This window comes from Clostridium frigoris (genome assembly GCF_018861865.1).
GTDB lineage: Bacteria > Bacillota > Clostridia > Clostridiales > Clostridiaceae > Clostridium_AD > Clostridium_AD frigoris.
The window spans coordinates 1-57,671 of the sequence record NZ_JAHLDV010000011.1 but is presented as its reverse complement, the minus strand read 5'-3'; the positions used below and the strand labels follow the sequence as shown (position 1 = coordinate 57,671).

Genomic DNA, 57,671 nt, shown 5'->3' with positions numbered 1-57,671 from the left:
TTTTACAGCAATTCTTTCTAAGGTTTTTAAACAGGCAATTGAGGTTAAAGAAGAAAATGACTTAACTATATAGATATTCACGAGATATGAATAAATTGAGGTGAAATACATGGCAATAATAGTAAATCTAGATGTAATGATGGCAAAAAGGAAGATTAATTTATCGGACCTTGCAATTAGAGTGGGAATTACAAAATCAAATTTATCTATACTTAAAACCAATAAGGCAAAGGCAATAAGATTCTCAACCCTTGAGGCTATATGTAGTGAGCTTAAGTGTCAGCCAGGGGATATTTTAGAATTTAAAGGCGATGATCATATTAAACCAAATAAATAAAGTACCCAGTAGAGTTTTACACTTTATTTTTAAGTGTCAATTCTATAGGTACCAAAATATTAATATCTATCTGCTAAGATGTCCTTACTTACTGTGCGTAGTCTTCCTTTGATAGGTGTATTTTGAAGCGCTTCGAACACCAATTCACCTTTATTATTTAATATTTCTACAAAAGTAGATATATCTATTATATTAATGATGCCTATATCGTCCTTAGTCATTCCGTCAATACTACAAAGGGTACCTACGATATCTGTCGCTCTCATCTTTGTCTTTTTACCTGCATTAATATGTAATTTCATAATTTCTTTACTAAGTTCTGCTCCTTTTGATTCTTTAACAACAGGCCTTGTATCCATTTTTTTAATAAATTCCTCTTTGGCATTATTTATGATTTCAGCTTCAGGTCTTTCTTCTAAAGGGATTTCCTTGCCAATATACTGCTCTATATCGTACAAAAACCTATCATCACGATTTGTTACGAAAGTAATAGCATGGCCCAGCTTACCTATACGACCAGTTCTTCCTATTCTATGTACATAACTTTCCTTATCCTCTGGAATATCATAATTAATTACAAGCGTAATGTTATCTATGTCTATACCACGAGCTGCAACATCTGTAGCTACAAGATATCTAAAATAACCCTTTTTAAAATCATTCATTACTCTTAATCTATCACTCTGTTCCATACCGCCGTGTATTTTTTTACAAGTATACTCAAGATCTAATAGGTCATTATAAACTGAATCTACCTTCACTTTTGTATTGCAAAATATAATACAACTATCTGGGTTTTCAACAGTAGTTAAATCGCTTAAAAGATCTATTTTATCAAATTCATGTACGTTATATTGCTGCTGACATATATTATCAGATGCTTTATTTTCATCCTCAATTTCTATATATATAGCATCTTTCATATATCTGTTACATAAACTATGTATGTCTTTTGGCATTGTAGCTGACAATAACATGGTTATACGGTCTTTTGATAAACCACTTAGTATTGATTCTATTTGATCTACGAATCCCATATTAAGCATTTCGTCTGCTTCATCTATTACAAGATATTTTATATCAGATGTATCAAGTGTACCTTTTTCTATATGATCCATAATGCGACCAGGGGTACCAACCACTACATGTGTTTTTTGTTTAAGTTCTTTTTTTTGATCGTTGAAAGGTGACTTTCCATAAACAGCACATACTTTAAGTCTTTTAAATCTACCTATATTAAAAATATCTTCTTTGACTTGGATAGCAAGCTCTCTTGTTGGTGTAATTACTAATGCCTGAGGTTTATTTTCCTCCCAATCAACTAACTGGCAAATAGGGATGGCATATGCTGCGGTTTTTCCACTTCCGGTTTTAGATTTTACTACCACATCCTTTTGTGCTAGGACTGCAGGTATAACTTGCTTTTGAACTTTTGTAAAATCTTTAAAATTTAGCAAACTAATTGCTTTTAATAAATCAGTACTTAAATTATACTCGTTAAGGTTTTCTTTTATCATTCAATCATCTCCCAATATATATACTAACCTTTTTATTATAGCACACCCATGAAATTCTACGAGAAATAAAGTATAAGGTGTTTTTTTATAAACACAATCTAAAAAAAGCCACAGCTTGAGATATAATACCACAGCCTATGACTTTTACAAAAAGCAAAAAGACCAGTAAATAGTTTCCTATTTACTGGTCTAATATTACTACTAAAGAACAGTAATATTTTCTGCTTGTGGGCCTTTAGGTCCTTTAACGATGTCAAAAGAAACTTTTTGACCTTCATCAAGTGATTTGTAACCATCTGAATTTATTTGAGAGAAATGTGCGAAAACATCTACTCCGTCTTCTCCTGTAATAAAACCAAATCCTTTTTCACCATTAAACCATTTAACTGTACCATTCATATAATGTATACCTCCGAAATTTTATTTCTTAAACTACTTGAAATAACAAACCAATAAAATTTTGATAACAAAATACTATATTTTAAAAATTATATTTGAAATATATCTGCGCTTCATTATTCACTATTCATTTAAGTACTCCTTAATAATATCACAGGTTATTACAAAAAGCAAGTTATATTGTATATTCATCTATTTAAGTGCTTAAAGTTTATATATTAAGCAGTTGTATTCACACAAATAGAAGCCTTTAAATTTAATTAATTTATTTAAACTAACTACTTACTTGCTAATATTTGTTCTATACGTTCGAGTTCATCCGAACTAAAGTCTAAATTATTGAGCGCGCCTACGTTATCTTCTATTTGACTTACCTTACTTGCACCTATTAGTGCAGAAGTAACGCGATCACCTCTTAATACCCAAGCTAAAGCTAGTTGAGGTAAAGTTTGTGAACGTTCCATTGCTAAAACATTTAGTTTAGCAACTTTTTCTAATTGCACTTTTGTAATATCTTCAGAATGTAAGAAAACCGATTTACCTGCTGCTCTAGAATCTTTAGGAATTCCATTTAAATATTTGGTAGTAAGTAAACCTTGGTGTAGTGGTTTAAAGGCTATACAACCTATACCTTCTTCCTCTAAAACATCTTGAAGACCATCCTCTATCCATCTGTTAAACATTGAATAAGAGGGTTGGTGAATTAAACAAGGGGTGCCTAATTTCTTAAGTATAGCAGATGCCTTTTGAGTTTCTGCTGGTTTATAGTTGGATAAGCCTACATAAAGAGCTTTGCCTTGTTTTACTATTAAATCTAAAGCTGACATAGTTTCTTCTAAAGGGGTATTTGGGTCAGGTCTATGATGATAAAAGATATCTACATAATCGAGTCCAGTTCTTTTTAGACTCTGGTCAAGACTTGAAACTAAATATTTTTTTGAACCCCAATCACCATACGGACCAGGCCACATTGTGTAACCAGCTTTTGTAGAGATAACAAGTTCATCTCTATAACCTGAAAGATCTTGTTTTAAGATTCTGCCGAAGTTTTCTTCTGCAGAACCAGCAGGAGGACCATAATTATTGGCAAGATCGAAATGTGTAATTCCAAGGTCGAAAGCCTTATGAATTAGATCTCTTGAGTTTTCAAAGGAATCTGAATAACCAAAATTTTGCCATAATCCAAGAGATATGGCAGAGAGTTTTAAACCGCTACTACCACATTTATTATATTTCATTGTTAAGTATTTTTTACTATTAGATACATATGACATTTTTTCACCTTCTTATATTAATATTATCATATATCATGAATATGTAAACCATTTAGTATGAATAAACCATGCTGTCGTATTTTTATAACATCAATGTTATAACGTGTATTATCTATAAAATTTACATAAATTAGAAAATGAATTTTGTTAACATACCATCTTTATAATATTATGGTATAATATGACGATATTCAGAATAAAATAGCGAAAATTTAATTTTGGAGTAAAACTATATAAATTTATATGCCTATACCATAAACAGCAAATTTAACTGGAGGGCATTAGGAGGACACTTAAAATGAATAAATTTAAAAGTATTAAATCTATTTTCTTAGCATCAGCATTAACAATTGGTGTTGCAACAATTACATCACAAAATGTATTTGCAACTTCACTAACAACTAAAACTTATATTGTGAAAAATGGGGATTGTTTATCTGTAATAGCTAAAAAATGTGGACAATCATTAAATGATTTAAGGAAAGCTAATAACAAATGGAATGATACTATTTTCCCTGGGCAAACGATCAAAGTTTCAGGAGAAAATAGTGCTAATCTTAAACCAAGTGTACAAACAAATAATAATCCAACTAAAACATACATAGTGAAAAGTGGGGATTGCTTATCTGTAATAGCTAAAAAATGTGGACAATCATTAAATGACTTAAAGGAAGCTAACAATAAATTAAATGATACTATTCTCCCAGGACAAATTATTAAGGTTCCAGTAACAGTTAGTTCTACGTCGGCGCAAGTTAAATTAAAGGTTCAAGATAAAACGGTAGCTAAGTCAGAACGTATAGCAATAAAATATACAGAAAGTGATTTGAACTTATTATCTAGACTAATAACTGCAGAGGCACAAGGAGAATCTTATAGTGCTCAAGTTGCTGTAGGCGCAATAGTTGTAAATAGAGTTAAGAGCAGTTATTTTCCTAATTCAATCAGTTCTGTTATAAATGAACGCACAAAAGGAGGTTATCAATTTACACCAGTATTAAATGGTAATATCAATAAACCAGCACAGGCAAGCGCTCTTAAGGCTGCGAGTGAAGCTCTTAGCGGAGTTGATCCAACAAATAATGCATTGTTTTTTTATGATGGCAGTGTTCCTAAAGGACTAACCGCGCCACAACCAATATCAATAGTAATAGGTAATTTAACATTTGTGTACTTATTAAAATAATGTTTGTAAAGTAACTTTAATAATTTATTTGCGTGAGTGTGAAAAAGTGTAAGTACAAAAACAAAACAGCTGAGATATATCGGCTGTTTTATTTTTTGTTATAATGGTAAAATATATAACAAAAATAATAGGGTGGTATAGATATGTTATTTGGGTTATTCAAACGTAGGAAAGATAAACAATTACAAACTGTAAAGCAAGCACATATAACCATGGAGGAAATATTGAGGTAAAAGTTATAAATGTAAGTATTTTTGCATAAAACAAAGCCAATCTAGGTATTAATTTAAATTGGCTTTTAGAAGAAGCAATGTCTCATTTTCTATTCAGTGATATAAGTGGAATGATTAAATCATCAACAATATGTTCTACATATTTCATTTCAATAGGTTTTCCTGTGGAAATGAGATGATAACATAATAATGCTGGCCCTACATCAGCGAGAAGTTTCAACTGGTGGTCGTCTATTTTTTGGTTTATGCTACATTCTATGGCTTTACGAAATACATATGTTTGGCTTGTTATACAATCTAAGTGGATGGCTTCGGATAATGATTTATCCCTGCTTATTGCTGTTGAAATGGAGAGCATTACCTTTTGCCTAACCTCATCGTCTACCCCAAAATATGTGCTAAGCAATTCACATAAATAATTTCTCAAATTGTTGCCGCAACGGTTAGGATCAACCTTCTGCACGCTGGGCATTATAAGTGTTATAGCTTCTGCCATAAGATACGGTTTAGATTTCCATCTGCGGTATAAGGTAGCTTTTCCTGCATGAGCACGTAGGGCTATAGCATCCATTGTTACAGAATCGTATCCTTTCTCTGCTACGAGCTCTAAGGCTGCTTTAAGAATAGCCAGATCACGTAGCTTATCAATAGGTCTTCCAAGTCTTACTGGAATTTTTTTTTTATTATTTTCAACAAAATCGGATTTGTTTATTATATCCATACTTTTGTCACCCCGTTCTCGATTTTCTATAAATATAACACAATGAAAATCTTATTTCAACATAACTGAACAAAGTAGTTTTGAAACTATTGTGTTTTGATAATAGCTATGATATACTCTCATTTATATACATAGTGTATGAGGGGTGGAAAGATTAAAATAGGGGAATAAAGAAATAAATTCAAAAAAGATTAAACTTTATTATGAACTTCTGGTAATTAAGGATATAATGTAGAAGGTATTATGAAATCAATAGAATTTTTTTATAGGGTTAAGTATACAATAAGTGAAGGAATAAGAACATAAGAGGTTAAGAGGTTAAGTAATATATTGAGAAAGAGGGGTGTTCTCTGATGAAAAAAAGATCAGGTATTGCTGCATGGACTATAATTTTTGTTATAGTTGCAGTATTTATGCTTTCTAAAACAGATCAGAAATCAACTATTATTAATTTTAATCAATTTCAAAGTAATTGGACAAATAATACTATAAAAAGTTTTGTGGTTCAAGAAGATCAAATGTCGGTTTCGGGAACGTTGAAAAATGGATCTACATATAAAACAATTGTTCCATCTGCCAGACTATTTCAATTTATTAATGAGAATCCAAAGAGTGCAAGTGTTCAGGAAACATATCTAAAACCACCAACTATTCCAGTGTGGTTACAGTACTTGCCTAATGTATTATTGATTTTAATGCTCGTAGGTTTTGGATTTATATTTATGAAGCAGTCAAAAGGTGCCGGTGGAAGCGGCGGTGTAATGAAATTTGGGAAAAGTAAAGCAAAACTTGACGATCCTAATAAGAAAAAAGTTAGTTTCAATGATGTTGCAGGGGCAGATGAAGAAAAAGCTGAGCTTGCAGAGATAGTTGATTTTTTAAAACAACCTAAAAGATACATGGAAATGGGCGCTCGTATACCAAAGGGAGTATTATTAATAGGACCTCCAGGAACGGGAAAAACACTACTTGCAAGAGCAATATCTGGAGAGGCTGGAGTTCCGTTTTTTAGTATCTCAGGTTCAGATTTTGTAGAAATGTTTGTAGGTGTTGGTGCTTCTAGGGTAAGAGATTTATTTGAGCAGGCCAAAAAGAATTCACCTTGTATAATTTTTATAGATGAAATTGATGCCGTCGGAAGACAAAGAGGTGCAGGTGTTGGTGGTGGAAATGATGAAAGAGAACAGACATTAAATCAACTTCTAGTTGAGATGGATGGTTTTGGAGAAAATGAAGGAATAATTATGATTGCAGCTACTAATAGATCCGATGTACTTGATCCAGCACTACTAAGACCAGGTAGATTTGACAGACAAATATTTGTTGGAGTACCTGATAGGAAAGGTAGAGAAGAAATTTTAGCAGTTCATTCTAAGAATAAGCACCTTGAACCAGAAGTTAAACTTAGTGTACTTGCTAAAAGAACACCTGGATTTACAGGCGCAGATATTGAAAACTTAATGAATGAATCAGCGCTTTTAACTGTGCGAAAAGATAAAAAGCTAATTGGAATGGAAGAACTTGAAGAGGCAGCTACAAGAATAATGGCTGGTCCTGAAAAGAAAAGCAGAGTGGTTAGTGAGGATGATAGAAGACTTACTGCATATCATGAAGCAGGCCATGCAATTGTAATGAATTTACTTCCAATGTCTGATCCTGTTCATCAGATAAGTATAGTTCCAAGAGGCAGGGCTGGTGGATATACTATGCGTCTTCCAGAGGAAGATAGATCATATATGTCTAGGTCAAGACTTGAAGGCGAAATTGTTGGGTTATTAGGTGGTAGGGTTGCAGAAAAACTAGTTATTGGTGATATAAGTACGGGTGCTAGTAATGATATCGAAAGAGCCACAGGGATCGCAAGACAAATGGTAATGGATTATGGAATGAGTGATACTCTTGGGACAATAGCATTTGGTTCAGGTAGTGATGAGGTATTCCTTGGAAGAGATATGGGTAAAGATAGAAAATACAGTGAAGAAACAGCACATAAAATAGATCAAGAAGTAAAGAAACTTATAGATGTAGCATATGCAAAAGCTTTAACACTTCTAACTGAGAATAGGAGTAAACTAAATGCTGTTGCAGAAGAACTTCTAATAAAAGAGAAACTTGAAGGTGTGGAATTTCAAGAAATATTTGCAAGAAGTTAAAAAAATCATATATTTGATTTGCTTTTATAATAAAAGTGAAAAAGAAATGAAAAGAACTGAGTTCTTTTTGTTTCTTTTTTTTTGTCATAAATAGTGTTATAAGAAGTATAGACTTATAGTTGAAATATTAGATTATTGTATTGATTTTATTGAAATATATAATATTGTGTATTGACTTGTTACTTTAAAAGTATTATAAATAATAAGACTAAAATTATCATTTTAAAGTAGTCTAATATAATAATCAAATGGGGGTTTTAATATGGATATAATTGATAAAGAAATAGTAGAAAGTATGCTTAATGAACATAATAAGTTTTTTATTTCAGGGGAAACAAGAAATATAGAATATAGAATATCTGCACTTAAGAAGTTAAAAAGTGTAATAAGAAAATATGAGAAAGAGATAATAAATGCCTTGTATAGGGATTTAGGTAAAAGTGAATTTGAAGCTTATGGTACTGAGATTGGTTTTGTTTTGGATAGCATAGGTAATTTTATAAAACATTCAAAGAAGTGGGCTAAAACTAAAAGAGTGAGAACACCTATACATCAGTTTCCATCTAAGGGTTATATTATGCATGAACCCTATGGAACAGTGCTTATTATAGGACCATTTAATTATCCGTTTCAGCTTTTAATCGAACCATTAATAGGGGTCATTGCTGCTGGAAATTGTGCTGTTTTAAAACCATCTGAAAATACACCTACAGTGTCAGGCTTAGTAAAAAAAATAATTGAAGAAACTTTTGAAAAAAACTATATACGAGTTATTGAAGGAGAAAAAGAAACTACTACTGCTCTTATTAATTCAGCATTTGATTACATATTTTTTACAGGTAGCGTACCAGTTGGGAGAATAGTGATGAGGGCAGCTGCGGAAAATCTTGTCCCTGTAACTCTTGAATTAGGCGGGAAAAGCCCAGTAATAGTAGATAAAACTGCTAATTTAGAAATAGCTGTAAAGAGAATATTATGGGGTAAACTTGTAAATGTAGGACAAACTTGTATAGCTCCAGATTATATATTTGTGCACAAAGATATAAAAGAGAGTTTTATAGAAAAGTTAAAAAGCACAGCGATAAGTTTTTATGGTGAAGATGCTTCTAAAAGCATTGATTACGGCAGAATTGTGAGCAGCAAGCAGTTTGAAAGATTGGCTTCAATAATTGAGAAAGATAAGAATAAAATTATTTATGGTGGTCATTCAAATGCAGGTGCTTTGTACATTGAGCCAACAATTATTGATAATGTAGACTTTCAGGATGAAGTTATGCAAGATGAGATATTTGGACCAATTATACCAATACTAGAATATGAGAATTTAGAAGAAGTTATAGAAATGATAAATAATAGACCAAAACCATTAGCGTTATATGTTTTTACAGAAGATAAAAATGTGCAGACCACTGTCTTGGATAGAATTTCGTTTGGGGGAGGGTGCGTGAATGATACTATATCACACGTTGCAAGTTTAAATATGCCTTTTGGAGGAGTGGGAAATTCGGGAATTGGTGGGTATCACGGAAGAGATAGTTTTGAAACATTTTCTCATAAAAAAAGTATATTAAAGAAAAGTACTTCTATAGATTTAAAATTTATTTTTCCACCTTATGGAAATAAAATAAAACTTATAAAAAAAATATTAAAATAATGTAGAGTGGATAAAACTAAGATATAATGTATAATGTATATAAGATATGTTAGAAATATGTTATAAATATGTTAAAATATAAAAATTAATAGGGGTGATTTTATGAGTAAGAGAAAAAAGTTTATTGTATCTTCTATAATTGTAATTCTTTTTATATGTTTATTTTCGTTACGTAATATAGCTCAATTAATTATTAATATTGAGTGGTTTAATACAGTCGGATACCTTTCAGTATACTTCACAAAAATAATTACTGTGTTAAAGCTTATGATACCTGTTTTTATCCTTAGTTATATTGGAATATTGCTATACTACAAAGGTATAAAAAAGAGTATTGCACATATGAAAAAAGTAGTAGAGGTAAATACAAAAAAAGATGTTATTGAAAATAAGATCTTTATAGCTTGTAATTTATTTGTTTCACTTGTATTTTCTTTTGCTTTTTCATCCACATATTGGAATATGATTCTTCAATTCATAAATGCAGTTAGTTTTAATGTGAAAGACCCTATTTTTAATTTGGATGTGTCATTTTATATTTTTAAACTTCCTTTAATTCAATCATTATATAGTTTTATAATGACGCTTTTAGTATTCCTAATTATTATTAAAGTAATAGTTTTCTTTATATTTAAAACAAAGGATACTTTTAAGGTGGGGAAGGCAGTAAACCCTTTTGATGACATTAAGTCAACAGGTAAGGAACTCAGTGTGTTTGCAGGAAAACAAATTGCAATAATAGCTTCACTTATAGCATTTTTCCTTTCACTTGGATATTTATTAAACTCATTTAATTTAGTGTATAGCCCTAGTGGATTTGCATATGGTGCAAGCTATACAGATATTCATGTAACACTTCTATTTTATAAAATACTAATTGTGACTTGCATTGTTGCTGCAGTTGTAATATTTATAAATGTTTTAAAATCAAAGGTTAAGCCCATAATAATTTCAGTTGCCGCTATAGTTTTAATAAGCTTTATACAAGTAATATCTGCAGCTGTAGTTCAAAGCAGTATTGTAAAACCAAATCAAAAGGAACTTGAAAAACCATATATTCAAAACAATATTGATTTTACAAAGAAAGCATTTAATATAGAAAATATTACTACAACACCTTTTAATATAAAAAATGATTTGAAACAAGAGGATATTTCAAGCAATAAGAAGACAATAGATAACATTAAATTAAATTCATCTACGCAGGCGCTTGAATTTTATAATCAAGTTCAAATATTAAGATATTATTATAGTTTTACCGATATAGATGTAGATAGATATAAAATAAACAATAGATATAGTCAAGTACTGGTTGCAGCAAGGGAAATAGATTCAAAATCATTAGAACCAATTACTTGGCAGAATACTCATATGATTTACACACATGGGTATGGGATTGTAATGAGTAAGGTAAACGCTGTTACGACAGAGGGTCAACCTGATTTTGTAATAAAGGATATGCCAATAGTAAACAGTACAAATATCAAACTAACTAATCCTAGAATTTATTTTGGAGAAAAAACAAATGACTATGCATTAGTAAATACTAAGGTAAGTGAGTTTGATTATCCTCAAGGTGGAGCCAACAAAATAGCAAATTATGTTGGAGAAGCTGGAATTAAAATGAATTTAGGTAATAAACTTTTGTTTGCAATAAATAAGGGGGAGTTAAATTTCTTATTATCAAGGGATATTAAGAGTGCAAGTAAAATCCTTATTAACAGAAATATAGTTGAAAGGGCAAAGAGTATAGCTCCATTTTTAACTTATGACAAAGACCCCTATGTTGTTATAAGCGGGGGGAAAATATACTATATAATTGATGCATATACAACATCATCTAAATATCCGTACTCGCAACCACAAAATGGAGTAAACTATATTAGAAATTCAGTTAAGGTTGTAATTGATGCTTATGATGGAAATACAAATTTTTATATATCAGATTCAACTGATCCAATTGTGCAAACTTACGCAAAAACATTCCCGAAACTGTTTAAGGATATGTCAAAGGTGTCAGCTGACATTAAAGCACATTTTAGGTACCCATCTGATATATTTAGCATTCAAAGTGCTGTACTCAGTAAATACCATATAACTGATGCTGGGGTGTTTTATAATGGGGAAGATTTTTGGGATGTTTCTAAGAATGCAACTTCTGTAGGTGCTGATGTTAAAACGACTATTCCTCCATACCTTGTAGAAAAATTACCAGGAATGGATAGTGAAGAGATGATACTTCAACAATATTTTAATGTAAAAGGAAAATATAACATGACAGCAATTTTAGGGGCTAGAATGGATGGAGAAAATTATGGTAAACTGTTCCTAAATAAATTCTCAGTATCAGAAACAACGGTTTACAGTCCATACCAATTTAAGCAGAGAATAAGTCAGGATACTACAATTTCAGCGCAGCTATCTTTATGGAATACAGGAGGATCTCAAGTGCAATATGGAGACACTGTTATTTTGCCAATAAGGAATTCGTTACTTTATATTGAACCTGTCTATTTAAGAGCTAGTGGGAAAAATAGTATTCCTGAAATGAAAAAAATAATAATTTCATACGACAGTAAGTTACTGATGGTTGATAATATTGAAAGTGGACTAGAACAAATATTTAATTATAAGGCACCAAATGTAGCAGTTAAAACTGAAACAGGAACTACAACGACTGCGGCCTTAACCCAAACTGAAACTAAATTAATTAAGCAGGCAAATGATTTATATACTAAAGCACTTGAAGCTCAAAAAAGTTTGGATTGGGCAAAATATGGAGAATATATTAAGCAACTTGGCACTTTGTTAAAACAACTAAATAAATAAATAAAAAGGAACAGATGCGAAATTGCATCTGTTCCTTTTTATTCTAAATAAACAATATAAGTCTAGGAAACACTCCTAATTGTTTATAGATCATAAAGGCTTAAGATTTTGTTGCAAATTATAAATATTAATTTGTAAATTAAATGTAAGGAATTATCGGTGGTTGTTTTAATGTCTTTATGATATTTTTTTAAATTTACATAAATATTTATAATAGTTGGTTTAAGTTGGTTGGTTAGTACATAAATTGAAATGTAGGTTTAGAAAATACATCAAATAATTTTAAAATTAGTTGTGATGAAGGGGTGGATGTTTTGGAAACAGAAGTTGAAAAATCAGCATTAGGGATAATAAAAAAACATAAGAAAATTGTTATGGCTATTATAATTTCTATTTTGACTTTACTTGTTATATATTTGGGAATGGTAATATTTTTCATGAATCATTTTTATTTTGGTTCTTCAATAAACGGAATTAATGTTTCAGGTGAAAGTGTGAAAGAGGTAAATAAACAAATGATATATGAGCTTAATACATATAAGTTAAATATAAAAGAAAGAGGTGGAAAAAATGAACAAATTAAAGCAAATGAAATTGGTTTAAAGTATAATTCAGATGGTGAATTTAAGGAATTAAAAGATAGACAAAATTCTTATAAATGGATTTCAGCATTCTTTAACATAGAAGATTCTAAAAATAAAGATACTAAAATGATTATAGAGGTTAAATATGACAAGACTTTATTAAAGAAACGAGTGGATAAGCTCTCTTGTTTTAATATCAGTAATATAATTGAGCCTAAAAACCCTAGTTTTAAGTATACAGATAATGGTTATGTTATTTTAAACGAAGTAAGTGGTAACAAAGTCAATAAAGGCATTTTATATGATAAGTTGTCAGGGGCTATACTTAAGGACAAAACTACAATAGAATTAGATTCAATCAATTGTTATGTTAAGCCTTTGTATACATCAAATTCTAAAAAAATTATAGACACCAGAAATAGACTTAACAAGTATGTATTTTCAAAAATCACTTATATTTTTGGAGAACATAAAGAACTTTTGGATAAGTCTACGATAAATAAGTGGTTTAAAGTTGATAAAAATATTAAAGTTACTTTTGATGAAAAAGAAGTGAAAAGTTATATAGATCTACTTTCTACTAAGTATAATACAATTGGTAAGAGTAAAAAATTTATTACATCAATTGGGGAAAAAATAGATATAAATGGTGGTGATTATGGTAGATCTATTAATAGGGTTAAAGAAACGGAGGCTTTAATTTCAAGCATAAAAAATGGGGAAACTGTAGCAAAAGAACCTGCATATATTCAAACAGCATTAGCTAAGGGGGATAATGATATGGGGAATACTTATGTAGAAATAAATTTGTCGACTCAGCACTTATGGTTTTACAAAAATGGAGCTTTGATAGTACAAGGTAATATTGTTACAGGTAATGTAAGTTTGAATGATGCAACACCAGATGGCGTATATAAATTAAAGTATAAAGAAAAAGATGCAATTCTTAAAGGGCCAGGATATGCTTCTCCGGTCACCTTCTGGATGCCTTTTAATGGGGGAATAGGGATTCATGATGCAAGTTGGCGAAATCTATTTGGTGGAAAAATATATAAATCAAATGGTTCCCATGGATGTATAAATTCACCTTACTATTTAGCAAAGGCAATCTTTAACAATATTGAGGTGAGCACTCCAATTGTTTGCTATAGTTAGTAAGGAGAATTTAACGACATTTTATATATTTTAAATAAAAGCAATAATCGCCCACATAAGTATAAAACTTATTACAATTGTTAAATTATTGACAGTTCCTACAAACCTAGTATCGTAGTCAAATTCTACTGAGTAAGGAATAACTGTAAAACTTATTGGTAATATAAGACCAATTAGCATTGTTTTTTTGAACATTGGATCTAGGGGAACTAAATTATATATAAGTATTCCTACTCCAAATCCAATTATGTATCTTAAAGCAATTATTTTGGCCATGTTTTTCAAATATGCCTTCTTAAAAGAAAAGCTCAGGTATAATCCAAGCGCTAACAATGCGAGAGGCATATTTGCTTTGGATAAAATTCCAGTGATTTGTATAATAGGTTTTGGAATATTAAGGCCCAAAAGATTAATAGTTAGTGTAATAATGTATGTAAGAAAAGGAATTGAGTGTAGCGTTTTAGAGATAATATTTTTGTAGCTGACTTCACCTTTATTACTTGAATAAATGCTTGCAATAATATAGCAAACAGCGAAAACAATGAAGGAATTACCCATATCAAACATGCCAAAGTATTTGAGTCCTGTTCGCCCCCATATTGACTCTACTATAGGATATGCGAAAAGACCAACATTGAAGGAAGGGACTAGCATTGTTAACATTCCTTTTTCGCGCCTTGATTCTCCTTTGAATAAAAGCAGGGCAACTACTGCCATAATTAAGCCAAACACAAAGCTAATTATAGGGACAATCAGCAGGCTTTTATCTATAGTCATTGTACTGAAAACATTTATTACAATGGAGGGAAGCGTAACATTAAAAATTAATCTGGAAATAACTTCTCCATCACTTTCTCTTAAGATATTTACTTTCTTTAGAAAATATCCGAGTAAAATAATACTTAATGACATAACAAACTGTGAGTTAATAGTGTTCATTTATTGTCTCCTTGTGTATAGAGTCTAATTATAATAATTTAATATCTTCATGTTTAGCAAATTCGTCTAGAATATCTTCAACTAAAGCATGTTGTAAGTTCCTAAAATTTCTAGCCTTGCAAATAAGCCTTAAGTTTAAACAAACACTTCCTGATTCCATAGAAGTATATACCGTATGAGAAAGATTTTCATAATAAATAGGAAGCGTTTTTGAGGCTATGTTTAGTGAATTTTTTGCTTCTTGTTCTATATCGCCTACCTTATCATCAGCGATAGACATTAATATATTCTTAGCTTCTCTCCAATTACTATTGAGTGTAAGACTTATTTTAATTTCATTCCAAGTAAAAGGGAACGCATTAGTTTCATTTATAAGATCCTCAGTGAGTATTTGTATATTTGGTATATGAGTAATTCTCCCAGTACTTTGTCCATAGGTTCTGTTGTCATTTTCCATGACTTCAATTATAGTAGTATAAAACCAATCTATAGCGACTACGTCCCCAAGGCTTTCTCCAATCTTTATTCTATCCCCTAATTTAAAGGGCTTATGAGTATTAATTATAAGCCAGCCCAAAAAACTCGCTACAAGATCACGAAAGGCAAAGGCAAGTCCAGCTGAAAAAATACCTAGAAATGTAAATATATCCTTTGATTCATACATCCATATTGGTATAATTGTTATGGCAGTTAAAATATTTAAAGAGAGTGAGGATGTTTTTTTATATTTTATTGTATTAAGTGAATCAAAATTTGATTTATTAATAAATGAGCATATACTCTTCTTTAGTAAATGAAACATCATTATTATAAATAACGTTATAATAATCTTTATTAGGACTCCTACGGTTTGAAATTTCAAACCTATATCGAACAAAAAATTAATCACTAGTTTATCCCCTTTAACATTAATTTAAACCGCATAATATATAGTTCAAATAGTATAGAGCAAAATCGCAGCTATGTCAATGACAGTATTTGAATAATGTGATATAATATTAGCTTATTCGCTAAAATTTTATCTTATCAGATTCGTATTTTAAATTATCTTACAAAATGCTATTGTACAAGTTATATTATATAATTTAAACACAATAAATTAAAGTTAATGGAGAGATGAAAGTTGAAAAACAAAAGATTTTTTATTTTAATTGTATTATTTCTAGTATCTTCTATGAGTTTAAATGTTTTTGCTGAAACTGTTGATGTTACGGCGAGTACTACTAATGTACCAACAATATATGGGCAAGCAGCTATAACTGTTGATGTTGCAACTGGCGAGATAATTTATGCGAAAGATGTGTACAAGCAAATGTATCCAGCAAGTACAACAAAGCTAATAACCGCACTATTGCTCGCACAAAACAGGGTAAAAACTGATAAAATAAAATATACGCAAAGTGCGAAAGTTCAGCCAGCTGATTCATTAAATGTTAATTTTCATCCTATCGGACTTAATGAGAATATGTCAAGTGCAGACGTAATGGATGGTTTGTTATTATTTTCAGCAAATGACGCAGCCTATATGATTGCAGACAACATTGCAGGCAATTCTACAAATTTTATGAAAATGATGAATGATAAGGCATCCAAATTGAAGATGACTAAAACTCATTTTGTAACTCCTAACGGACTTCATGATCCAGAACATTATACTACAACTTATGATATGAGCATATTGGCTAGAGTTGCATTTTTAAATCCATGGGTAAAAGAGTCAATGAATAAAAAGCAAAATACTATATCAACATCAAAAGGTACGACATTTAAAATTGAAAATAGCAATAAACTTCTTGGTGTCAATGGTTGTATTGGTGGGAAAACGGGATATACTTCAAAGGCTGGGAGATGTCTTGTAGCTTTTTATGAAAGAAATGGTAGAGAAATTATGGGCGTTGTTATGGGATCAGTTATGGATGCAAATGACACTTATGTTTTCAATGATATGGAAAAAATTATTAACTATAGCTATGATTTACAAAGGACAGTATTACATGCAAACAATTCAGTTGTTAAAACTGAAACATTAAAATACAAGCCGCTTAAATTCTTTGGTCCGGAGAAAACTGTTAGTGTACCACTAGTAGTTAAGGAGGACGTTAGTTATTATAAGAACGATGCAAACCAAAAAGATTTGAAGGAAAATATAAACTTATCTAATATTACTGTTTCTAGTCTTAAAGGTAACGAGAGCATTGGAAGCTTAGGATTAACGCAAAAGGGGGAAATTAAAACTTATAAGCTTTATTCAGCAGCACCCAGTGGATCTTTAATAAAGAATAGTATGCCTATATATCTTATGTCAGCTGCAATAGTTATTATATTTTTAGTAGTAATAACTCTAATAATAAGAACAAAAAATTTAAATAAGAGAAAAAGAAGGAGAAGAAGATATTAAATATATTTTTTATCAATACTATAGGAGGAATAGCATGAAGAAATTGGGTTGGCGTTTTAGATTCTCTGTGTTATTGATATTTTTATCAATAGTATTATATTCTTTTCATTATTATTTGTTTAGAGATACACATCTTATTTTGTTGTATTTTTTAGGTGATTTAGCGTTTATACCTATTCAAGTTTTATTGGTATCATTAGTTATTGATAGAGTTATTAAGCAAAGAGAGACGGAAGGCTTAATAGAAAAACTAAATTTAATAATAGGCGTGTTTTTTAATGAAGTGGGAACTAGCACATTAAAATATTTTACAGCTATTGATTCAAACGTTAAGGAGATTGCAGATTTTCTTATAGTTGATTCAAGTTGGGAAGAGAGAGATTTCAAAAAAGCATTGCAAAAATGTAAAAATTATGATTATGAGATTGAATTCCACAAAGTTGACTTAGAAGAAATAAATGAATTTCTTTTAAGTAAAAGAGGCTTTTTATTGAGATTATTAGAAAATCCCAATTTATTGGAACATGAAACTTTTACTCACTTGTTAACAGCAGTTTTTCATTTGCAAGATGAGTTGTCTTCAAGAAATTTGTCACAGCTACGAGATGATGAAAAAGAACATATAAAAAATGATATAAAAAGGGTATATAGAGCAAGTGTAAGCCAATGGATTATGTATATTAAGCATTTAAAAAACACTTTCCCTTACTTATTTGTTACAGCAATGACAAATAATCCTTTTGATAATTAATATTGATACACTATTCATATGTGAAGTTTGAAATTAGAATATATTTATATTAGGGAACTATGATTTTTATACGAAAAAAAACTGTTTATAATTAAACAGTTTTTTTAAAGATTTATATTAAATTTATATTAATTAAAGGGGGCTCTAATTAAAAAAATCAATTACTCTTTATAGTATTTATAATAACGATTATATGTGTCACTATAGTGACATAATTAAGAATTAATTGTAAATAAAAAATATACTAATAAACGATAGGGGAGATTGTGTTGTGAAATACTTAATAATTGGTACAGGTGGTACAGGGGGGTGTATTGGAGGATATTTAGAAAGTAGTGGAAAAGACGTTACATTTATTGCAAGAGGTGCTCAACTAAAGGCTATAAAGAAAAATGGACTTATTGTTCACTCCACACTAAAGGGTGAAATAAATATGAAAAATGTTAAAGTATTCGATGGCTACGAAGAGTTTGGCAAGTTTGATGTTATTTTTTTATGTGTTAAAGGATATTCTTTAGAGGGGACTATTTCTACAATAAAGAAGGCTTCTCACGAAAAAACCATTGTAATTCCGATTTTAAATGCATTAAATGCGGAAGAAAAATTATCAAAGGTTTTGAATGGTATAATTGTCCTTGATGGTTGCATTTATGTTGGTGGATACATATCAGCTCCTGGGGAGATTACACAGACCATTAAAATATTTAGAGTTGTTTTTGGAGCAAGAGAAAATACAAATGTAGATATGAATTTATTATATAAAGTACAATTAGATCTTGAGGAAGCAGGAATAGACGGGGTTGTCTCAGATAATATAAGACGTGATATATTTAAAAAATTCTCATTTACGTCTGCATATGCGGCTACTGGTGCATATTATGATGCTTCAGCTGGTGAATTTCAAAATGATGGAGAATGCAGAAAAATGTTCGTATTGCTTCTTAAAGAACTACAGAAGATTGCAATTGTATTAAATATTAACTTGGATACAGATTTTGTAGATGAAAACCTTGTTATTTTAGGTGGATTTAGTTCAGATACAACAGCTTCAATGCAAAAGGACATTAAGAAAGGAAAAAGCAGTGAAAAGGATGAACTTATCTTTAATATTGTAAATATTGCAGAAAAATACGATATTGATCTTCCGAATTATAAGAAGATAGCAAAGTATTTTGGCTATAGTAAAAGTCCTATGAAAACTAGAAGTTAAGTTTTTATAGAACTTTTTTCTTTGTAACATTTAAATGCTTCTATAAAAATTTTATTGCATGATGTTTACGCATAAAAAAGAACTGATTAAATTACATCAGTTCTTTTAAAGTTTTATATTAAATTTATATTAATTAAAGGGGGACTCTAATTAAAAAAATCAATTACTTACTTTCTTTCTATATTTTTATTATAACAATTATTTGTGTCAATATAGTGACGAAAGTAAGAACTAATTGTAAATTTAATAAAGAATTAACAAAATATAATATAAAAACCAAAAGTTTTCTAAAATAAATGCATTTAAATAATAATATCATGAAAAATAATGGTAAACATGACTAATAAAGCAAAAATAATTTCTTTATAAGAGTTTTTTAGCAAAATCCATATTATCAAATTTATTTTCTTTTATATAATTTAGTGAATCAGTTAAATAAGTTCTGTGGTGTTCTGTGGTCTTCGAGAAAGTTTGGATGAATTCAGCTATATCTTCTTTGTTATCCTGATTATTATATAGATATCTTCCAACTAAATAAAATCTAATAAATGAAAATCTTACTAAAAGCATAATATATCCATCAAATATTGATTGAGATTCAGTAAATGGGAACATGTAGTTATACATAAAATTCACTAAATAATTCTCAAAAATATAACTATTATTATTCATAGAATTTTCAGTATAATCCTCAAAGGCTTTTGTATAAAGCTTAGAATGTTTACTAACGTCTTCTTCATCAAACTTAAATCCAGATATAATTTGATTAGTATATTCCTTAAAAGAAACACTGTCTACTTCTTTAGATACTTTTAAAAAACCAAGCATTGTTTTGAAAAAATCTATCTGAAAAGTATAGCTTGATCTATTTTTTTCATAAGAATCACTAACTGAATTTATATCATATTCTTTAATAAATCTTGGCACATTATTATATTTATGTTTAAGTTCTTTTTCTAATGTGTTTATAAAATTACCGAATATATAAAGCCTTTTACTTAGATCAAACTTCCTATTTTGAATTATTTTAATACTCAAATCTCTAATTTCTTTAAAATATTTAATGGGTGAGTTATTATATTCTGTAGATGTAGTTTCGATATCACTTGATATTATATGTTTTCCTAAAGTCTCTTCACTTTGCGTAAATCTAATTCCTTCTTCTTTTAATAAAAGAATTCTTGCAGCTTCTGGACAAGCTACATCAAGGGACATTTCATAATACTTATCCACCTTATTTGTTATTCTAGGAAAAGACGTGCATACATTTGAAAGATATTTCTCTCCAATTTTAGAATAAATAATACAATAATTTTCTTCGTCTAAAAAAGCGCACCTTTTTCCAGTTTTTAATTTTACTTTCCCATAATCTACATCAGGGCTTAAGTAATATTCATTATTATGTACATTTTTCTGAAACATGCGCTTCATTTCTTTATCCTCAACTTTATAATACTGCCTGAAGGTGGTCTTATCAATATCTATATCCCAACCAATACAACAACTGTCTTTGCATTTTCCACCAATACATTCAAATTCTTTAAGATATGTCGGATACCTTAGTTTTATAGTTTTCTCCATTGTCTACTTCCTTTGCATATAAATTACTTCAAGTTTTATGTTCTATAGTCATTTTACTATAGTATCTTAAGTTTGTCAGATGTCTATTCATACGAATTTGTTTGAAAATGATTTTATAAAGATTTTTATCTGTTTAGTTTATATATTATGCGTTAAAAATGGTATAATTAAGAAAATAATATTGCGTGCAACATTATTTTAGAATGCTTTTATATTTCAAATTTCGAAACAAAAAAGAACTGATTGTTACATCAGTTCTTTTTTGTTTGTTTAAATTTATATTTAATTAAAGGGGGCTCTAATTAAAAAAAATCAATTACTTTCTATGTGTTTATAATATCAAGTTTTTGTGTCATTTTAGTGGCAAGAGTAAGAACTAATTGTAAATAGTTATTGATAATTTTTTAATTATGAGTATTTAGAGTAAAATATATATTGTTAATATGCATCACTCAAAGTACTGTTTTTAGGGTATAATAGATTATAAAATAATAAAATATACCATAAAAATATTAATTGCTAATATTAAATTAGAAGGTAGCAGATAGTTTTTAAAATGAAAATTTGATAAAAAATAAAAAAAGAAGGTAAAAATATGAAAAATGATGTAAATAAAAATATGGAAATAATGAAAAAAATTATTGAAGACAAGAAAGCAAAATCTTCACAGCAAAAAAATACTAGGAGACCGCCAATATATGGACCACAAAGTTCAGGATCAGGAAATGGTGGAGGTTTAGTTGGTAAATAATCTATATGTAAATTAACTTAATAGAATATGCAAATGAAAGAATACCTTTAATTGTAGGATGATTGGACTACAATTAAGGGCATTTTTATTTTCCTTACATAGGCTATATGAATTTGGTTATATTAATATTAAAGTATTATTAAAAAAAAAATAATTAATAATTGTTTTGTATTTTTAGTTAATGTGAGGAGGATGCTACAATGTCACATATAGATAAAAAAAACAACCAAGAAAGTAAAAAACTGGTAAAAAAACAAAAGAAGCGTTATATAAAATGAAAGAAGAAACCGCTAATGAAATAGGCCTTTCTAAAAAATCACGAAAAGAATAAAAGTATGGCTACTTTTATTGGCGAATAAAGAATATTAATATATAACTCAACTGATATTTAAAAATCCATCTGGATTCCAGATGGATTTTTAATATTATTAATTACTTAGTAAGCGTTTACAACAGTCCGTTGAGTTTTTAAAGTAGTTTGGTTTAGTTGTTTAATTATACAGTTTAAATATTGTATAACTAATGACTGATTATGTAAAAGTATGGGAAATGATAAAGCTGAATAATAAAATCTTTACACAATCTTTATACGAATGGGCTTATCTTTATACTAATTTAGCATAAAACATGTATTGAATTTGATATAATATGTTCACTATCAAATACATGAATAATACAATACGATTAGAGTTAGTAATTACTAAAGTCACGAGTATTATAAAAAAGATGGATATGATTTTATAAAGCCAATATTAACTATGGGGGGCGGTTTAATGTTTTCTAAAATTAGAGAATTATTAATAGGTAAAACACTAAAAACAGAAGAACTAGAAGGAGAAAAATTAAATGTTTTTTGGGGATTACCTATATTATCTAGTGATGCTATTTCTTCTGTTGCATATGCCGGGGAAGAGATTTTATATATATTAATTGGAATTATGGGTATTATGGCATATAAATATATGTTTTCTGCCGCATTAGGTGTTATTTTACTATTAATTTTACTGGTATTGTCTTATCGGCAGACGATTGATGCTTATCCAAATGGTGGTGGCTCATATATAGTTGCTCATGATAATCTTGGTATAAAACCTGGACTTATTGCTGGGGCATCACTTACCGTTGATTATGTACTTACAGTTGCTGTTAGTATATGTGCTGGAACGGCTGCAATAACTTCGGCTATCCCATCACTGCTTAATCATAAAGTAGCTATAGCTCTTTTTATGTTAATAATTTTAACAATTGGTAATTTAAGAGGAACGAAGGAATCATCTAAAATTTTTGGAGTTCCAACGTATTTATTTATAGCTTCTTGTATAGTTCTTATCGTTACTGGTGTTGTAAGATATTTTATTTTTGGATATTCACCAGTACCATTGTATTCAATTCCTAAGCAAATTGGAGACATTACATTATTCTTATTTCTTAGGGCATTTGCTTCAGGCTGTACTGCATTATCTGGAGTTGAGGCGGTAAGTAACGGGATTCCAAATTTTAAAGAGCCATCTCAAAAACATGCAAAATCTGTTTTGGTTTTGCTTGCTTGTTTGGTTCTATTTATTTTTGGTGGATTATCTTTCTTAGCAACAATTTATCATCCAGTACCTGTTGCGGATGTGACTGTGTTTGCGCAAATTGCTCAGCAAGTATTCGGAAAAGGTATAATGTTTTATATTATTCAAGTCACCACTGCATTTGTTTTAGTAATGGCCGCAAATACAGCTTATGCAGGTTTGCCATTGCTACTTTCATTAATGGCACAAGATGGATATGTTCCAAGGCAATTTTCACAAAGAGGAAAAAGGCTCAGTTTTTCAAATGGAATAATAGTACTCGCAGCATCAGCTGGTATATTAATCATTGTGTTTAGAGGGGATACTCATTTGCTTTTGCCATTATATGCAGTAGGAGTATTTTTATCTTTTACATTATCACAAGTTGGAATGTTCCTCAAATGGACAAGGAGCAAAGAAGAAGGATGGATGCATAAGGCAGTTATTAATGGATTAGGGGCTGTTGTAACTTTTATTACAGTAATACTTATAGGTATAACAAAGTTTGTCCATGGGGCTTGGTTAGTTTTTATTATAATACCTATACTTGTTTATATTATGTTAAAGATAAAAAACCATTATAATAAAGTGGTAAATCAAATTAAATTATCTATTGATGAAAGACCTAATATTGGAATAAAAACAAATAATGATCAACATGTAATAATACTTTTAGGTACATTAAATAAGACGTTCTTAAAGTCATTAAATTGCGCTAGATGTTTATCTAACAATGTAGTTGCCTTTCATGTATCAACGGATCCTGAAACGACTGAAAAACTAAAAAGAAAATGGAAAGAATATAATCCAGGAATTCCATTAATAATTGAACATTCGGCGTATAGAGACATTATAGAACCATTAATGAATTTTATAGAGTCTGAGGATCGTGCATCGAAACATGGAGAAACGGTAACGGTAGTAATATCACAGTTTGTTATTACTAAGTGGTGGCACAATGTACTTCATAATCAAACGGGATATTTTATAAAGAGTATGTTATATAAAAATAGAAATGTTGCAGTCCTCACGGTACCGTATATAATAAAAGAGTAGATACTTAAAAATCCTTAGTCTAGACTAAGGATTTTTAAATTAAAGGCATTAAATATATTGGGAGAGGGATGGAAAATTTGAAAAAAGGCGAATTTGACAAGAAGGTTTTCAATACTTTTAGTGAACATAAATATAATGGTTATGAAGAAATAAAACGTATATTTACTAATGCATTTGAAACCATAGTAATTATGACTTTATTTACTATCTTATCTTTGATATTTAAAAAAATTGGATTTCATGAATCAAATGTAATAATAGTATTTATTTTGGGAGTTCTATTTGTAGCAAAAAATACAGAGGGATATGTTTATGGTATTTTGGCTGCAATAATTGGAGTATTAGCATTTAATTATTTCTTTACTATACCATATTATAGCTTTTTAGTTTATAGATCAGATTATCCAGTAACTTTTGTTATTATGTTGATAGTAGCAATTATTACAAGTACGTTAACTTCACGAGTTAAAACACAAGTAAAGATATCTTGTGTACGTGAAAACAGAATGCGAATTTTATATAAAATTAACAATTTATTGCTTATAGGAAAAGATAAAGGACAAGTAGTTGAATCTTGTGGCAATAATTTAATTTTTATGTTTAACAGAAGTATTATGATAGCTATAGTAGACAATAAAAATATTTTACAAAAATCAAACATTTATCTATTCAATGATAAATATGATAAAAATATCTTTGAGTCAGGTATTGAGATAGAGGGAGCGCAAAGATGTTTTAAAATAGGTAAATCAGTAGGTATTGAAGCTGAAATTCCAATAGCTAGTGTTGGATACTATCATCCAATTACAGGACAAAACAAAATACTTGGAGTAATTGGGATAGCATGTTTTGAAAAAAATGCTTTATCAGAAAATGAGAAAATTCTTTTGCAATCTGTTTCTACACAAATGGCATTAGCTATTGAAAGAGAAGATTTATATGAAAAGAAAAGACAGATAAATTTAGAGAAGGAAAGAGAAAAACTTCGGGGTAACCTTCTGAGATCAATATCACATGATTTAAGAACTCCACTAGCAGGAATATTAGGGTCTGTTTCTACTATTAGTGATAATTATGATGTGCTTGATAATAATACAAAAAAAGAGCTTATACAAAATATTTATGAAGATACAAGCTGGCTAGTGCATTCGGTTGAAAACATACTAAGCATGACGAGACTCGATGAAGGTAGGCTTGAAATCAAGAAAGATGTAGAGATTGTTGAAGAAATCATTTCTGAATCTATATCTAAAGTTACTAAGTTTTCAGGAAAGCATAATATTAAGACGGACTTACCAGAAAAAATGATTATATTATTTGTAGATGGATTATTAATAGAACAAGTGTTAATTAATTTAATTGATAATGCCATAAAATATACACAAAGTGATTCTATTATTGAAATAAAGGTTTCGCAAAAGGATGAAAATGTATTTTTCGAGGTATCGGACAATGGTCATGGGATACCTAAAAAAGACATAGAATATATATTTGATAGATTTTATACCAAGACCAATGGTATTTCCCTTAAAAAGAGGGGGATAGGACTAGGGCTTGCTATTTGTAAATCTATTGTAGAAGCACATAATGGGCATATGGAAGTATTTAATAATTCGACTGGTGGAGCAACTTTTAAATTTAGTTTACCTATAATAGGGAGTGATGGCGATGAATATAAAGCCTTTGATTTTAATAGTTGAGGACGATAAACCTATTCAAAAATTTATGAAAATATCTCTAGAGGCACAGGGATATAAGTGTATGGAAACTGAGTGTGGGAACACGGCTATAACACTTATTTTTTCACATAACCCAGATATAATAGTGTTAGACTTAGGGCTGCCAGATATTGACGGACTTGATGTTATAGAGAAGGTTAGGGAATTTACAAAAGCTAAGATTATAGTAGTTTCAGCTCGTGGACATGAAAGAGAAAAAGTTGAGGTCTTAGATAGAGGAGCAGATGATTATTTGACTAAGCCATTTAGCGTGGCAGAATTTTTAGCTAGAATTAGAGTTGCGCTTAGACATTTCAATCAAAATATTAATTCACAAGGTAATGTGTTATCAGTATTTATGGTAAAGGACCTGAAAATAGATTTCGAAAAACGCAGAGTTACAATTTTAGATAAAGAAATACATTTAACACCAATGGAATTTAAATTAATTGAGTTAATGTCAAAATATTCAGGACGTGTTTTAACGCATAAGTTCATAGTTGATGAGATTTGGGGAAATTATTTTGAAAATGATACACATTCGCTTAGGGTATTCATGGCAAATATAAGAAGAAAAATAGAGAATGATCCAGCGCAGCCAAAGTATATATTAACGGAGGTTGGAGTAGGGTACCGTTTAATTGATGAATAATAATTCGAGAATGTAAATTTTGAATTTATGTAGGCCTATAACCAATGGGGAATCATTTGCTGACAACATGTACATACCAAAATTCATCAACCCATAGCCCTATTACTCTAATTGGAAGACCCCATGATTTTACTATATATGTTGATTTTATTATATCTCTAACCTGTTTGCAGTCACAAACAGGATTTACGGCACAATCATAATGTCCTATAACAGCAACTATATTAGAGTTATGAGCTGTTATTGAAATTATAACTTTTTCTCTTAATTTTTCAGTTTCAACCCAATTGCCTTGAGATAATGTCTTATCCATTCCAGGTTCTGTAATTAAATCTACATAATCTACATCAAAGTTTTCTTTGAACCAATTTATTATAGGAATTTGAGTTCTACCATCTATACAGTTAAGAGCAGTTCCAAATTTTTTTTCCATTCCACACCCTCATTTACTTTTTACTAATAAAATATGCAGGGATGATAAAATTTGTGATTAATCATATTATATAAACGTCTAGATTATAAAAAGAATTTTATAAAAAATCATCCATACCTACATTGTTCGAATAGTTATATATTACTTGTTAAGCAAGTACTTTAATAGCCAATATTTGCTAAACATAGATCTGTGTGTTATTATGTTCAGATGATAAAAACTTTTAAACATAATATATGTATATATAGAATGTTATGTAGGGGGAATGGAGCATTGAAGAAAAAAATAAATTCAGCTATAATGGCACTTGTTGTAATTATGTGTTTTAGTTTTACTAGCGCATATGCAGATTCTGCGTCAGATAAGGTCAAAATTAAGCAGGTTCAAACTCAAAGAAGAGATCTTGAAAATAAAGTCGAGATTATGAATAAGCAGCTTAAAACGATTATGTCTAAAATCAAAAGTAATGAAAGTAATATAGTTATAGCACAAAAAAATATTAAGCAAACAAAAACAAACATTGTAAAAGCAGAGATTGATATCAAAGCAGAACAAATAATTTTTGATAAAAGAATGAGAGTAATGTATATGAATGGGTCATCAAGCTATATAGATGTTATGTTAGGTGCAAATGGTATAAGCGATTTTATATCCAGAATAGAAAATATTAAAACAATAGTAACCTTTGATCAAAATATTGTTAATGAGTTGAAAACAAAAGAGGCAGCAATTAAGTTGAAAAAGGCAGTGCTAGATACTGGGAATACAAAGTTGCTATCTTTAAGAGCTGATAATAAAGAGAATTTAGAGATTTTAACAAAACAAAAATCAAACCAAAAATTATTGGCATTAAAACTAGATGCTCTAGAAAACAAGTATGGTGCACAGTTGGTAATAGATGAGGCTATTGAAGTAAGAAAAGCCATTGCAGCAAAAGAAGCTGCAGAGGCAAAACAAGTTGTTAAAACTTCTGAAACAACAAGTTCTACTATAGCTCAAGCCGGATCTATAAGAATAAAAAATGCAGCAATTAAATACACAGCAAGCGAATTGAACTTGCTAGCTAGATTAATAACTGCAGAAGCTGGAGGAGAATCTTATAATGCTCAGGTTGCTGTTGGTGCAGTAGTTATAAATAGGGTTAGAAGTGGTAGTTTTCCAAACTCTATAAGTGCTGTTATTAATGAGAAGGCAAATGGAGTATATCAATTTACACCGGTACTGAATGGTAACATTACTAGAGCTGCACAGGCGGGGACTATGAAGGCTGCGATTGAAGCAGTTAGCGGAACTGATCCGACTAATAATGCAATGTTCTTTTATAGTGGTAGTGCTCCTGTGAGTTCATCACAATCAGGTTCTATAAAAATAGACGATTTAACATTTTTCGGCATATAGTAAAACTGAATATAAAATACTTTTAGTAGCTTCTTAAATGGAGAGCTATTGTATATAAGGGGGGTTCGCTTGTGAATTCCCCTTATAATAATTTATCTAGAACATGCTAAACATACTCAAACATATGTAGTATAATTCAGCTAATAGGATGGTGCATTATGGAAAAAACGTTAAATTGGCAATTAAAAAAGTTTGAAGAGGTGAAATCCGAAGAAATATATAATATTTTAAAAATTAGAAATGAAGTGTTTATTGTAGAACAGCAGTGTGCTTATCAGGACTGTGATGATAAAGATAAAAAATCGTATCACCTATATTTGCAGGAGGAGGGTGAAATTATTTCTTATTTAAGAATTTTAGAAAAAGGCATCTCATTCGATGAGGTATCTATTGGGAGAGTGCTTGTAAATAAAAATTATCGTTTTAAAGGTATAGCAAGAGCAATGATGCTAAAAGCAATAGAGTTTATAGAACAAAGTTTAAGTGAGGCTGTGATTAAGATTCAAGCACAAGCATACTTGGTTGATTTTTATGTAAGCCTTGGGTTTAAAGAAACTTCAAATGAGTATTTAGAAGATAACATTCCACATATAGATATGTTATATAAAAAATAATACAACATTCAATAAAATGGGAGATGATTTAAGATGAGTGAAACTTTGAAAATTATAATATTAGAAAGCATTAAATCAATAAAATTGATTTTAAATAATAAACAATTTACTGTGGATGAAGCATCCAATTCTACTGAGTTTTTTATTGCTTTGGCACAAAACAGATATAGTGCAGATCTTATTATAATGGATATAGATTTAAAGAATGAAGATGGATTTAAACTTATTAAAAGAGTAAGAGAAAAAAACAAAGCAGTTCCTATAATGATTATAACTGCAAATAATCATAGAGATAATTTTATTAAAGGAATATCAGAGGGAATATCAGATTATATGTTGATACCATTTGAGGATGCTATATTAAATAATAAGGTTCTAAAACTATTAAATTTATCTCAAAATCTAATAGAGAAAAAAGTGATTTTTAATTTACCTTTTTTTATACAATTAGAATTAAAAAAAGCTACTAAGGGAAAGTATAATGTTACTATTATGATGACAACTTTTTATAAACAAGTAAAAGATTTTTCCAATGAAATTGATAATGAATATAATAATATCTCAGGATATATTTATGAAAATTTAAAAAATATTTTTTGGGATACAGATGTTTTTATTCCCTATGCCTCACAAAATTTTATAGGAGTTTTTCCTTTTGCTAGTGGAGAAAACAAAGACAAAATAAGTGGTAAAGTGGACGATTGTTTTAATAATTTAAAATTGAAAGAACCTAAATTAAAAGAATACTATTTATCAAATGTATTATTAACATATCCACAGGATATTAAGGAAGATGAAGATATATTTTTACTATTGTTAGAAAAAACTAAAGAGGCAATAAAAGCTACTAAAAACAATAGTAAGTCAAGGTTATTCGTTAGTTAAGTTAAAAGTTAACAATAAATTATATGAACTTATTTTTAATGAAAAAATAGATATAGAAAATTAACTTAGGTTATTATTTTTAAAGGGAATGAACGTACATTAATAATTTTAAATTGGGAAGTATAACTATAGTATTAAGATTTTTTAGTATAGGTAATTATTTAATATCGAGAATATATAAAGGGAGGGATATTTATGGATTGTTCAAAAATAAAAGAGATTAATGGAATAGACCATGTTGGAGATGTTCCAAGTGCGAAGAAAGGGATAGTTGATTTTCTTTCTGGTGAGGATAGATTTAAAGATTCAGTACCAAAAGAGACACTTAATTCCTATAAGAAAGGTCGCGAAATAGCAGTAGAAATTGAAAATATGTTAAATGGTGATCAAAGAGCTTATTAAATTTGAATATTTCACAAAAGTAGGTACAGAAAAATTAATTCTGTACCTACTTTTATATCAAAAATATTTATAGAACCATAAATATCATTTTATTAAAATTTTTGAACGTTAGATGCCTGAGGGCCTTTTGGCCCATCTACTACATCAAATTGAACTTCCTCACCCTCATGTAAATCTTTCTTTGGTCCTTCTTCTTTTATTGATAAATGGTGAACAAATACATCTTCACCATCTTGAGCTGATATAAATCCATATCCTCTGCTAACATCATACCATTTTACAATACCTGTTATCATAAAATTTTATCCCCCTTGTTATTTATTATGTGATAATTTAGAACGTTTAGTAAATCTGGAATTATTTGCATCTATTTTCTCACCATTTTCAATTCCAATATCACTTCCATCATGTGGATACATCTTTCTTAGTTCAGCATTGCTTTTCTTATCGGATTTCAAGTGACTTTTATTGTTGTCCATAAATACGCCTCCTTATTATGTTGTTATATAATATTAATATTTCCCTAATACTATAAAAATATATGCTCAAAAAAAATTATTAAAATTGGTACTAAATCAAAAAAAACAAAATGATGCTTCTTTAAAATTACCCTATGATTACCCCTACCTTAGGTAATTTATCGAGTATTTTTGAAGCAGCATGACAGGTGTTAAAATCCTTTGTTGCGTCACTTCCCGCAGATAAACCAAAATGAGTGCCACCAGTCCAAGACTGAACTGAACTTACGTCATACACTATTCCATTTACAGATATATAGGCAGCATTACCACCAATGCCATTATATTTTGATAATTCCTCTAATGTGAATTTTTGTTGCCTTTTATAAATCACTTCAAAATTTTCTTTGATAATATCTTTATTAACATTTGTGCACGACCTATAAATTATATTTCTTTTTATAGTGTACTTATATTCATCATCTAAAGACATTACAGCTTTTACAGGGACTAAATAGTAGTCGGGATAATAAATTAGCATTTTGAACCTCCTATTTGTAGTCTTTAAAATATGTTTTATAGTAAAACTTTGAAAATTTACTTTCCTAATTAGTTTATTCATTATTTTATTTAAAGTGATATCTATCAATATGTAAATTTAAACATTTTACTAATTAATTTACATATATATTATATTAAGAAGAAATACAACTAATTAGGAGATAAATATGCATGAGGTTTCAATAATTGAAAATGTTATAAAAATAGTTACAGAAAAAGCAAATGAGAATAAATTAATTAAAGTTACCAAGGTATCATTAAAAATAGGTGACTTAGCCGGCGTCACGGCAGAATGCTTAAATTTTGCATTCAACATATGTATTATTGATACAATGCTTGAAGGCTCAACTTTAGAAATACAGAAAGTTAGTGCAGTAGCGGAATGTTTTGATTGTAAACAAAAATTCCTCATTGATCATTTTAATAAACTTTGTCCCTGCTGTAATAAATTTTGTTCTAGTATTATTCATGGATATGAGCTTTACGTAAATACAATAGAAGGAGATTAAAATATGAGTAAAATAAATATAGTTACAAATATTCTTCAAACAAATAATGAGATAACAGCTAAAAACAAAAAAATGATGGATGATAAGGGTATCTATGTAATAAACCTTATGAGTTCACCTGGGTCAGGTAAGACTTCGCTACTTGAAAGAATAATAACAAGGCTCAAAAACAATATAAATATTGCTGTAATTGAGGGAGATATTTATACTACCAAAGATGCACAGAGAATAGAAGCACAGGGTGTTCCGGTGGTCCAAATTAATACTGGCGGAGCTTGCCACCTTGATGGGTCAATGATAAAAAATGCATTAAATTCATTAATTCTTGATAAACTTGATTTGCTTGTAATAGAAAATGTGGGTAATTTAGTTTGCCCCGCTGAATTTGAAATTGGTGAAGATATAAAAATTTGTATTTTGAGCACTGCAGAAGGGAATGACAAACCTTTGAAGTATCCACTAATGTTTGAAAAAAGTTGTGCTATTATTTTAAATAAATTAGACTTAATAGAATTTACTGATTTTGATAAAAAAGAGTTTTACGAAGATATAAAATCTCTAAATGCTAATGCAGATATATTTGAAACATCTTGTGTTAAAAATCAGGGTATAGATGAAGTATGTTCATGGTTAATGAGAAAAATTGAGAGTAAAAAAATATAAAAGATATAAAAAATATAAAAAATGAATTAGGAGGGAATGTTTTGCATGAAAGAAAACTTATAAAGAGGGCCATAGATGAAATCCATAATGGAGAGGCTAAAAAGATTAATTTTGTATGGATGGAGGCTAATGGTTGTACGGGAAATATAATTTCTTTTCTTAATGCGGATCAACCAGATGTTCCTTATTTTTTAAAGGAAATGGTTAATTTGAAATTTAGCCCTAGCCTTATGCAAGCAGAAGGTGAAGTTGCATATGAAGAGTTTTTAGCGGTTTTAGATACTAATTTTATATTGGGTGTAGAAGGTGCTCTAACTAATATGGAGGAAGGGTTCTATAATATATTTGCAACCTATAAAGGCATACGAGTATCTACAGCGGAAGCTGTTAATTTAGCAGCAAAAAAAGCAAAAGCAATAATAGCTATTGGAACTTGTGCTTCATTTGGAGGAATATCAGCAGCTAGACCTAATCCAACAGGATGCACAAGTCTAGGTGGGTTTCTTGGGCGAGAAGTAATAAATATTCCAGGATGTCCTGCGAACCCACTGTGGGTGATGGGAACTATAGCAAGCATTATTCTTAACAAAAAGGTTGAAGTAGATGAAAAAGGGCGTCCAATGATGTTTTTTAAAGAAACAAATCATACTAATTGCCCAAGACGCTCATATTTTGATAATAAAGTATTTGCAGAGAAGCTAGGAGATAAAGAGTGCATGATAAAGGTTGGATGCAAGGGTCCTATTACAAAAGCTTATTGTCCACTTGGGTTATGGAATTCAAGAATCAATTGGCCAGTAGAGGCTAATACGCCTTGTATAGGTTGTGCTAGTGAATTTTTCCCTGATGGTACAGAGCCATTTGTTAAGTACTGATAGATGATTTAAGCATAGCTAGATAAATATTGATAGTTTAAATATATTTTAGAGTGAGGTGATCGTGATGACTACCAAAATAACTATAGATCCTATAACTAGAATAATGGGGCCTTTAAGTATAGAAGTAGAAATTAAAAAAAATAAAATAGTAGAAGCTAAAAGTGGTGGAATTCAGTTTAGAGGTTTTGAAAAGATGTTAATAGGACGTCAACCATTAGATTTAGTATATTTTACGGAAAGAATATGTGGTATATGTTCTACATCGCATGGACTCGTAGCAAGTCTTGCGCTAGAGGATGCACTAAAAGTAAAGCCCAATGAGAATGGTGTAAAAATCAGAGATTTTGCACATGGGGCTGAGTATCTTCAAAATATCATAAGGCAAATTTGTATTTTTGCATTTCCAGATTATGTAGATATAACACTTACTCCAGGAAATTCGGGTTATGATTTTAGAATTCCTAAGAATTATACAGAAAAAATTAATAAGGATTATGTGAAGGCGCTAGAATGTAGTCGCCTTGCCCATGAAATTGTAGCTCTGATAGGTGGGAAGGTGCCACATAACCACGGTGTATTCGTGGGGGGCACCACTGCAAATATGGATGCTTCTAAAATTATGAGATTAAAATCTATACTACACTCTGTAAGTGAATTTATGTGCAAAAATATGGTCGAGGATATAAATATTATAGCTCATTATTATCCAGAGTATTTTAAAATTGGTAGTGGTACAAAAAATCTTCTAACATATGGATTATTTCATGATTTGCCAAGTAATGAAATGCAGTACGTTTTGCCTTCAAGTTATATTGATGGTGAGGTAACTACTTTAAACCCAAAAGCAATAACAGAGAGTTCAGCATTTTCTTGGTATAAGGGATCTAAACCTACTGAGGTTCCAGCAAATTATCCATCTGAAACAGATATTAAAAAGCCGGGAGCATATACATTTATTAAAGCACCTAGGTATGAAGGTAAAGTTGTACAGGTTGGGCCACTTGCTCGTATGATTTTATCAGGGTCATATAAAAATAGTATATCTACTATGGATAGGCTTATGGCTCGAGTACTAGAGGGTAAAAAAATTTGTGAGAAAATGTTTATAATACTTGAGTCTATAGACCCGATACCGGCAGTGCAGCAAAAATATGTTGTTCCAGAGAGTGCACAGGGGGTAGGACTCTGTGATGCTGTTAGGGGGGCTCTAGGACACTTTCTTACAATAGAAAAAGGGGTTATAAAGAATTGTGATATAGTTACTCCAACCGCTTGGAACCTTTCGCCGATAGACGAACTGGGTCAACATGGAGTTCTTGAGAGCGCTCTTATTGGTACCGAAATCGATAATCTTAAAAATCCAGTTGAGATAGGACGTATCGTGCGTTCCTTTGATCCTTGTATATCTTGTGCTACGCACGTTACTACGGAATATGGTGAGCCTTATTATATAAATATTATTTGATCTATTTGAAATAAAATAGGTAGGGAGAAAAGTAAAATGAGTGAAATAAAGATTAGCGTTAATATGTTAAATACAAATGAAGAAATCCATGAGGAAAATAAAAATCTATTCGATGAAGAGGGGATATTTGTTATAAATATGATGGGATCTCCTGGATCTGGCAAAACAACTATACTTGAGAAATTAATTCCAAAGCTTAAACAAAACTTAAATATTGCGGTAATAGAAGGAGACTTATATACTACTAAAGATGCACAGCGGATTGAAGCTACGGGAGTTCCAGTAGTACAGATTAATACCGCTAGAACTTCATATTTAGAAGGATCTAAGGTAAGGGAGGCATCATTAAATTTTGATTTAAGAGAGATAGACCTTATTATTATAGAGAATATAGGGAGCTTAGTATCGCCAGCTGAATTTGACATTGGTGAAGATGTTAAAATTTGTATTTTTAGTGTTGCAGAAGGTAATGACAAGCCTTTAAAATATCCAATGATGTTTGAAAAAAGCACAGCAATAATTTTAAATAAAATTGATTTAATTACATTTACTAATTTTAAGGTAGAAGAGTTTTATGAAGATATTAAATTATTGAATAATAAGACAAAAGTTTTTCAAACCTCTTGTACTAGAAATGAGGGAATAGATGAATTAAGTGAATGGATTTTGAAACAAACAAAAGAAAAAAGTAATTTAAAAGAAAATTAAAATCCTGTTTATAAACAGGTTTTTTTATGTTAAGGGGTTGATTAATTATAGGTAAGAAAGTTATGGCTATAGGTAATATGTTAATGATGGATGATGGAGTAGCATTATTGGTTTTGGAGAAAATTAAAAAAAAATTAGAGCATAACGGTATTGAAACTATTATTGGAGAAACGGATGTAGAATTTTGTTTTTCTTTACTAAATGAGATAGATGTATTTTATATTATGGATTCAACATATTATGGCAATGTCCCAGGCACATTGACTTTTAAAAGTTTGGATGACATAAAGAAAATTAAAGATTATAGCATGTCTATTCACTCTCTAGGGTTAATAGATCTTATAAACATGTATAATATGGATATAAAAGGTTATTTTATTGGAATAGAAATTTCTAAAATAGACATAAATCTTGGGTTAAGCAATGTTTTACAAGGTAAAGTCGAAGAGATATCTCAAAAGGCAATGAGTTTTATTTTTAGTCTTCATCTCCCAAAACTTGTATAACTGTATTTACAATTCTATCAATTGACGGAAAATAAGATGGATGTTCCTGATTGCCATTTTCCACAAAAATAAAACCATCATTTTTTAATGTCTGCACATTACGAAGCACGCTTGGACTATTATACATCATGTCATTGATATGTGTGGCAATGACTTTTGGTCCACGCATGGACATAATTTTAGTTGATAGTAAATCATCCGAAATTCCATTAGCAGCTTTTCCTAAAATATTAGCGGAAGCGGGAGCAATCAATAGTAAATCTGTCTTTTGGGAAAGTGATTTATGGCTATTGTCCCATGTTTTAGGGAGATCAAAGGAGTTTATTTGAATGGGATGATCAACACTTCGTTGCAACATGAGTGGTGTAACAAAATTTGTGGCATTTTCAGTCATAACAACATATATGTCCGCATGATGTTATTTTAGTTCACTAATTACATTCAAAGATTGTACTGCAGGGCTACAACCAGTAACGCAAATTACAATATTTTTGCCATTTAACATATTTACACATCCTTTTTATATTTACAAGATATTTTATCTTCATTTTGTTTATCTCATTAATTTTGTCAATATTAACACTATAATGACAATATTGTCAAGGTTGCAAAGTAAACAAAGGGCAAAGCTATAATTAATTTAAATGCTTTGGCTACTAATATAATTACTAATTATTTTAAAAAATTTAAAATCAAATTTTATGAAATTGAATGAAAAATTAAAATATTCTTCCAATTGACTGAATTTGTGTTATAATTCAATAACAAAACAAATTGGCTTAAAAAATCTATTGTAATTTTAGATTAACAAAATAATAAATAAGCAAAGTGAGGAAAAAGTGATATGAATATTAAATACACAAAAAAAATGCCTACGGAAAAGGAAATTATGGAAGAAATGCCTCTTCCCAATAGTATTAAAGAGATTAAAAAAAAGAGAGATACTGAGATAAGGAAAGTTTTTGAGAATGAATCTGATAAGTTTCTTCTTATAGTTGGACCATGCTCAGCTGATAATGAAGACTCTGTGTGCGAATATATAGGGAAGCTTGCAAAGGTTCAGGAAAAAGTAAAAGATTCTATTATTATTATACCTAGAATTTATACAAACAAACCTCGAACTACTGGTGAAGGATATAAAGGTATGGCTTCTCAACCAGATCCAAGTAAGGAGCCTGATATGGATGCAGGATTAAGAGCTATTAGAAAACTTCATATAAAAGCACTTAGTGAATATCATATGCCTGCTGCAGACGAAATGCTATATCCAGAAAATTATACATATTTATCAGATTTGTTAGGGTATATTGCAGTTGGGGCTCGCTCAGTAGAAAACCAGCAACATAGATTTACAGTAAGTGGTGTTGATATGCCAGTAGGCATGAAGAATCCAACTGGTGGAGATCTAACTGTAATGCTAAATTCAATTAAAGCAGCGCAAGATGGTCATACTTTTATATATAGTGGATGGCAGGTTGAAACATCAGGAAACCCACTTGCACATGCTGTTTTAAGAGGGGCTGTGGATGCTTATGGTAAAAATATTCCAAATTATCATTATGAAGATTTGATTAATATTGCTAAAGAATATGAAAAACAGAAATTTGCAAATCCTTCTATTATTGTAGATACTAATCATGCAAATTCAATGAAGCTTTATAAAGAACAACCAAGAATAGCTAGAGAAGTATTAATGAGCAGGAAAGATGACTCTCTACTTAAAAAAATGATAAAAGGATTTATGATTAAAAGTTATATTGTAGAAGGTAAACAAGATGTGGGGCGAGGCACTTATGGTAAATCCATAACAGATGCATGTTTAGGATGGGAAGAAACTGAAAAATTAATTTATAATATTGCTGAAAATTTATAGAAGTTTTATCTAACATTAGAAGTCTATTTTGTAGAGAAATCTATGGGACAGGCTTTTTTTATTTAGAATATTCAAATTTATAAATAGTCTCTGGATAGCTAGTCATAATGAAAAAGAAAAGATTATGAGAAAATCCATAACCAGCGATTAAATTTGTGATATAATTCATTAATAAAATAAATTTGAGTCACAATTTGTTAGAAGCTAGTAGAAGACATCTTTTGATTAGTAAAAAGAAAACAAGCTTCTATGAATTTTAGCTTAACAAAATAATAAATAAGCAAAGTGAGAAAAAAATGATATGAATATTAAATATATAAAAAGAATGCCTACTTTAAAGAAAATTATGGAAGAAATGCCTCTGTCAAATAAAATTAAAGAAATTAAAAAAAAGAGAGATGCTGAAATAAGAAAAGTTTTTGAGAATGAATCTGATAAGTTTATTCTTATAGTTGGACCATGTTCAGCAGATAACGAAGACTCGGTGTGCGAATACATAGGAAAGCTTGCAAAGGTTCAGGAAAAAGTAAAAGATTCTATCATTATTATACCTAGAATTTATACAAACAAACCGCGAACTACAGGTGAAGGATATAAAGGCATGGCTTCTCAGCCAGACCCAAGTAAAGAACCTGATATGGATGCAGGATTGAGAGCTATTAGAAAGCTTCATATAAAAGCATTAAGTGAATATCATATGCCTGCAGCAGACGAAATGTTATATCCAGAAAATTATACATATCTTTCAGATTTATTAGGTTATCATGCAGTTGGAGCTCGCTCTGTAGAAAATCAGCAACACAGATTTACGGTAAGTGGTATTGATATGCCAGTAGGTATGAAGAATCCAACTGGTGGAGATCTAACTGTAATGTTAAATTCAATTAAGGCAGCGCAGGGGGCTCATACGTTTATATATAGCGGATGGCAGGTTGAAACATCAGGAAACCCACTTGCACATGCTGTTTTAAGAGGGGCTGTGGATGCTTATGGTAAAAATATTCCAAATTATCATTATGAAGATTTGATTAATATTGCTAAAGAATATGAAAAACAGAAATTTGCAAATCCTTCTATTATTGTAGATACTAATCATGCAAATTCAATGAAGCTTTATAAAGAACAACCAAGAATAGCTAGAGAAGTGTTAATGAGTAGGAAAGATGACTCTCTACTTAAAAAAATGATAAAAGGATTTATGATTGAAAGTTACATTGTAGAAGGTAAACAGGATGTAGGAGGAGGCACTTATGGTAAATCCATAACAGATGCATGTTTAGGATGGGATGAAACTGAAAAATTGATTTATAATATTGCTGAAAATTTATAGAATTTTTTATAATAAAAACTCTGAGTTAAAGTCCTCAGAGTTTTTACTTTTGTATAGATTTAAAAATATTTAATTATATATGATTTGCGACTTCATAAGCATCCCAAATACCATACATGATATTTGAAACTTTACGTGCATCTCCTAAAAGATAAATTTCAGGAACTTCAAATTCTAATTCTTTATATAAAGAATTTTCTTCTTTATACCCGACTGAAAGTATTACTGAATCACATTTAATCTTCTCTATTCCATTTTCTGTTTCCATTTCAAGTAATCCATCTTTATATGCTTTAACCTTTGAATTTGTTTTTACAGCAATATTATTGAATGGAATTAACTTCTCAAGCATTTCACTATTTGCAGAACATAAAGGCCCATTTAATGCAAGTATTTTGTTTAATGCCTCTACTATAGTTACATCTTTGCCTTTTTTAGCAAGGTGAAGTGCAAGTTCACATCCAACCAATCCTCCGCCGACTATAACTGTTGCATCTTTGCAGTCTTTCTTTCCAAGTAAAACATCTGCGGCTGTAAATACTTTTGCGTCATCTCCAAGTGGAAATACTTTTGGAGTAGAGCCTGTAGCAATTATTACACTATCAAAATCAGCTTTTAAGATTTGATCTTTTGTAACCTCGGTATTTAAATTAACCTGAACATTTAATTCTTTTAATGTATGTTCAAACCAATTAGCTAAAGCGATATCGTCTTCTTTAAAGTCTGGAACTCCACCTGGTATAAGATTTCCACCCAATCTATTAGTCTTTTCAAAAATAACGGCTTCGTGCCCTCTAAGAGTTAAAACTCTTGCTGCTTCACATCCTGCTACTCCACCTCCAACTATTAAAACTTTTTTCTTCTTTAATATTGGTGTAAGTGCATTATCTTTTTCTTTACATGCCTGAGGATTTACAGCACAGTTAAGCATTGAATAATGTTGAATACGTCCCATACATCCTTCGTGACATGATATGCAAGGCCTAATTGATTTAAGATTGTTGCTTCTTAATTTATTTACATAATCAGCATCTGCAAGAAGCGGTCTTCCAAGACTTATAATATCACATGTTCCGTCTTCAATAGCATCTAGTGCCATATCTGGATTATCCATTCTTCCTGCACACAGAATAGGTACATCTACAGTTTCTTTCATTAATTTAGCATATGGCCTATATAATCCCTTTGCTTGATACATTGGGGGATGACTCCACCACCATGAATCGTAAGATCCAACGTCTGTGTCTAATGAATCATATCCATAGGATACAAGTAGTTTAGCAGCATTAATTCCTTCTTCAAGGTCTCTACCTTTTTCAGCAAATACTTCCCCTGGAAGTGCTCCGTCTCTGAGACCTTTAATAAAGCTCTTTGGTGAATATCTAAGAACTACTGGGAAATCTTGTCCACATCTATCCTTGATTTCTTCAACTATTTCACGAGCAAAACGAAGCCTATTATCTAAGCTTCCACCGTATTCGTCAGTTCTATGGTTAAATAATGACATAGCAAATTGGTCTATAAGATATCCTTCGTGAACAGCATGAATTTCTACTCCGTCAAAACCAGCTCTTTTTGCATTATAAGCTCCATCTCCAAATTTTTTAACTATAGACTTAATTTCATCTATTGTAATTTCACGGCAAGTTTTATCAAGCCATCTGTGCTGAATTGGTGATGGTGCAATTGGTGGAAAATCTCCAAGGTTAGTAGGAATAGTAACTCTACCAAATCCACCTGACATTTGAAGAAACACCTTTGCGTTATAGGCATGTATTCTTTCAGTCAGTTCTTTACCTGTTCTAACAAATTGAACTGGATTGTATGTAGAGCATGGACAATTTGGCATACCATGTTCTTCAACTTCATTATCTACAAAAGTAACTCCAGTAATAATTAACCCTGTACCGCCTTTTGCTCTCTCGGTATAATAATCAATTCCTCTTTGATTAAAGCCACCCTCACTATCAGCTAGTCCAAGTGGTCCCATTGGTGCTAATGCAAAACGATTTTTTATTTCACACTTTCCAATTTTAATTGGTTCAAACAATTTTTTATACTTGTTCATATACACCCTCCTAAATTAAATGCAAAATAGCACTTGAGTTTTTATAAATCATCTATAGTAAGACAATTATGTAATGCCTTTATATACATTATGCTTTTTGTGCTTATATATGTCAATACTAACATGTTTGATAGTGAATGTTGTGTTTTACTTTTCAATTAATTATGGTAGAATAATATGAAAGAATGAGGTGCTGTTATATGAGAATTTTAAAATATGCAATTTTAGGATTGATAAATAGAAATTCATTAACTGGATATGATATAACTAAAGAATTTAATAGTGGGTTAGTAGATTTTTGGTATGCTAATCATAGTCAAATCTATCCTGAATTAAAGAAACTAACTGATGAATGTCTAATTTCATACGAAACAATTATCCAAGGTGAAAAACTTGAAAAAAAATTATATACCATAACTGAAGAGGGAAAGGTATGTTTACAAAAATGGCTTGTGAAAGATGAGCCTTTAGAACACACGCCTAAAGATGTTTTTAGACTTAAAGCATACTTTTGTGATGAAATATCTAATGAAGATTTAGTAAGACAATTTCAAAGCGCATTAAATAAACATTCCGAGAAATTAAAATATCTGGAAAATGCTATGGAAGAACTTTTGAATATAAAAGATATATCTACAGTAGCTTCTCCAAGATTTGGAGATTATATTGTTTTAAATGGTGCAATTATGAGAGAGAATGCTTACATAGAATGGGTCCAAGATTGTATAAAAAAGATCTTAATATAAATAGTTTAGGCTCACGAAATACAAGGGAGATGCCTTTCGGTCATCGCCCTTGTATAGAATATAAAATGAATATTAATATATTTTGTTAATCATTACATTTACAATTATTTTTAATTTTTTCTTCCCACCAGCCAAAAGCTACCCTTCCTGAAGATAAAAGTTCTGGCGTTTCTGGATTTGATAGAAATACTAAAAAGTTACCACCTTCACCAATAATTATTTTACCATTTTCAGTGTCCACCAATGTTGTTTCAGGCTGAGCACGTCGTACAAAGGCTTTGATTCCTCCAGTTGGGTTACCATCAACATTAGATGCATATTCTAATCTTACCTTTGCTCTAGGCTGGGGCTTAATAACTAAATTTGTAGGAGTTACAGGTGCATAGTTAACATTTGACTCAGGTGGGGTTGCATTAAACCAAAACTGTGCACGAAAAGCTGAGTCTGAAACATCAGTTACAGTCCAGACATTTACATGTAAAATGACACCAGATTTAATTGGATTGTATAACCTTGCCCAGGCACTTGTCCCTTCTCCAAACACTAAATTATAAGCATACCCAATAAAGTATTGTCCAAGTGTAGATTCATATAGCTCTATGGGTATATTAACAGCTTTTAAAAGTGATTCATCCATATCTTTATACTTTTTTTGATTCATTAAATCATCACCTCACTATATTGTATTGTACTGATAACATATAGTGACAAAGTAGAGAAGTATTATACAAATATATAGAACTATTTTCGAGCCCATGATGCAATGGCTTTAATATCTTCAGGGGTTGTTCGACAACAACCACCAATTAGATGAGCGCCTTTATCAAACCAGCTTTTGGCACTACGACTATAAATTTCACTAGAGGAATTACCATGCCATGTTTTAGAGGAGGCATCATATTCTTCTCCTGAGTTTGGATAAACTACTATAGGTTTTTTAGAATTGTTTTTAATTTCTTCAATTAATGATTGTATATGAGTGGGTGCACTGCAATTTATGCCTATGGCAGCCACTTGATTAAAGGAATCTAAGTATTTGGCACAATCTGAAATTAACGTACCATCACTTATCTGCAAATCATTTTTAGCGCTAAAGCTAATCCAACAATATACGTTGGGAAATTCTTTAAGCAGTTTAGTAATAGCTTTAGCTTCTATAAGACTAGGTATTGTTTCACAAGCAAGAATATCTACACCTGCATCTACTAAAATTTTTACTCTTGGTCTATGAAATTCAATTAGTTCTTCTTCACCAATTTTGTAACCTCCAAGGTATTCAGAACCATCTGCAAGATAAGCACCATAAGGGCCTACAGAACCGGCAACTAATGGGGTTTGCCTATTTATTCTATGTAGTGGATTTTTCCAAAAATCATCCCTAGCTTTTATAGCAATAGTAGCAGATTTCTTAATAAGAGATATCGCTTCGGGTTTAGTGAAACCTTTTTCTACATAACCTTCAATAGTAGCTTGATAACTTGCAGTAATTGCACAGTCGGCTCCGGAAGCAAAATAGTCATAGTGGACTTTCTCTATTATTTCAGGATTCTGAGCAAGTATTTTTGCTGACCAGAGAGAATCATTAATGTCGCACCCTAATCGTTCAAGTTCTGTAGCTAATGCACCGTCTAAGATAATTAACGGGAAATTTTTTAGAATATTAGTTATTGGATTCATAATAACGCTCCTTTGTTTTATAGATTAAATTTTAAGGGTTTATTCTGTTTTTTGATATTCTTTATGTTCAAAATCACATTCCATAAGAGGAACTATCTTGGTTTTCTTTATAAACTTATAACTAAAATAGAAAATAGCGAATAATGGAATAGTCATATAATTTGTGATAAAACTAAACCAATCGAATTTGGGTTCTTGGAATATCCATATGTTTGAGCCAAATATAACAATAGTACAAAGTATCATTGCCATAATTGGTCCGAATGGAAACCACTTAGCTCGATACTTTAAATCTTCAAGTTTTCTTCCTTGTGCAATATATGCTCTTCTGAATCTATAGTGGCATACAGCTATACCTAACCATGCAAAAAAAGCTGTAATACCAGAAATGTTAACTAGTGCATAATATATTTTACCATCACCAACGAGAGAGGCAAAAAAAGCTGAACAAGCAACAAGCGTTGTAAGGTAAAGCGCATTCATTGGAACACCTCTCTTATTTACTTTTCCAAAAAGTTTAGGTGCCTTTCCTTCCTTTGCCATTGAATAAAGCATACGAGATGAAGCATATAAACCTGAGTTTCCTGCTGAAAGAACAGCTGTAAGAATAACTGCATTCATGAGGCTTGCAGCAAATGCTAAGCCTGACCTTTCAAACACCATAGTGAAAGGACTAAAGGCTATTTGGTCTGTACCACTTTTTAAAAGGTTGGGATCATTAAAAGGAACGAGGAACCCGATTACTATGATTGCACCAAGATAAAATAAAAGAATACGCCAGAATACCATCTTAATGGCTTTCGGAACATTAACCTGTGGATTTTCACATTCACCTGCAGCAAGGCCTACTAGTTCAGTACCAGAGAAAGAAAAGCCTGCAAGTAGAAACACATTTACCATTCCCAATATGCCACCTATGAAGGGGCCCTTATTGCCATTAACATCAGATAGTGTAAAGTTAGAAAAACCTGGTGAATGTCCACCCATTATACCAAAAATCATCAGAGTACCTACTATTATAAATGCTATTATTGTAATAACTTTAATGCTGGAAAACCAATATTCACCTTCTCCATAAGCTCTTGCTGATGTAAGATTAAGTATAAATAGAACAACTAAGAATAATACACTCCATAAAGTTGCATTAGTACTCGGAAGCCAGAACTTTATAATGATGGATCCTGCGACTAATTCACAGGCCACGCATGTAGCCCAACAAAACCAATAATTCCAACCTAAAGCAAATCCAAATGCAGGATCTACAAACCTTGTAGCATAAGTTTCAAAGGAACCTGAAACTGGTAATAATGTTGCCATTTCTCCAAGAGATGTCATTAAAAAATATACTAAAATACCCATAACACCATATGCAACAATTGCACCACCGGGGCCTGCTTTGCTTATTGTACCGCCACTAAGTAAAAATAACCCAGTACCTATTGCACCACCAATAGCAATCATATTCAAATGTCTGGCTTGTAAACTTCTTTTGAGTTCACCGTGGTGCTCCACTTTATTCTCTGTCTTTATTTCTACTTTCGCGCTCATTTGAAACCTCCTTATTTTATATGTTTATAAATTCTGAACATTTAACTATACTGATAATTTTACCATTAATATGTAATCATGTAATACCTATAATGCATATATGCTTAATAATTTTAAAGCTATTTTGTTAATATTTTCTTGATAATACAATATTAAACGATATATAATGTAAGGTATGGACTCAAATAATAAATTTTAAATACCTTATTTGTGTCATTTGCCATAGAATAGAGAAGGTGATTTTTTGATAACAATACTTATAGTTGAAGATGATACTACTTTGAATAGTGGTATTATGCTGTCTCTGCGTCAGAATGATGTTGATATTTATCAAGCATATAATGTAAAACAAGCTAAACAAATACTATGTGAGAAAAAAATAGAGTTAATTATACTTGACGTTAACTTACCAGATGGAAGTGGATTTGAACTTTGTAAAGAAATCAGACAAGTATCCCAAGTGCCTATTATTTTTTAAACTGCAAATGATATGGAAATTGATATAGTCACAGGTCTGGAAATTGGTGGAGATGATTATATTATAAAGCCTTTCAGCCTTATAGTTTTGCGTGCAAGAGTAAGGGCAATATTAAGGCGTGTTAGGGATATAAAATTTGATAATAAAATTACAATAGGTAATATGGTGTTTAATTTTGATGCCATGGCATTTACTAAAAATGGTAAAGTCCTTGTGTTGAGCAAGACTGAACAGAAACTTTTAAAAATTTTATTAAATAACAAGGGCAGTATTTTATCAAGATCTCATCTCGTGGATAAAGTTTGGAGTGATGGATCAGAGTATGTTGATGAAAATACTTTAACTGTGAGCGTAAGCAGACTTAGAAATAAAATAGAGGAGAATCCCAATTCTCCTAAATATATAAAAACAATATATGGAATGGGATATATGTGGGTTGGAGGAGAATCTTTTGAATAAAATTACAGAGAATTCATTTAAAAGAATTTATATTATTTTTGGATTAGTATTTGCCATTTTTACTGTAGCAATCACCATATTTTTATTATGTATATACGATACTACCAGATCGTTTATGTTAATCATATTTGCATATTTCATGGTAATTATACTTTTAGCATATACTTTTATAATTGTGTTGGGTAAAAAAGTAACTAGGTCTATTAAGGCTATTGATGAAATTATGGATAATGCAATAAACGGCAAAAAAAATATGTATACAGGATATGAGGAAAATATGCTTTCATCCTTTGAGAGCAAAATGTATCACTTTATTGCCATGTCAAAATTCACCACAGATGAAATTGAAAAGGAGCGCAACAAAATAAAAAGTCTTATTTCAGATATCTCTCATCAGACTAAAACACCTGTGGCAAATATCATGCTTTATTCTGAACTGATGCTTGATGGTTATAAGCTAAATCAAGAGCAAAAAGAGTTAGCAAGTGGAATAAAGTCTCAGTCTGAAAAACTTAGATGGCTTATAGAATCTCTTGTAAAAATGTCACGGCTTGAAACAGGAATTATAAGTTCGGTTAATAAAACTTTACTGCCAGTCTTTCAAACTATCAGTACATCAATTGGGACAGTATTTTCCTATGCTGAAAAAAAGAATATACAAATTCGTGTATGTTGTGATGAAGACATAAAAGCATATCACGATGCTAAATGGACAAGTGAAGCATTTGTGAATATACTGGAAAATGCTATTAAATATACACCCGTGTGTGGTGAAATTGATGTAATAGTCAGCCAATACGAGATGTTTACCCGTATAGATATCAAAGATACGGGTATAGGCATAAATGAGGGTGAGCTTAACTTTATATTTAAACGATTTTATAGAAGTGCTGATGTATCACAATATGATGGGGTTGGCATAGGCCTTTACCTTACAAGAGAAATTATTTCCTCTGAGGGTGGATATATTAAAGTTAAATCTAAACTTAATGAGGGTTCCGTATTTTCCGTATTCCTGCCTAATACAAAATAAATATCAAATATTGCAAAACTGTTATATTTGAGAAAGTAGTTTGTTAGATTTAAGTAATATAGTATATTTATACCTACATAGGTATAGATTAGTATTTTAGGCAGGAATTATTATGGCAGTATTACAGACTAAAGGTTTGAAAAAGTATTATGGGGACAGAGAAAATATGGTAAAAGCTTTAGATGATGTAGATTTAAGTATAGATCAGGGTGAGTTTGTTGCAATTGTAGGAACATCAGGCAGTGGTAAGAGTACACTTTTACATATGCTAGGCGGTCTTGATCGGCCAACTTCAGGAATGGTGGAAGTGGAAGGTGTGGATATATTTAAATTAAATGATGATAAACTTACAATATTCCGTCGAAGAAAGATAGGATTTATATTTCAAAATTATAACTTGCTACCTATATTGAATGTTTATGAAAATATTGTTCTTCCCATTGAACTGGATGGAAACACAGTTGATAAGGAGTATTTAAACAGTATAATATCTGCCCTTGGAATTCAAAGTAAGATTAAGTCTTATCCAAATAATCTTTCAGGAGGACAGCAACAACGTGTGGCTATTGCAAGGGCTTTGGCTACAAGACCGGCTATTATTCTTGCAGATGAGCCAACAGGAAATCTTGATAGTAAAACAAGCCTTGATGTATTGGGACTTCTAAAAGCAACAGGGAAGCGTTTTAATCAGACCATAGTTATGATAACTCATAATGAGGAAATAGCACAAATGGCAGATAGTATCATAAAAATTGAAGACGGAAGAATTGTGAATAGGCTGGTGAATAATTAATGATAACTACACCAAATAAGAGGACTATTCGTAATCTTTCCATTAAAAGTCTAAAAGCAAATAAGCTAAGAAATATATTTGCAGCAATGGCAATAGCATTAACTACTATACTATTTACAAGTTTGCTAACAATCGGAATCAACATGAATAAATCTATTCAGGAAAGTAGCATGCGACAGGTGGGTGGAAGCGCTCATGGTAGTTTCAAATATTTAACAAAAGATGAATTTGACCATATAAAAAATCATAAGCTTATTAAAGATATTGGATATTCAGTATCGGTTGGCTTTGCATTAAATAGTGAGCTTTCTACAAGACCTACTGAAGTAAGATATGCAACATATAAGGAAGCAAAGTTTATGTTTGATCTTCCTACAAAAGGAAGAATGCCACAAAATGAAAATGAAATAGCTTTGGATACTATAGTGCTTGATAAGCTTGGTGTGCCACATGAAATAGGAAGTAACATAACATTAAAATATACTATAAATGGAAAGCAAGCTACAGATAAATTTATTCTTTCAGGATACTGGAAAGGAGACAGTGTAACCCCTTCAAGTATGGCATGGATATCAGAAAAATTTATAAACGCAAAGATTGGAGATATAGATTATAAATATGTAAAAAATCATATTAAAGAAACTGGAAATTTTACAGGACTTATATTTGCGGATGTAATGTTTTCAAATAGTTTTAATGTAAAGAATAAGCTTTTTAAAATTTTAAAGGATAACGGATATACAGAGGCAAATATACCAGTAGGTGTAAATTGGGCTTATACTTCAGGACAAATCACATCTAATTTGGGTAAAATAGCTGCGCTTATAGGTGCAATGCTAATTATTATGTTAAGTGGATACCTTATTATATATAATATATTTTATATTTCAGTGGTAAAAGATACTAAATTTTATGGCGTACTTAAAACCATTGGAACCACATCAAAACAAATAAGAAATATTGTTAAAAGACAGGCTATAATACTTTCTATTGTAGGAGTACCCATAGGATTAGTTATAGGATATATAATGGGGTCAGTGCTTATACCCTTTGTAATGAAGGTTGTACAAGTTACGTATACTGAAATATCGTTTAACCCTCTTATATTTATAGCATCATCATTGTTTTCACTTGTAACTGTACTTATAAGTTGCCGAAAGCCACAAAAGATAGCTTCAAAAATATCACCTATTGAGGCAGTTAGGTATACGGATGTTCAGGATAATGGGAAAAGGAAGAATAAAGAGTCAACTAATGGTGTTAAAGTTTACAAAATGGCTTTATATAATGTGTTTAGAAATAAGAAAAAGGCTATTGTTGTAATGATTTCACTCTCACTTAGCATAATACTTCTTAACAGTGTTTATACAATAGTCAAAGGGTTTGATATGGAAAAATATATCAGCTTTTTTATGAGCAGCGATTTTGCTATGGCTGATGCAGGTTATTTTAATAATTTTGTTGGATATAGAGGTCAAGATACCTTAAAAGAAAAAACGGTGGGTAAAATAAGTTCTTTGAAAGGCGTAAAAAGCGCTGGAAGAGTATACTTTAAAGAGTGTGAACATAAACTAACAGATAAATCATTAAAATGGCTTAAAGCTGCTCTTGAAAGTAAAGGCGCTCTAAACGATAAATCTGGAGCTACAGAAAATGCAAGTAAAATATTAAAAAGTAAAGAAATGAAATTATATTTTAGTGGATTTGACAAATCCATATGGAATAAATTTGAGATTTATGAAGGAACATTTGACTCTAAAAAATTTGCGACAGGTAATTATGTTATAATTGGAAGACCTAATTTTGATGTAACTTCAGGTAAAGAAAGTTATTATAACATTGGTGAAAATTTTAAAATGACATATTATGATGGAACAGAAAAGACCTATAAAGTAATGGCAATAGGTGATATACCATATAATATTTCTATAAAGCGTGCAGAACCTAATGCAGTACAAATTTTTATTCCGTCTGATGAATTCAAATCTCATGTTAAGAATCCTGTCATAATGACAGTATTATTCGATGTGGAAAAGAAAGAGATTTCAAGTGTTGAAAAGTATATTGAAAGCTATGTAAAAACAAAAGAACCTGCACTTAGTTATAAGTCCAGAAAGTTTTATAAAAATGAATTTGCAAAAACTCAGTCTACCTACAATGTAGTAGGATATTCACTTAGTTTTGTAATTGCATTGATTGGAATACTTAATTTTGCTAATTCTATGGCTACAAGTATAATATCCAGAAGACAAGAGCACGCAATGTTGCAAAGTATAGGTATGACTAGAAGACAGCTTTATAAGATGATTTTATTTGAGGGATTATACTATGCTTTATTTACTATGTTAATTGTTGTTACATTTGGGATGGCAGTTAGCTATATTATTGTTAATGCTATTGCAGGAGATATTTGGTTTTTTAGCTATCACATTACACTTGCACCAGCAGTGATTTGCCTACCTTTTCTTATAGTAATTTCTTTAGTTATTCCTGTTATATGTTATAAGACTACAAGTAAGATGAGCATAGTGGAAAGATTAAGTGAAATACAATGATATTAATTAAGTAAAATTCATACTAAGACATTTTGGACAAATGTCTTGAAACTTGAACTTTAAGGATTAACGTTAAATAATTGGAGGAGCATTCTTGTTATGAATTAAAATGAACTTTGAAAAAAAGAGTACCTACTGATAAAACATAGGGTATAACAGTTGCAACTTTTATCCCTAATTTATAATTATAAGTGGAGGTACTCAATATGAATTATACACAAAATGAAAAGATAATGTCAATAACAGAAGGTACATTAGTTATATGAATTGATATCGCGAAGCAAATTCAGTATGCGAGAGCGTTCGATTACAGAGGTGTAGAGCTTAGTAAGATTAAACCGTTTGAAAATACAGCGGAAGGTTTTAAAACATTTCAAGAGTGGTTAAAGTTAGTTACAAAAAGAATAAAAAAACAACATAATTGTAGGATTAGAACATACAGGTCATTACTGGTTCACATTGAGAAATTTTCTAAAGGAACTAGGGATTAAATTTGTTCTTGTTAACTCATTCTCAAAAAGATTGGAATAGCTTTTTATATAACACATACCTCTGGCTTACGGGTGGAGTGATTTATATATATAGTGAGAATGTTTCAGGCTGAGTAGTAAAAGAAGAAATAGTAGCTGTTCCTTTTGTAAAGTATAAAACAGCAAAAATTCCATCATCAATGGTATACATAGTTTTTAAAGCTGGAACAGCTTGAAGTGCTAATTCTTTTACTTCACGTCTGTCATCATTTGCAACTTCTCCAGTAACACGAATCCATTGTCCTTTTTTATTCATACTAGACATTTCAACTTTAGGATTTTCTAACATTTGTTTAAAACATTTTTTTGTATTGTTTGTGACAATATATAATTTTCCTTCATATTCAAAGACAGCACCAAATGGTCTGACTCTTGGTTGGTCACCTTCACTAGTTGCTAAGTAAAAAATACCACTATCTTGTAAAAATTCTAATGCTTTATTCATAATTGTTGCTCCTCTCATATATGTATGTTAAAATTGATTATACACTAATGATAACATGTATATCTAAAAAAACAAGTACGATCTTTTATTGATGTTAGTATATAAAAGATACTATGGAGGAAGCTATGATGGAGAGTAAAAATAGTCTTTTTGGGAAATGCCCATATTTTACAGCGCAAAAAATATTTTCTGGAAAATGGTCAATATTAATTTTGTATCATTTGAATGATGGGGCATTACGTTATGGGGAGTTACAAAGAGGAATAGGTGATATAACGCAGGCTACATTAACAAAGCAATTAAGATTGCTAGAAGATTATGGATTGATTAGTCGATATGTTTATTCGGAAATTCCACCCAAGATGGAGTATTCATTAACTGATTTAGGGAAAGCGTTTGATCCAGTATTGGAACAGTTTAGGATTTGGGGAGATAAGTATATTGAATCTCTTAAAAATTAATAAAACTACTGTTAAAGATGCTTCAATAGAAATATAAGTATCTTTAATAGTAGTAAACTTAAGTATATTTGATGATATGGATTATTTATTATATTCATTTAAAGGGGTTTCTTTTGAAAAAGAAACTTCTTTTATAATGCTATATAGAAGTCCTAATAGAGCACCAACTAAGGCTGGTATTACCCAAACAAGACCTTGTTTTGCTAAAGGCATAGAACTTAAAAATGGTATTTTAAGTCCAACTTGATTTAATGAATCGGATATACTAAAAATAGCGGTAATTAGCATGCTAAAAGAATATACTGCATTATAACCTTTAAATAGGTTATGGGTGAAGGCTAGTACAATAAGCACTATTGCCATAGGATATATAGCTGATAAAACAGGTACAGATATCTTTAATATGTTAGTTAAGCCTACATTTGCAAATAGCATACTAGATAGTGTTATTGTAGTAACCCAAACTTTATAACTAACCTTTGGAAGTATTCTTGAGAAATATTCACTGCATGATGTTATAAGACCAACACAGGTTGTAAGGCAAGCTAATCCAAAAGTTAATCCAAGTATTATTAGGCCATTTGTATTAAAAAGAAAAGAAACTATATTTGTTAATGTTTGCGCTCCATTTGTTGTATTTCCAAATTTAGTTTGAGCAGCAGCGCCTAGGCAAGAAAGCATTAAATATATTACAGTTAAAACAAGACCAGCTATAAGTCCAGCTTTTATTGTATAAGAACTTAAAGCTTTTTTGTCTGTAATGCCTTGTTTCTTTAAAACTAATGCAATAACTATTCCAAAATTAAGTGCAGCAATGGCATCCATAGTCATGTATCCATCCAAAAATCCTTTTAAAACGGGGAAGTTAGCATAATCTCCAATTGGAGCACTGAAACTACCAATAGGGTTCATTAAACTACCTATGAATATTATAAGTATAAGTATTAAGATAGCAGGGGTTAGTATCTTTCCAAAACGATCTACTAATTTATTAGGATTCATACTTAGCCAAAACGCTAAACCAAAGAAGCATACTGTATATAGAAAAAGAGGCAAAGATCCACCAATAAGTGATGTAGGTAAGAATGGTGCTATGCTCGTTTCAAAAGATAAACTAGCGGCACGAGGTATGCCTAAAAATGGTCCTATTGATAAATAAATTAATAATGTGAAAATAAGTGCAAAGGGTTTATTAACTCTACTAGCTAAATTTTGAAGACCATCAGCTTTTGCAACGACAGCTACGGCAAGGATTGGTAGGCCTACTGCAGAGGCAAGAAAGCCGGATAGTGAAAGTAAAATATTTGTACCAGACATTTGTCCGAGGACTGGTGGAAAGATTAAGTTTCCAGCTCCAAAAAACATTGAAAATAACATAAACTAACTAGCAGTAAATTTTTTCTTGATAATTTATTCATAGTAATTCCTCCAATAATATTATTTTTTCTAAGATTGAGTATTATATCGCTAATGTCACTGTCCACTAAATCACCCCCTTATAAAATAAAAAAAGCCTGTCCCTATAAAAGGGACGAGCGAATATGCACGTGTTACCACCCAAAATCCATTAAAATTATAATGTTTAACTTTAATAGCACTTAGCAAGATACCAAACGATATCTGTTCCTTTTAATGGTGGACGACCATTAAACCTTATTATAGTTCAGGTTTACTTCTCAGAGATGATTTTCGATTATAGACTGAACGTTGACTCTCACCAAGTGTCAACTCTCTTTAGAACAGATACTAAAACGTACTCTTTCTCGTCATCAAATTTGTTATTTATGTTGTAATGAAATATACCATATTATAAATAATTTGTCAATAACCAATTAATATTATTAGTATTTTCTCATAATTATAAGAAAAAAAAGATTGACGATATTACTAGTTAGTAGTAAATTATAAATATGGATAAAGAAAAAAGTACTTATGGAAAATTGGTAGATTTAAATTTAAAGGTGTTAATAGCATTAAGCAGATGTACTCATGATGTTCATAAAAAAGAATATAAAACTATCAAAGAGAGAGGGTTAACAGTTTCTCAGTTTGCGGTGCTTGAGATATTATATCATAAAGGAGATTTAAGAATTAGTGAAATAATAGAAAAAATTCTTTCAACGGGTGGTAATATGACTGTTGTTATAGATAATTTAGCTAAGGTAAATCTCGTTAAAAGATGTACTGACCCAAAAGATAGACGAGTTAATTTGATAAGCATTACTGATGAAGGCAGAAGACTCATAAGTGATATATTCCCAAAACATGTAGAAAATATAAATGAAATTTTTAGTAACTTAACATCAGAAGAAAAGATGAATTTAATAAGTTTATTAAAAAAATTATCAGGTGTATAAATGTGTACACCATACATTTTAATTAAATAGTACTAGTTAGTTATACTATACATAAGTTAAAAGTAGAACAAATAATGGAGGAATGAAAAGTATGATAAAATCAATAATTTCAAAATTAAAAAATCTTAGAGGAGAAAATAAAATGGATGAAAATAAAGTAGTATGTGGATGTTATAAAGTTACTGTAAAAGATTTAAAAAATGCTATCAAAAATGGTGCCAATTCATTTGAAGAAGTTCAATTAGCTACAAAAGTTGGTACCGGATGTGGCAATTGTGTAGATACTAATAAAGCATTAGTTGCTCAATTATTGGCTAAATAACAATAAAGAAAATTATTTATAGAAAAAGTAAATGGCTTCATATGGTATCAAGTAATCTAGGGGAAGCAGTTATAAAGGTAAATCAGGATGTAAATATATTTACATTAGAATTAGATGAGAGCAGTGTAATTGATTACCCTGTAAAAGCGGGTAGGCAAGCGTATTTAGTTCAGATCGAAGGAAAATCAAATATTAACGGAATTATTCTAAATGAAAGAGATGCCATGGAAATTGTTGAAGAGGATATAAAGATAAAGGCAGAAGTACTTTCACATTTTATTATTGTAGAGATGAAAAAAGCTTAAGAGTACTGTTAGATTAATAATAGAAAAGTTATAATAGGCTTTAGGATAACATTCCTAAAGCCTATTAATTTTATTTATTATTTTTTTCAAATATAACCTTACCTGCACAAACATTAGACTGACCAAACCACATACACTTTGAACATTTCAAACATTTACCAGTATCTTTGCCATCTTTGGCATCATTTGCCCAATTAGGATTTATAAGAAATCCTCTAGCAATATCTACAATGTCCACATTTGTATCAGTTAGTATTTGCTCTGCAATCTCAGCTGAATTAATTCCATCAACTGCAAATACTGGGATTGAAACTACTTCTTTAATTTTCTGGGCTGCATAAACAGCATTAGAGTATTTATATTCTTCATTTACGTGTATTTCCTGTTCACTCATAAATCCGTAAGAAATATCGAGGAAATCTACTCCGTTTTTTTCTAATATTTTAGCATAATGTATTCCATCTTCTATTAGTGGTTCAAATCCTCCCAAACGGATTCCAACAACAAACTCTTTTGATGTTGTTTTTCTAATTTCGTCTAGAATTTCTATAACAAATTTTTCAGGATTAATTCCATATTTATCAGTTCGCTTATTTACTTTTTTATTTAAAAATTGACTTATTAAATAGGCATGACATCCATGAAGTTCGATGCCATCATATCCTGCTTTGTAAGCTCTTCCAGCAGCTTCTATAAAATCATTTTGTATCGATTTTATATCTTCACTAGTCATAACGCGTCCAACAACTGTATTTCCTGCATAATTTTTATATTTATATGGACTTGGACACATTGGGTCGTTTGATATTCCAACAACTCCTGCATGATGAATTTGAAGAAATATTGGACAGTTTTCTTGATGAACTGCATCTACTATTTTTTTTAGTCCTTCAATTTGATCATCTTCCCATATCCCAAGTTGATTACCAGATAATTTTCCATTATTATTAACACATGTAGCCTCTTGTATTATAAGTCCGGCTCCACCTTTAGCTAATTTTTTATAACGTTCTAGATTTTCAATTGCTACATATCCATCAGCTCTAAAACCAACAACCATTGGAGGAACACAAATGCGATTTTTCATTTTTATATTTTTAATATTAAATTCGGTAAATAATTTTTTCAAAAATAACACTCTCCTATTTCACTATTTCATTTACATATAACTAGCTATATGATATGTTATTATTATATCTTACTAAGGAACACAACATCAAGTACGCACATTTTTGTGCCCTTAATTTGGAGGCGTCATTTATGAAAGATGAACTAAACAAAATACCACATATTTATTCTGAGCAGTGTCCTGTAGTTCATGCACTTGAGATTATTGGAGGTAAGTGGAGAATTGCGATTATTTGGGAACTATCTTCACAAAAAAGCATTAGATATAATGAACTTAAACGAAGGATACCTGGAATCACTAATATTATGTTAACACGTTCTTTGAAGGCTTTGAACGAGCATGGTCTTGTAGATAGAATAGAATATAATAAAATTCCACCTCATGTAGAGTACTCTTTAACAGAAACCTGTCATGATTTGCTACCTGCATTAGTAATTATAAATGAGTGGGGAAAAAATTTGAGTAGCTAGCATTAATAAAAAATAATGAAGTGCATATATTTTTAGATGTTTAAGTAGAAACCACATGAAGTAACTAAAAGTTATTTCATATGGTTTTTTATGATTAAGGCGAATTTATTATAAAAATCTGTTACTATAAAGAAAGGTATTTGCATTTTATTAATAAATTTGTAAAAATTATGATAAATATTTGGTGAAAAATATTTGTGTAATTTTTTACAGTTACTGATATTGAAGGGGGGGAATACCAAATGAAAAAAGTGAGGCTCATTTTGCTTGTTCTAGTTTTTACGAGTATAGTAGTAATATTTTTAAATAATATTATTATACATAATAAATATTCACACTTGAACAAAAATGTATACGATTTTTTACAAGATAAAGGCAATAGAATAGATGTTTATAATGCATCCGTAAAATTAAATAGCGGCAGTTCAAAAAATACTTGTGTTTATTTTTTAGCTGAAGTTTTAAGGAAAAATGATTTTAGCATACCGATAGAAACAAGTAATACAGAGCAAATGATATCTTTACTTTCAGATAAGGGTTTTAAAAAACAAAGTAATTATAAAAAAATAATGCCTGGAGATATATGTTTTACTACAAATGCCAATGGAGAACAAAATGGTTTTCCAACGCATACTTATATATTTATGAAATGGGTAAAGGCAGGAAGTTATGATTATGCGTATATATGCGATAATCAAGCAAAAGATTATAAAGGTAAAATTTATCATATTAGGAATATAAATATTAAAGCTAAATACAATGGTTTAGTTAAAGATCGTTTTGCATTCTTTATGAGAAAGTCTTAGTTGTAAATTCCATCGATATCTTTAGTATTATAGTATTAATGCTGTCAATCATTTTTGAAAATGTCCCAAATTAAGTGAAACATTAGCACCAACGAATTGTTGGTGCTTTACTTTGTTTGAATTATAATTTTGGGTAAGTTTAATACACCTAC

At 30.3% G+C, this 57,671-nt stretch carries 56 protein-coding genes, 2 pseudogenes and 1 other annotated feature (1 of these 59 running past the window's edge); of the genes and pseudogenes, 39 read left to right on the top strand and 19 right to left on the bottom strand.

Going from position 1 to position 57,671, the window contains the following annotated elements:
• On the top strand, positions 1–73 hold the final stretch of the coding sequence (locus KPL37_RS07635; RefSeq protein ID WP_216147456.1) for a DUF2975 domain-containing protein. 422 nt of this gene lie to the left of the window's left edge; 73 of the gene's 495 nt are visible here — the last part of the coding sequence; its start codon lies off the left edge, out of view; its stop codon occupies positions 71–73.
• Between the two features lie 36 nt (positions 74–109).
• On the top strand, positions 110–337 hold the full coding sequence (locus KPL37_RS07630; protein ID WP_216147453.1) for a helix-turn-helix domain-containing protein: 228 nt from the start codon (positions 110–112) through the stop codon (positions 335–337).
• A 59-nt stretch (positions 338–396) separates the two neighbouring features.
• On the opposite strand, the gene KPL37_RS07625 is transcribed toward KPL37_RS07630, so the two are convergent.
• From KPL37_RS07625 to mgrA, 3 genes are all read right to left on the bottom strand, one after another.
• Complete coding sequence (locus tag KPL37_RS07625) at positions 397–1,854, bottom strand: DEAD/DEAH box helicase (RefSeq protein ID WP_216147450.1); 1,458 nt, start codon at positions 1,852–1,854, stop codon at positions 397–399.
• Between the two features lie 201 nt (positions 1,855–2,055).
• Positions 2,056–2,253, bottom strand: a complete 198-nt coding sequence (locus KPL37_RS07620) for a cold shock domain-containing protein (protein ID WP_071611355.1) — start codon at positions 2,251–2,253, stop codon at positions 2,056–2,058.
• Positions 2,254–2,531: 278 nt separating this feature from the next.
• On the bottom strand, positions 2,532–3,527 hold the full coding sequence (gene mgrA, locus KPL37_RS07615; RefSeq protein ID WP_216147446.1) for an L-glyceraldehyde 3-phosphate reductase: 996 nt from the start codon (positions 3,525–3,527) through the stop codon (positions 2,532–2,534).
• Positions 3,528–3,825: 298 nt separating this feature from the next.
• On the opposite strand from mgrA, the gene KPL37_RS07610 reads away from it, so the two are divergent.
• Entirely contained in the window at positions 3,826–4,713 is an 888-nt protein-coding gene (locus tag KPL37_RS07610; RefSeq protein WP_216147442.1) for a LysM peptidoglycan-binding domain-containing protein, read from the top strand.
• A 315-nt stretch (positions 4,714–5,028) separates the two neighbouring features.
• Here KPL37_RS07610 and KPL37_RS07605 read toward each other — a convergent pair whose 3' ends face one another.
• Positions 5,029–5,667 carry a TetR/AcrR family transcriptional regulator gene (locus tag KPL37_RS07605; protein ID WP_216147439.1) on the bottom strand — a complete coding sequence of 213 codons (639 nt, stop codon included), beginning with the start codon at positions 5,665–5,667 and terminating at the stop codon, positions 5,029–5,031.
• A gap of 353 nt (positions 5,668–6,020) precedes the next feature.
• Between KPL37_RS07605 and ftsH the strand changes: the two genes are divergently transcribed.
• The 4 genes from ftsH (at position 6,021) to KPL37_RS07585 (ending at position 14,042) form a co-directional block, all read left to right on the top strand.
• Entirely contained in the window at positions 6,021–7,820 is a 1,800-nt protein-coding gene (ftsH, locus tag KPL37_RS07600; RefSeq protein WP_216147435.1) for an ATP-dependent zinc metalloprotease FtsH, read from the top strand.
• A gap of 262 nt (positions 7,821–8,082) precedes the next feature.
• On the top strand, positions 8,083–9,474 hold the full coding sequence (locus KPL37_RS07595) for an aldehyde dehydrogenase (protein WP_216147432.1): 1,392 nt from the start codon (positions 8,083–8,085) through the stop codon (positions 9,472–9,474).
• A gap of 102 nt (positions 9,475–9,576) precedes the next feature.
• Positions 9,577–12,303 carry a UPF0182 family protein gene (locus tag KPL37_RS07590; RefSeq protein WP_216147429.1) on the top strand — a complete coding sequence of 909 codons (2,727 nt, stop codon included), beginning with the start codon at positions 9,577–9,579 and terminating at the stop codon, positions 12,301–12,303.
• A gap of 305 nt (positions 12,304–12,608) precedes the next feature.
• The gene (locus KPL37_RS07585; protein ID WP_425514030.1) at positions 12,609–14,042 is read left to right on the top strand and encodes a L,D-transpeptidase family protein; all 1,434 of its coding nucleotides are present in this window, start codon (positions 12,609–12,611) and stop codon (positions 14,040–14,042) included.
• A gap of 30 nt (positions 14,043–14,072) precedes the next feature.
• Here the strand turns inward: KPL37_RS07585 and KPL37_RS07580 are convergent, their stop codons facing one another.
• Both KPL37_RS07580 and KPL37_RS07575 read right to left on the bottom strand, forming a co-directional pair.
• Positions 14,073–14,981, bottom strand: a complete 909-nt coding sequence (locus tag KPL37_RS07580; RefSeq protein ID WP_216147426.1) for an AEC family transporter — start codon at positions 14,979–14,981, stop codon at positions 14,073–14,075.
• A 28-nt stretch (positions 14,982–15,009) separates the two neighbouring features.
• A complete protein-coding gene (locus KPL37_RS07575; RefSeq protein WP_343216228.1) occupies positions 15,010–15,870 on the bottom strand; it encodes a mechanosensitive ion channel domain-containing protein in 861 nt (286 codons plus the stop codon).
• Between the two features lie 234 nt (positions 15,871–16,104).
• On the opposite strand from KPL37_RS07575, the gene KPL37_RS07570 reads away from it, so the two are divergent.
• From KPL37_RS07570 to KPL37_RS07560, 3 genes are all read left to right on the top strand, one after another.
• Positions 16,105–17,379, top strand: a complete 1,275-nt coding sequence (locus tag KPL37_RS07570) for a D-alanyl-D-alanine carboxypeptidase family protein (RefSeq protein ID WP_246578171.1) — start codon at positions 16,105–16,107, stop codon at positions 17,377–17,379.
• A 34-nt stretch (positions 17,380–17,413) separates the two neighbouring features.
• Entirely contained in the window at positions 17,414–18,130 is a 717-nt protein-coding gene (locus tag KPL37_RS07565; protein WP_216147423.1) for a hypothetical protein, read from the top strand.
• 271 nt (positions 18,131–18,401) lie between these two features.
• Entirely contained in the window at positions 18,402–19,340 is a 939-nt protein-coding gene (locus tag KPL37_RS07560; RefSeq protein WP_216147420.1) for a ketopantoate reductase family protein, read from the top strand.
• A 363-nt stretch (positions 19,341–19,703) separates the two neighbouring features.
• Here the strand turns inward: KPL37_RS07560 and fliB are convergent, their stop codons facing one another.
• Positions 19,704–20,921: a flagellin lysine-N-methylase gene (fliB, locus tag KPL37_RS07555; RefSeq protein WP_216147417.1), complete on the bottom strand. Its 1,218-nt coding sequence runs from the start codon at positions 20,919–20,921 to the stop codon at positions 19,704–19,706.
• A 595-nt stretch (positions 20,922–21,516) separates the two neighbouring features.
• Between fliB and KPL37_RS07550 the strand changes: the two genes are divergently transcribed.
• From KPL37_RS07550 to KPL37_RS07530, 5 genes are all read left to right on the top strand, one after another.
• Positions 21,517–21,672 carry a hypothetical protein gene (locus tag KPL37_RS07550; protein WP_216147414.1) on the top strand — a complete coding sequence of 52 codons (156 nt, stop codon included), beginning with the start codon at positions 21,517–21,519 and terminating at the stop codon, positions 21,670–21,672.
• A gap of 274 nt (positions 21,673–21,946) precedes the next feature.
• Positions 21,947–22,003: a hypothetical protein gene (locus tag KPL37_RS19690; RefSeq protein ID WP_246578174.1), complete on the top strand. Its 57-nt coding sequence runs from the start codon at positions 21,947–21,949 to the stop codon at positions 22,001–22,003.
• A gap of 442 nt (positions 22,004–22,445) precedes the next feature.
• Entirely contained in the window at positions 22,446–24,284 is a 1,839-nt protein-coding gene (locus KPL37_RS07540) for an APC family permease (RefSeq protein WP_216147411.1), read from the top strand.
• A gap of 68 nt (positions 24,285–24,352) precedes the next feature.
• Positions 24,353–25,984 carry an ATP-binding protein gene (locus tag KPL37_RS07535; protein WP_216147408.1) on the top strand — a complete coding sequence of 544 codons (1,632 nt, stop codon included), beginning with the start codon at positions 24,353–24,355 and terminating at the stop codon, positions 25,982–25,984.
• Positions 25,953–26,654: a response regulator gene (locus KPL37_RS07530; RefSeq protein WP_216147405.1), complete on the top strand. Its 702-nt coding sequence runs from the start codon at positions 25,953–25,955 to the stop codon at positions 26,652–26,654. The genes KPL37_RS07535 and KPL37_RS07530 overlap by 32 nt, the downstream gene beginning before the upstream one ends.
• Positions 26,655–26,706: 52 nt before the next feature.
• On the opposite strand, the gene KPL37_RS07525 is transcribed toward KPL37_RS07530, so the two are convergent.
• The gene (locus KPL37_RS07525; protein ID WP_216147402.1) at positions 26,707–27,087 is read right to left on the bottom strand and encodes a carbonic anhydrase; all 381 of its coding nucleotides are present in this window, start codon (positions 27,085–27,087) and stop codon (positions 26,707–26,709) included.
• 273 nt (positions 27,088–27,360) lie between these two features.
• Between KPL37_RS07525 and KPL37_RS07520 the strand changes: the two genes are divergently transcribed.
• From KPL37_RS07520 to KPL37_RS07505, 4 genes are all read left to right on the top strand, one after another.
• Entirely contained in the window at positions 27,361–28,485 is a 1,125-nt protein-coding gene (locus KPL37_RS07520) for a cell wall hydrolase (RefSeq protein WP_246578170.1), read from the top strand.
• Positions 28,486–28,643: 158 nt separating this feature from the next.
• Positions 28,644–29,099 (top strand): GNAT family N-acetyltransferase, encoded by a 456-nt coding sequence (locus KPL37_RS07515; RefSeq protein ID WP_216147397.1) that lies wholly within the window; start codon positions 28,644–28,646, stop codon positions 29,097–29,099.
• A 33-nt stretch (positions 29,100–29,132) separates the two neighbouring features.
• Positions 29,133–29,984 (top strand): response regulator, encoded by an 852-nt coding sequence (locus KPL37_RS07510; protein WP_216147394.1) that lies wholly within the window; start codon positions 29,133–29,135, stop codon positions 29,982–29,984.
• A gap of 195 nt (positions 29,985–30,179) precedes the next feature.
• Positions 30,180–30,386, top strand: a complete 207-nt coding sequence (locus KPL37_RS07505) for a hypothetical protein (RefSeq protein WP_216147391.1) — start codon at positions 30,180–30,182, stop codon at positions 30,384–30,386.
• Between the two features lie 92 nt (positions 30,387–30,478).
• On the opposite strand, the gene KPL37_RS07500 is transcribed toward KPL37_RS07505, so the two are convergent.
• The 3 genes from KPL37_RS07500 to KPL37_RS07490 all read right to left on the bottom strand — a co-directional run bounded on the left by KPL37_RS07500 (position 30,479) and on the right by KPL37_RS07490 (position 31,385).
• On the bottom strand, positions 30,479–30,682 hold the full coding sequence (locus KPL37_RS07500; protein WP_216147388.1) for a cold-shock protein: 204 nt from the start codon (positions 30,680–30,682) through the stop codon (positions 30,479–30,481).
• A gap of 18 nt (positions 30,683–30,700) precedes the next feature.
• Complete coding sequence (locus KPL37_RS07495) at positions 30,701–30,865, bottom strand: hypothetical protein (protein ID WP_216147385.1); 165 nt, start codon at positions 30,863–30,865, stop codon at positions 30,701–30,703.
• A 127-nt stretch (positions 30,866–30,992) separates the two neighbouring features.
• A complete protein-coding gene (locus KPL37_RS07490; protein ID WP_216147382.1) occupies positions 30,993–31,385 on the bottom strand; it encodes a cytochrome b5 domain-containing protein in 393 nt (130 codons plus the stop codon).
• A 187-nt stretch (positions 31,386–31,572) separates the two neighbouring features.
• On the opposite strand from KPL37_RS07490, the gene KPL37_RS07485 reads away from it, so the two are divergent.
• From KPL37_RS07485 to KPL37_RS07460, 6 genes are all read left to right on the top strand, one after another.
• Positions 31,573–31,914, top strand: coding sequence for a hydrogenase maturation nickel metallochaperone HypA/HybF (locus KPL37_RS07485; RefSeq protein ID WP_216147379.1), 342 nt, complete (start codon positions 31,573–31,575; stop codon positions 31,912–31,914).
• 3 nt (positions 31,915–31,917) lie between these two features.
• A complete protein-coding gene (gene hypB / locus KPL37_RS07480; RefSeq protein ID WP_216147376.1) occupies positions 31,918–32,577 on the top strand; it encodes a hydrogenase nickel incorporation protein HypB in 660 nt (219 codons plus the stop codon).
• Between the two features lie 41 nt (positions 32,578–32,618).
• Positions 32,619–33,452 (top strand): hydrogenase small subunit, encoded by an 834-nt coding sequence (locus KPL37_RS07475; protein WP_216147373.1) that lies wholly within the window; start codon positions 32,619–32,621, stop codon positions 33,450–33,452.
• 67 nt (positions 33,453–33,519) lie between these two features.
• A complete protein-coding gene (locus KPL37_RS07470; protein WP_216147370.1) occupies positions 33,520–34,920 on the top strand; it encodes a nickel-dependent hydrogenase large subunit in 1,401 nt (466 codons plus the stop codon).
• A gap of 36 nt (positions 34,921–34,956) precedes the next feature.
• Positions 34,957–35,628 carry a hydrogenase nickel incorporation protein HypB gene (gene hypB, locus KPL37_RS07465; RefSeq protein ID WP_216147367.1) on the top strand — a complete coding sequence of 224 codons (672 nt, stop codon included), beginning with the start codon at positions 34,957–34,959 and terminating at the stop codon, positions 35,626–35,628.
• 62 nt (positions 35,629–35,690) lie between these two features.
• Positions 35,691–36,134 (top strand): hydrogenase maturation protease, encoded by a 444-nt coding sequence (locus tag KPL37_RS07460; protein ID WP_216147364.1) that lies wholly within the window; start codon positions 35,691–35,693, stop codon positions 36,132–36,134.
• On the opposite strand, the gene KPL37_RS07455 is transcribed toward KPL37_RS07460, so the two are convergent.
• Positions 36,106–36,528, bottom strand: a complete 423-nt coding sequence (locus KPL37_RS07455; protein ID WP_246578169.1) for a flavoprotein — start codon at positions 36,526–36,528, stop codon at positions 36,106–36,108. The two genes, KPL37_RS07460 and KPL37_RS07455, sit on opposite strands and share 29 nt — an antisense overlap.
• Positions 36,529–36,978: 450 nt before the next feature.
• On the opposite strand from KPL37_RS07455, the gene KPL37_RS07450 reads away from it, so the two are divergent.
• Together KPL37_RS07450 and KPL37_RS07445 are read left to right on the top strand one after the other, a co-directional pair.
• Positions 36,979–38,007: a 3-deoxy-7-phosphoheptulonate synthase gene (locus tag KPL37_RS07450; RefSeq protein WP_216147361.1), complete on the top strand. Its 1,029-nt coding sequence runs from the start codon at positions 36,979–36,981 to the stop codon at positions 38,005–38,007.
• Between the two features lie 301 nt (positions 38,008–38,308).
• Positions 38,309–39,337: a 3-deoxy-7-phosphoheptulonate synthase gene (locus tag KPL37_RS07445; RefSeq protein ID WP_216147358.1), complete on the top strand. Its 1,029-nt coding sequence runs from the start codon at positions 38,309–38,311 to the stop codon at positions 39,335–39,337.
• 73 nt (positions 39,338–39,410) lie between these two features.
• Here the strand turns inward: KPL37_RS07445 and KPL37_RS07440 are convergent, their stop codons facing one another.
• A complete protein-coding gene (locus tag KPL37_RS07440; RefSeq protein WP_216147355.1) occupies positions 39,411–41,405 on the bottom strand; it encodes an oxidoreductase in 1,995 nt (664 codons plus the stop codon).
• A gap of 200 nt (positions 41,406–41,605) precedes the next feature.
• Between KPL37_RS07440 and KPL37_RS07435 the strand changes: the two genes are divergently transcribed.
• Complete coding sequence (locus tag KPL37_RS07435) at positions 41,606–42,151, top strand: PadR family transcriptional regulator (protein WP_216147352.1); 546 nt, start codon at positions 41,606–41,608, stop codon at positions 42,149–42,151.
• 85 nt (positions 42,152–42,236) lie between these two features.
• Here the strand turns inward: KPL37_RS07435 and KPL37_RS07430 are convergent, their stop codons facing one another.
• From KPL37_RS07430 to KPL37_RS07420, 3 genes are all read right to left on the bottom strand, one after another.
• Positions 42,237–42,812, bottom strand: coding sequence for a DUF6143 family protein (locus KPL37_RS07430; RefSeq protein WP_216147349.1), 576 nt, complete (start codon positions 42,810–42,812; stop codon positions 42,237–42,239).
• 80 nt (positions 42,813–42,892) lie between these two features.
• Entirely contained in the window at positions 42,893–43,828 is a 936-nt protein-coding gene (gene mmuM / locus KPL37_RS07425; RefSeq protein ID WP_216147346.1) for a homocysteine S-methyltransferase, read from the bottom strand.
• Positions 43,829–43,867: 39 nt separating this feature from the next.
• Positions 43,868–45,376 (bottom strand): amino acid permease, encoded by a 1,509-nt coding sequence (locus tag KPL37_RS07420; protein ID WP_216147343.1) that lies wholly within the window; start codon positions 45,374–45,376, stop codon positions 43,868–43,870.
• A 244-nt stretch (positions 45,377–45,620) separates the two neighbouring features.
• Between KPL37_RS07420 and KPL37_RS20255 the strand changes: the two genes are divergently transcribed.
• The 5 genes from KPL37_RS20255 to KPL37_RS07400 all read left to right on the top strand — a co-directional run bounded on the left by KPL37_RS20255 (position 45,621) and on the right by KPL37_RS07400 (position 50,694).
• Complete coding sequence (locus KPL37_RS20255) at positions 45,621–45,854, top strand: response regulator transcription factor (RefSeq protein ID WP_343216227.1); 234 nt, start codon at positions 45,621–45,623, stop codon at positions 45,852–45,854.
• A 12-nt stretch (positions 45,855–45,866) separates the two neighbouring features.
• Entirely contained in the window at positions 45,867–46,313 is a 447-nt protein-coding gene (locus tag KPL37_RS20250; protein WP_343216226.1) for a response regulator transcription factor, read from the top strand.
• On the top strand, positions 46,306–47,346 hold the full coding sequence (locus tag KPL37_RS07410) for a sensor histidine kinase (RefSeq protein ID WP_216147340.1): 1,041 nt from the start codon (positions 46,306–46,308) through the stop codon (positions 47,344–47,346). Before KPL37_RS20250 ends, KPL37_RS07410 begins: the two co-directional genes overlap by 8 nt.
• Positions 47,347–47,458: 112 nt before the next feature.
• Entirely contained in the window at positions 47,459–48,139 is a 681-nt protein-coding gene (locus tag KPL37_RS07405) for an ABC transporter ATP-binding protein (protein WP_216147337.1), read from the top strand.
• Complete coding sequence (locus KPL37_RS07400) at positions 48,139–50,694, top strand: ABC transporter permease (protein WP_216147334.1); 2,556 nt, start codon at positions 48,139–48,141, stop codon at positions 50,692–50,694. The genes KPL37_RS07405 and KPL37_RS07400 overlap by 1 nt, the downstream gene beginning before the upstream one ends.
• Before the next feature lie 573 nt (positions 50,695–51,267).
• Here KPL37_RS07400 and KPL37_RS07395 read toward each other — a convergent pair.
• On the bottom strand, positions 51,268–51,669 hold the full coding sequence (locus tag KPL37_RS07395) for a pyridoxamine 5'-phosphate oxidase family protein (RefSeq protein ID WP_216147528.1): 402 nt from the start codon (positions 51,667–51,669) through the stop codon (positions 51,268–51,270).
• 128 nt (positions 51,670–51,797) lie between these two features.
• Here KPL37_RS07395 and KPL37_RS07390 point away from each other — a divergent pair, with 128 nt between their 5' ends.
• On the top strand, positions 51,798–52,130 hold the full coding sequence (locus KPL37_RS07390; protein WP_216147331.1) for a winged helix-turn-helix transcriptional regulator: 333 nt from the start codon (positions 51,798–51,800) through the stop codon (positions 52,128–52,130).
• A gap of 81 nt (positions 52,131–52,211) precedes the next feature.
• On the opposite strand, the pseudogene brnQ reads toward KPL37_RS07390, so the two are convergent.
• Positions 52,212–53,548: pseudogene (brnQ, locus tag KPL37_RS07385) on the bottom strand (branched-chain amino acid transport system II carrier protein).
• Between the two features lie 106 nt (positions 53,549–53,654).
• Positions 53,655–53,909 (bottom strand) — a binding site (T-box leader).
• A gap of 131 nt (positions 53,910–54,040) precedes the next feature.
• Between brnQ and KPL37_RS07380 the strand changes: the two are divergent.
• From KPL37_RS07380 to KPL37_RS07370, 3 genes and pseudogenes are all read left to right on the top strand, one after another.
• Positions 54,041–54,487 (top strand): MarR family winged helix-turn-helix transcriptional regulator, encoded by a 447-nt coding sequence (locus KPL37_RS07380; RefSeq protein ID WP_216147328.1) that lies wholly within the window; start codon positions 54,041–54,043, stop codon positions 54,485–54,487.
• A 91-nt stretch (positions 54,488–54,578) separates the two neighbouring features.
• A complete protein-coding gene (locus KPL37_RS07375) occupies positions 54,579–54,809 on the top strand; it encodes a (2Fe-2S)-binding protein (protein ID WP_246578168.1) in 231 nt (76 codons plus the stop codon).
• A 20-nt stretch (positions 54,810–54,829) separates the two neighbouring features.
• Positions 54,830–55,114: pseudogene (locus KPL37_RS07370) on the top strand (pirin family protein); the annotation flags it as partial.
• A gap of 70 nt (positions 55,115–55,184) precedes the next feature.
• On the opposite strand, the gene KPL37_RS07365 reads toward KPL37_RS07370, so the two are convergent.
• On the bottom strand, positions 55,185–56,252 hold the full coding sequence (locus tag KPL37_RS07365; protein WP_343216223.1) for an NADH:flavin oxidoreductase: 1,068 nt from the start codon (positions 56,250–56,252) through the stop codon (positions 55,185–55,187).
• A 122-nt stretch (positions 56,253–56,374) separates the two neighbouring features.
• On the opposite strand from KPL37_RS07365, the gene KPL37_RS07360 reads away from it, so the two are divergent.
• Positions 56,375–56,713, top strand: a complete 339-nt coding sequence (locus KPL37_RS07360) for a winged helix-turn-helix transcriptional regulator (protein ID WP_216147319.1) — start codon at positions 56,375–56,377, stop codon at positions 56,711–56,713.
• 242 nt (positions 56,714–56,955) lie between these two features.
• The gene (locus KPL37_RS07355; RefSeq protein WP_216147316.1) at positions 56,956–57,519 is read left to right on the top strand and encodes a hypothetical protein; all 564 of its coding nucleotides are present in this window, start codon (positions 56,956–56,958) and stop codon (positions 57,517–57,519) included.
• The last annotated feature ends 152 nt before the right edge of the window (positions 57,520–57,671 follow it).

What these genes read in the sequence shown, in the direction of transcription:
- KPL37_RS07605 (WP_216147439.1), bottom strand. Translation starts at nt 5,667, where the DNA reads ATGGATATAATAAACAAATCCGATTTTGTTGAAAATAATAAAAAAAAA.
- KPL37_RS07515 (WP_216147397.1), top strand. Translation starts at nt 28,644, where the DNA reads ATGGAAAAAACGTTAAATTGGCAATTAAAAAAGTTTGAAGAGGTGAAA.
- KPL37_RS07505 (WP_216147391.1), top strand. Translation starts at nt 30,180, where the DNA reads ATGGATTGTTCAAAAATAAAAGAGATTAATGGAATAGACCATGTTGGA.
- KPL37_RS07420 (WP_216147343.1), bottom strand. Translation starts at nt 45,376, where the DNA reads ATGAGCGCGAAAGTAGAAATAAAGACAGAGAATAAAGTGGAGCACCAC.
- KPL37_RS07630 (WP_216147453.1), top strand. Translation starts at nt 110, where the DNA reads ATGGCAATAATAGTAAATCTAGATGTAATGATGGCAAAAAGGAAGATT.
- mgrA (WP_216147446.1), bottom strand. Translation starts at nt 3,527, where the DNA reads ATGTCATATGTATCTAATAGTAAAAAATACTTAACAATGAAATATAAT.
- KPL37_RS07485 (WP_216147379.1), top strand. Translation starts at nt 31,573, where the DNA reads ATGCATGAGGTTTCAATAATTGAAAATGTTATAAAAATAGTTACAGAA.
- KPL37_RS07355 (WP_216147316.1), top strand. Translation starts at nt 56,956, where the DNA reads ATGAAAAAAGTGAGGCTCATTTTGCTTGTTCTAGTTTTTACGAGTATA.
- KPL37_RS07360 (WP_216147319.1), top strand. Translation starts at nt 56,375, where the DNA reads ATGAAAGATGAACTAAACAAAATACCACATATTTATTCTGAGCAGTGT.
- KPL37_RS07625 (WP_216147450.1), bottom strand. Translation starts at nt 1,854, where the DNA reads ATGATAAAAGAAAACCTTAACGAGTATAATTTAAGTACTGATTTATTA.
- KPL37_RS07445 (WP_216147358.1), top strand. Translation starts at nt 38,309, where the DNA reads ATGAATATTAAATATATAAAAAGAATGCCTACTTTAAAGAAAATTATG.
- KPL37_RS07440 (WP_216147355.1), bottom strand. Translation starts at nt 41,405, where the DNA reads ATGAACAAGTATAAAAAATTGTTTGAACCAATTAAAATTGGAAAGTGT.
- KPL37_RS07500 (WP_216147388.1), bottom strand. Translation starts at nt 30,682, where the DNA reads ATGATAACAGGTATTGTAAAATGGTATGATGTTAGCAGAGGATATGGA.
- KPL37_RS07490 (WP_216147382.1), bottom strand. Translation starts at nt 31,385, where the DNA reads ATGCTAATTTATTATCCCGACTACTATTTAGTCCCTGTAAAAGCTGTA.
- KPL37_RS07395 (WP_216147528.1), bottom strand. Translation starts at nt 51,669, where the DNA reads ATGAATAAAGCATTAGAATTTTTACAAGATAGTGGTATTTTTTACTTA.
- KPL37_RS07430 (WP_216147349.1), bottom strand. Translation starts at nt 42,812, where the DNA reads ATGAATCAAAAAAAGTATAAAGATATGGATGAATCACTTTTAAAAGCT.
- KPL37_RS07510 (WP_216147394.1), top strand. Translation starts at nt 29,133, where the DNA reads ATGAGTGAAACTTTGAAAATTATAATATTAGAAAGCATTAAATCAATA.
- hypB (WP_216147376.1), top strand. Translation starts at nt 31,918, where the DNA reads ATGAGTAAAATAAATATAGTTACAAATATTCTTCAAACAAATAATGAG.
- KPL37_RS07595 (WP_216147432.1), top strand. Translation starts at nt 8,083, where the DNA reads ATGGATATAATTGATAAAGAAATAGTAGAAAGTATGCTTAATGAACAT.
- KPL37_RS07495 (WP_216147385.1), bottom strand. Translation starts at nt 30,865, where the DNA reads ATGGACAACAATAAAAGTCACTTGAAATCCGATAAGAAAAGCAATGCT.
- KPL37_RS20250 (WP_343216226.1), top strand. Translation starts at nt 45,867, where the DNA reads ATGGAAATTGATATAGTCACAGGTCTGGAAATTGGTGGAGATGATTAT.
- KPL37_RS07525 (WP_216147402.1), bottom strand. Translation starts at nt 27,087, where the DNA reads ATGGAAAAAAAATTTGGAACTGCTCTTAACTGTATAGATGGTAGAACT.
- KPL37_RS07590 (WP_216147429.1), top strand. Translation starts at nt 9,577, where the DNA reads ATGAGTAAGAGAAAAAAGTTTATTGTATCTTCTATAATTGTAATTCTT.
- KPL37_RS07550 (WP_216147414.1), top strand. Translation starts at nt 21,517, where the DNA reads ATGAAAAATGATGTAAATAAAAATATGGAAATAATGAAAAAAATTATT.
- fliB (WP_216147417.1), bottom strand. Translation starts at nt 20,921, where the DNA reads ATGGAGAAAACTATAAAACTAAGGTATCCGACATATCTTAAAGAATTT.
- KPL37_RS07580 (WP_216147426.1), bottom strand. Translation starts at nt 14,981, where the DNA reads ATGAACACTATTAACTCACAGTTTGTTATGTCATTAAGTATTATTTTA.
- KPL37_RS07470 (WP_216147370.1), top strand. Translation starts at nt 33,520, where the DNA reads ATGACTACCAAAATAACTATAGATCCTATAACTAGAATAATGGGGCCT.
- KPL37_RS07435 (WP_216147352.1), top strand. Translation starts at nt 41,606, where the DNA reads ATGAGAATTTTAAAATATGCAATTTTAGGATTGATAAATAGAAATTCA.
- KPL37_RS07460 (WP_216147364.1), top strand. Translation starts at nt 35,691, where the DNA reads ATGGCTATAGGTAATATGTTAATGATGGATGATGGAGTAGCATTATTG.
- mmuM (WP_216147346.1), bottom strand. Translation starts at nt 43,828, where the DNA reads ATGAATCCAATAACTAATATTCTAAAAAATTTCCCGTTAATTATCTTA.
- KPL37_RS07540 (WP_216147411.1), top strand. Translation starts at nt 22,446, where the DNA reads ATGTTTTCTAAAATTAGAGAATTATTAATAGGTAAAACACTAAAAACA.
- ftsH (WP_216147435.1), top strand. Translation starts at nt 6,021, where the DNA reads ATGAAAAAAAGATCAGGTATTGCTGCATGGACTATAATTTTTGTTATA.
- KPL37_RS07400 (WP_216147334.1), top strand. Translation starts at nt 48,139, where the DNA reads ATGATAACTACACCAAATAAGAGGACTATTCGTAATCTTTCCATTAAA.
- KPL37_RS07390 (WP_216147331.1), top strand. Translation starts at nt 51,798, where the DNA reads ATGGAGAGTAAAAATAGTCTTTTTGGGAAATGCCCATATTTTACAGCG.
- KPL37_RS07530 (WP_216147405.1), top strand. Translation starts at nt 25,953, where the DNA reads ATGAATATAAAGCCTTTGATTTTAATAGTTGAGGACGATAAACCTATT.
- KPL37_RS07620 (WP_071611355.1), bottom strand. Translation starts at nt 2,253, where the DNA reads ATGAATGGTACAGTTAAATGGTTTAATGGTGAAAAAGGATTTGGTTTT.
- KPL37_RS07565 (WP_216147423.1), top strand. Translation starts at nt 17,414, where the DNA reads ATGAAGAAATTGGGTTGGCGTTTTAGATTCTCTGTGTTATTGATATTT.
- KPL37_RS07610 (WP_216147442.1), top strand. Translation starts at nt 3,826, where the DNA reads ATGAATAAATTTAAAAGTATTAAATCTATTTTCTTAGCATCAGCATTA.
- KPL37_RS07455 (WP_246578169.1), bottom strand. Translation starts at nt 36,528, where the DNA reads ATGACTGAAAATGCCACAAATTTTGTTACACCACTCATGTTGCAACGA.
- KPL37_RS07375 (WP_246578168.1), top strand. Translation starts at nt 54,579, where the DNA reads ATGATAAAATCAATAATTTCAAAATTAAAAAATCTTAGAGGAGAAAAT.
- hypB (WP_216147367.1), top strand. Translation starts at nt 34,957, where the DNA reads ATGAGTGAAATAAAGATTAGCGTTAATATGTTAAATACAAATGAAGAA.
- KPL37_RS07405 (WP_216147337.1), top strand. Translation starts at nt 47,459, where the DNA reads ATGGCAGTATTACAGACTAAAGGTTTGAAAAAGTATTATGGGGACAGA.
- KPL37_RS07535 (WP_216147408.1), top strand. Translation starts at nt 24,353, where the DNA reads ATGGAAAATTTGAAAAAAGGCGAATTTGACAAGAAGGTTTTCAATACT.
- KPL37_RS07450 (WP_216147361.1), top strand. Translation starts at nt 36,979, where the DNA reads ATGAATATTAAATACACAAAAAAAATGCCTACGGAAAAGGAAATTATG.
- KPL37_RS07380 (WP_216147328.1), top strand. Translation starts at nt 54,041, where the DNA reads ATGGATAAAGAAAAAAGTACTTATGGAAAATTGGTAGATTTAAATTTA.